The sequence below is a fragment of the Kribbella sp. VKM Ac-2571 genome (assembly GCF_004362255.1).
Lineage (GTDB): Bacteria > Actinomycetota > Actinomycetes > Propionibacteriales > Kribbellaceae > Kribbella > Kribbella pratensis.
The window spans coordinates 335,945-392,883 of the sequence record NZ_SNWS01000006.1; the positions used below are offsets into that span (position 1 = coordinate 335,945).

A 56,939-nucleotide genomic window follows, 5' to 3' on the forward strand; every position below is an offset into this window, starting at 1 on the left:
CGGAATCGAGCCCGCTCTTCGCGACGTACGCGGCGTAGTCGCCGTGGATCACCTCACCGAAGTACCAGGTGTCGCGGTCCCGCGGCAGTGCCTCACGCCAGAATTCAGGCGGTACGGCGTACGCCGCGTCCAGGCGCCACGCGTCGACACCGCGGTCGGTCCAGAACTGCACCACGTCACCGACATACTGCGCGACCTCGGGGTTGCTGTGGTCGAGCGCCACCAGATGCTCGTGCCCTTCGAAGGTGCCGGCGCCGAACCACTCCGGATGGGCGAAGGAACGCGCGACGTGGTTGAAGACGCCGTCGAGGGCGACCCTGAGGCCGCGTGCGTGAGCCTGGGCGATCAGGTGGTCGAAGTCGGTGTCGTCCCCGAGGCGCGGGTCGATCCGGAAGTGGTCGACCGTGTCGTAGCCGTGCGTTTCGGAGGCGAAGACAGGCCCGAGGAGGATCCCGTTGCACCCCAAGTCGATCGCGTAGCCGAGCCAGTTCTCCAGTTGCGGCAGGCGATGCACGACCGCCTGCCGGGCCGTCGCCTCAGCCCCAGTGAAGCCAAGCGGGTAGATCTGCCACCAGATCGCGTGATCAGGCCGCATGTCGCCTCCGCAGAATCAGAGTAGGAAGGATCGCGATCAGGCAGCCGATCACGGTGTCGATCAGGCGGTACCCGATCGTCGAGAGTTCCGGCGTACGGCCGAGGTCCATCAGGAGGACGACGAGCGGGGTCATGACGGCGGCGTAGGCCGCGTAGTTGCGTTCCTTCAGCAGCGGTCGTAGTCCGGCGAGGATACCGACCACTGCCACGATCGCCCCGGACGGTGGCACCCAGACAACGAGCGCGCCGCCGACGAGTACGCCGACGCACGTGCCCAGGCAACGCTGTGTTGCCCGAAGCAACGACCCGCCCCGGCGCCGAACCACGATCACCACGGCGAGCGCGATCCAGTAGCTCTTCTCCTGATGCCACAGCACGCCGATCACCTCGGCCACCGCTAGCGCGGGCACCAGGCGTACGGCGTACTGCCATCCCTCGAAGCGATGCAGGCCTCCCCACCAACGCACCCACAGCTGCCGGTACGTCGGCACGCCGCCGGCCGGGGCGACCGGGGCCGGGAACGCGGCCGCCGCGAGCCCGAGCAGGATCGCCCACGCCACCCCGAGCGCAAACCACCGAGCGACCTCCCAGACCGCCCCACCCAGCCCGGTCGCCATCACCAGAAACGTGATGAACCGCGCCACCACGTCAGCCGTCCACCGACTGAACCCGCCAACCACCGCCGAAATCGCAGCCAGCACCACCACCCCGACCGCGCCCACCCACCCACGACCCCCCAACCACGCCCCCATCAACGCGGCCCCGGTCACCAGCACCCCGGCGCGACCTTGAGCACGCACCAACCACAAAGCGCGACTTCGAGCACCGGCCAACCATGTAAACGGTCTGGAAATGGTTGGTGGGTGCACAAAGTTTCCGGTGGCCATGGCGCCGAGTGCGGCAAAGGAGGCGTGGGCGAGGTGGCCGGTGGTCACGCCGTACGTGATCGGTCCGGCCATCGCGAGGGCGGCGGTCACCAGCTGAGCCGGGAACACAGGCGTGTCCCGCGACCAATGGATGACCTGCGCGCTCATAGTAAGCTGAGCTTAGCATTTGTGAGCGTACAGAAGAGACGGTTAGTTGATGGAAGCTTATGAAACGGCAGTGGCGCTGCGCCGGGCAAGCACGCGGTTGGCGTTGCGGTTGCGGGCCGAGCGAGTTGGCGACGGACTAGGGAGCACGGGGGTCGCGGTGCTCGGGCAGCTCCATCGGCGTGGGGCGCTCACTGCTAGCGAGATCGCGGCGGCCGAACGGGTGCAGCCGCAGTCGTTGACGCGGGTGCTGGCGAGTCTCGAAGAGCAACAGCTGATCTCGCGGCAGCAGGACACGCAGGACCGCCGCCGGCACACGATCGAGCTGACCGATCGCGGGCGGCAACTGCTCGAGGAACACGTGAAGAGCTCGGATGACTGGCTCGCCGAGGCGATCGCCCAGCGCCTCAATCCGACCGAGCGCGCAGTACTGCAACTGGCGGCCGGAATCCTCGATCAGCTGCTCGACGGCTGACCGAAGGTGTGGCGGCGGATCCAGGCGTGCATGGCGATCGCGGCCGCGGCACTGGCGTTGATCGACCGAGTCGAACCGAACTGTGCGATGGACAGCACCGCGCTGCACACAGCGTGTGCGTCCTCGGTGAGCCCGGGCCCTTCCTGACCGAAGAGCAGGATGCACTCCCGGGGCAGGTCGTAGGTCTCCAACGGCACGGAGCCCGGGAGGTTGTCGATACCGATCACGGCCAGCGAGCGCTCAGCGGCGTACGACGCCAGGTCCGCCAGCTGAGGGTGGTGGCGGACGTGCTGGTAGCGGTCGGTGACCATCGCGCCGCGGCGGTTCCACTTCCGGTTGCCGACGATGTGGACCTCCGACGCGAGGAACGCGTTGGCGGTCCGGACGACCGAGCCGATGTTCAGGTCGTGCTGCCAGTTCTCGATCGCGACGTGGAACGGGTTGCGCTGCCGGTCCAGGTCCTCGACGATCGCCTCGAGCTTCCAGTACCGGTACTTGTCCACGACATTGCGCCGATCCCCGCCCGCGAGCAGCTCCGCGTCCAACCGCGGATCGTCCGGCCAGTCGCCCTCCCACGGACCGACCCCGACCTCGCTCGGGCCCACCATGTCCGCTCCCCGGACGTCGCTACTCAGCTCATGCACAGGTCGGGACGCTACCCTGTCCGCGTGCTCCCTCTTGTCGCGATGCTGATGCCCAACTGGATGGACCCTGAGTACCTCCTGCACTGGATGGGTAACTGGGCCCTCTGGGGCACGCTCGTGGTGGTGTTCATCGAGTGCGGGGTGCTGTTCCCGATCCTGCCCGGTGACTCGCTGCTGTTCGCCGTCGGCCTGTTCATCGCGCAAGGCTCCATCAACGTGCCGCTCTGGCTGGCCTGTGTGCTGCTGACCGTCGCCGCGTTCCTCGGCAACGTCTCCGGCTACTACATCGGCCGGGCCCTGGGTACGTCGCTGTTCCGGAATCCGAACGCCCGGTTCCTGAAACCGAAGTACATCGAGCAAACGCATGAGTTCTTCGAGCGGTACGGTCCGCGCGCCCTGGTGATGGCGCGCTTCGTGCCGATCGTCCGGACGTTCATCACGATCGTGGCCGGCGCCGGGAAGATGGACCCGAAGAAGTTCTTCCTCTGGACCGGGGTCGGCGCGGTGATCTGGGCGCCGGGCATCACGCTGCTCGGCCACGCGCTCGGCAACGTGCAGTTCATCCACAACCATCTCGAGTCCGCGCTGATCCTGCTCGTCCTGGTCTCGCTGATCCCGATGGTCGTCGAGTTCTTCCTGGCCCGGCGCCGCAACCGCAAGACCGGCGACGCCCCGAAGCACGCGGCACCGAAGCACCAGGTGAGCAACGGTCAGTGACCGAAAGGAAAGTGCGGCTCCGACCAGACCCAGTCGGTGCTGAGCAACGACAGCTCGGCGGCCTCGACCGGTCCGGTCGGCAGCGGGCCGACCACCTGACCGGAGCCGAGTGAACAAGCCACCCGGATCCGATCTGCCGCCTGGTACCAGACCAGCGCCCCCCGTGGCGCTGCCCCTTCACGGAGCAGGGCGTGGTGGTCGAGCCACCGAACCGCGTCAGCTGCGTCGTGCCAGCCGCTGTCGTGCGCATAACCGAATGCCATCCGCTGGAACTTCAGCGGCCAGTCCAGCCAGGCTGCCGATCCGACCCGCTCCAACTGCCAGTTGAGGGCCGCCTCGGTGTCCCGCGGGTTTGCCACCCGCGGGACGTTCCGGCCATCCACGACTACGTCCCCCCAGGCCATAGGTCCTCCCCGATCCCCCGTCCTCGGCCTACGTGCCGTGGCATGGTGAGAATGCTGCCGAACCCGAATACAGCCGCCGTACATTCGCAGGCTCAGCCGGCCGCGGCTCCAGCCTCGAACCCGGCGAGCATGCGGCGGCACTCGGCAGCCGCTGCGTCGTTCCCGGCCTGCTGCCACACGCGTGCGGCGCGTTCGAGCGTACGACGGGCGTTGTCCAGGCTGCCCGTGGACAGGTAGAGCTCACTGAGGTGCTGCGCCGCCTCGCCCTCGACGCTGCGATCGCCCAACCGGTGACCGATGTCGATCGCGTCCAGCAGGGTCCTGCGCGCCGTGGCTACCTCACCACGCTCCATCAGCGCCTGCCCGAGCAGCGCCCGGGTGTACGCCGCACAGTGGTCGTCACCCATCCCGTCGAAGATCGCCAGCGCCTTCCGCAGTTGGCGGACCGCCTCGTCGTGTCGCCCTTGATGTACGCGGAGCGCCGCGATACGTCGGCGTACCTTGGCCTCCCGGTGCGCGTCCGCCCGTCGTACGGCGATCAGGAACGCCTGGGCCAGGTACCGCCGGGCGGTGGTCAGGTCACCGCGGACGAGGTAGACGTTCGCGGCGGCGGTCCGCGCCAGGGCCTCGGCGTTCGCGTTGCCGTCCTCGACGAACGCCTGGATCGCCTTTTCGTACTGCTCCAGGCCCTTCTCGCGCTCGCCGCGTTCCCGCAGCCAGGTACCGAGGCCGACGGCGGCGACACCCTCACCGAGCCGGTCGCCGACCTCCGCGAACACCTGCACGGCGGCGTCGAAGTGCCGGCGCGCGTTCTCCCAGTCGTCCTGGTACAGCGCCAGCTGGCCGAGGTTCCGGTGCATGATCGCCTCGCCGCGCCGGTTTCCACACGCGATCGCGCTCCGCAGCCCCTGCTGGTGCGAGCTGTTCCAGTCGTCGAACCCGGCCCGCAGGTCGAGGTACGGCCCCCAGGCCGCCGCGATCCGCCACGCGTGCTCGTGCAGCCCGTTCTGCGCCGCGGCGCGGATCGCCGGCACGAACGTGCTGCGCTCGCTGTCGAACCACGCGATCGCGTCGGTCTCGGTGAACGGCGACGGATCGGGCGCCGTCAACGGCCCGGTGTGCTCCAGTACGCCGAAGTACTCGAAGGACAACGCGTTGTTGGCGCGCCGGATCTTGTTCAAGATCGCGTCGACCACGGCCTCGACGTCGCGGACCGCCTGCGCCTTCTGCTCGTTGTCGCCGACGCCGAGCGCGTGCAACCGCAGGAGGTCGTGGACGCGGTAGCGCGCCGTACCGCGCTCGTCGACCGAGCTGATCCGGACCAGGTTGACCTCGATCAGCCGATCCAGACTCCGTCGTACGGCGGCCGGCGACGCAACAGCCTCGAGCGCACGCGCGGAGAAGACACCCACCGCGAAGTGACCGATCAGGCGGTACAGCCGGGCTTCCTCGGGGCTCAGCGCGCCGTAGCTCAGGTCCGCGCTGGACCGTACGGCGAGCTCACCGATGCTGAGCTCGTCGAGCCGCGACGCCTCGTCCCGCAACCGCCGCGCCAGCTCACGGGCACTCAGATCGGGGCGCTGCGCCAGGCGGCTGCCGACGATCCGGATCGCCAGCGGCAGGTTCGCGCACGCCGCCAGGATCTCCTCGGCCTCGGGCGAGGTCGGGTCGATCCGGCCGTCGCCAGCGACCGACGACAGCAGGAGGGCTGCCTCGCGGTCGTCGAACGTGTCGAGCGGCGTACTGTCCGCACCAGCCAGGTCCATCAGCCGGTTACGACTCGTCACGACCACAGCCGAGGCGCCGGTACCAGGCATCAGCGGAGTCACCTGACCGGCGGTCGCCACGTCGTCGAGGATGATCAGCACGCGGCGGCTGGCCAGCTCGGAGCGCAGCATCGCGGACCGCCGCTCCGGGTCGGTCGGGATCGCGTAGTCGGGCAGGTTCAGGCTGAGCAGCAGATCGGTCAGTGCGGCGGCCGGGTCCCGCGGGTGCGTCGCGCCGTGCATGTCCAGGTAGATCTGTCCGTCGGGGAAGTACTCCCGGACCAGATGCCCGAGCCGTACGGCCAGCGAGGTCTTTCCGGTCCCCGGCGCACCGGAGATGACAGCGATCGGCGGCCGCACCGGGTCGCGGCCGCAGACCAGGTCGCGTAGCTGGTCCAGGAGCTCCTGCCGGCCGCTGAAGTCGGCCAGGTCGAGCGGGAGCTGGCTCGGCGGCCGCAGCGGATCGGTCAGCTCGGGCGCGGCCATCGGTCCGGGTTGCGCGGTCGGCTCCGCGCGTTCCGTCGTACGGTCGGCTGGGATGCCCGGGTTGGGCCAGTTCGCGGAGCGGCCGTTCTCGGCGCGAGCGCCGGCGGCCTCCAGTTCCGGACCGGGCTTGATGTCCAGCTCGTCGGCCAGCGTCTGCACTGCCTTCGCGTACGCCGCTCGCGCCTCACCCACTCGCCCCGCCGCTACCAGTGCGTCGACGAGCCGCCGCCAGAGCTGCTCGTCGTACGGGTCCTCGGTGAGGCGTGCGCTCAGCAGTACGGCGGCACCACTCACGTCGCCGTACTCAAGCCGCAGGTCCAGCAGGCCGTCGACGAGCCCGCGGTGCTGCGCCTCCAGACGGGCGATCGAGCCCTCCCAGGCCGCGGGCATCGGCAGGTCCTCGAGCGGGCGGCCGCGCCAGAGCGAGTACGCGCGGGACAGCACCTGCATCGCCTGCCGGCCGTCGCCCTGGTCGCGCAGGTGGCCGCCCTCGGCGAGCAGCGACTCGAAAAGGCTGGCGTCGAGCTCGTCGACACCGACCTCGATGCTGTAGCCGGCAGCTGAGGTGTCGATCGGCGCGGGCAGTCCGGCGTCCTGCAGCACGCCCCGGAGCGCCCGGACGTAGGTCCGGATGTTCGCGGTCGCGGACCGTGGCGGGGTGTTCTCCCAGAGCGCGTCCGCGATCAGGTCGGTGGAGACGAACCGGTTCGGGTGCAGCAGCAGCGTTGCGAGCAACTGGCGCGGTTTGGCGGCCTTGAGCGGCTGGCCCGGGACGTGAACGAGTCGCAGTGGTCCGAGGATCCCGTACCTCAGACTGTCCACTCGTCCGGCCTTTCCACTCTTGAACTGCCCCATCGTGGCATCCGGCTGTATGCGGCGGGAAGCCCGATGTACGCCGGATGTATTTCAGTCCGGCACTGTTGACACAGGTACCGGGGGGAGGGCAGGCCCGGAGGTGGCGACTTGACCGCCGTCACACCGGGCCTGGCACTGGGAGTGAGTCCTGGATCGGGGGACCTGGATCACGGGGAACCGGTGCCTACTGGCCACCGGTGAATGGCGGCTGTCCGTCCTGTGGCGCGGGGGAACCCGCAGGCGGCCCGCCCACCGGTGGCTCTCCCTGGTACTGCCCCGGCTGCCCCGGCGCGGGGTACTGACCCTGACCCGGCTGGCCCTGGTACGGCGGCTGCTGCGCGGGCTGCTGGTAGCCGCCCGGGATCTGCTGCTGCGGGTAGTTGCCCTGGTCCCCCGGCATCTGCGGGTGGATCTGGCCCGACGACGGAGTACCCGGCTGCATCTGCGGCGGCGCCTGCTCGCCCGCGACCGAGCCGATGGTGCCGAACGAGACCTGCGGCACCGCACGGACCTGCTCGTCCTTGACCTCGAAGTAGCCGGCCTTCTCGAACTTGAAGCCGCCCGCGATCAGGTTCGACGGGAACGCCTCGATCCGGGTGTTGTAGTCGCCGACGTTCGCGTTGTAGAACCGGCGGCCGGCCGCGATCCGGTCCTCGGTGTCGGTCAGCTCGCGCTGCAGACCGAGGAAGTTCTGGTTCGACTGCAGCTGCGGGTACTGCTCGACCGAGATCATCATCTGACGCAGTGCGCCGGACAGCTGACCCTCCGCAGCGGCCCGCTGCTCCGGGTTGGACCCCTGCACGTTCACCGCCTGGGTGCGCAGCCGGGCGACCTCCTCGAACACGTGCCGCTCATGTGCCGCGTACGCGCGCACGGTCTCGACCAGGTTCGGGATCAGGTCGTACCGGCGGTGCAGCTCGACGTCGATCTGCCGCCACGACTCCTGGATCAGGTTCCGCTGCTTGACGAACCGGTTGTACGACGTGATCAGCATGATCGCCAGAATGACGATCACCGCGACGATCACGATGATGACCCAAACCATGACCAGCTCCCGAGTTATTGGCAGTGCTGGGAGCGACTCTACGGGTAGGTGGGTCCGCCCGCGGGTGGCTGCTGTGGGTAGGCGGACGGCTGCTGCGAGTAAGGAGACTGCTGGCCGCGGGGGTCGACGCCCGCGTAGTCGCGCCACACGTACGGCGGGACGTTCAACGCGACCTGTTCGAGCAGCGCGAGGCGGCTCAGCACCTCGTTCGGGTTGTGCGCGCCGTTGTCCCAGCCGACCAGCGAATTCCCCTCGAAGCGCCAGCCGATCTCGCCGCGGGCGAGCAGCAGCTCCATCATCCGCGGCGTCACCACCGCGTGCCCGAACCGTTCGTCGTCGGCCTTGACCCGGAACGCCCGGTTGAACTGATCGCTCTCGAACTGGATGTCGCGGAAACCGAGCGCGTTGGCCACCGCCCCGCCGAAGATCCCCTCGTGCGTCACCTCGAGGTGCGGCAGCGCGCCCGGCAGCTGCAGGACGACGACACCGAAGTTGTGGGTGGTGGTGCGCCGCTGACCTTTCCCGTTCGTGGTGTGGGTCTGGTAGCTGTAGTCGAAGGCAACCATCTGGTGGCCGTTGTACGGCCCGGACAGCACGTTCTTGACGCGCCAGTTGTCGCCGGTGCGGAACGGCGTACCGGTCCACTGACCGGCCAGCGAGTGGTTGGCCGGGACGTACGACCAGCCGTGCTGGGCAGCGAACGCGGCGAACATCTCCCGGCGCTTCTTCGCCCGGTAGTAGCTGAAGTAGAAGAGGCCGACGCCGACGACGATCGCCAGCAGGACGAACAGAAGCGTGCTGCTCTGCATCAGCCGAGCCCCAGGTCCTCGAGACCGAACACGGACCGGTACTCCAGGCCCTCGGCCTCGACCCGCTCCTGCGCGCCGGTCGACCGGTCCACGATCACCGCGACCGCGACCACCTCGGCCCCGGCCTCACGCAACGCCTCGACTGCCGTGAGCACCGATCCCCCGGTCGTCGAGGTGTCCTCGACCGCGAGCACCCGGCGACCCTTCACCTCCGGACCCTCGATCCGCCGCTGCAGACCGTGCGTCTTCTCGGCCTTCCGTACGACGAACGCGTCGAGCGTCCGCCCTTCCTGGGCCGCCGCGTGCAGCATCGACATCGCGACCGGGTCCGCGCCGAGCGTCAGCCCACCGACAGCGTCGTACTCCAGGTCTTTGGTCAGCTCGAGCATCGCCGGGCCGATCAACGGCGCCGCGGCCGCGTCGAGCGTGATCCGGCGCAGGTCGACGTAATAGTCGGCTTCCTTACCCGAGGCCAGCGTCACCCGGCCGTGCACGATCGCCTTGCTCTTGACCTGCTCCAGCAGTCCGTCCCGGTCGTAGCTCATGAGCCTTGAGCTTAGATCACGGGCGGGGCGCACCTGTCTGGCTACTCTCCGAACACGGAAGAGTATGCAGGTGGGCTGTAAAGGCTGTGTACGACGTGTCGATGGACGGGGATGGTTGCCCGGGACGACGATGTGGGCATGAAGGCGCTCGTGAAGGCTGAGGCCAAGCCCGGTCTGTGGTTGCAGGACGTGCCCGAGCCGAAGATCGAGGCCGACGAGGTCCTGATCAAGGTGCTCCGCACCGGGTTGTGCGGCACCGATCTGCACATCCAGAGCTGGGACCACTGGGCACAGAAGAACGTGCCGGTGCCGATGGTGACCGGGCACGAGTTCTGCGGTGAGGTGGTCGAGGTCGGCGTCGGGGTTCGTGACGTCGCGGTCGGCGACCTGGTCAGCGGTGAGGGACACCTGGTCTGCGGCCGTTGCCGCAACTGCCGGGCCGGGCGCCGCCACCTCTGCATCAAGACGCGTGGCCTCGGCGTCCACGTGCCGGGCGCATTCGCGGAGTACGTCGCTCTGCCCGCTATGAACGCCTGGGTTCACAAGGACGCGGTAGACCTCGACGTCGCCGCGATCTTCGACCCGTTCGGCAACGCCGTACACACTGCTTTGTCGTTCCCCCTGGTCGGTGAGGACGTGCTGATCACTGGGGCCGGCCCGATCGGGGTGATGGCCGCGGCGGTCGCGCTGCACGCCGGGGCGCGCAACGTCGTGATCACAGACCTGTCGGAGTACCGCCTGGATCTGGCGCGGAAGATCGGCGTGACCCGCGCGGTGAACGTGGGCGAGGAGACGATCGCGCAGGCGCAGCAGAGCCTCGGGATGCGCGAGGGGTTCGACGTCGGGATGGAGATGTCCGGGCAGCCGGCCGCGCTCCGGGACATGCTCGCGAACATGACGCACGGCGGCAAGATCGCGATGCTCGGCCTGCCGTCGGACGAGATCGCGATCGACTGGGGCACGGTGGTGCTCAACATGCTGACCATCAAGGGCATCTACGGCCGGGAGATGTTCGAGACCTGGTACTCGATGTCCGTGATGCTGGAACGCGGACTCGACCTGACCCCGGTGATCACCCACCGGTTCGGTTACGGCGACTTCGAGCGGGCCTTCGACGTGGCGCGCCAGGGGCAGTGCGGCAAGGTGATCATGGACTGGACGGCTGAGACGCTGGAGGAGAAGCACTGATGTTCGGGCGGATGCGGGACGACCTGACGACGACGATCGGCGAGATCCGGGACGCGGGGCTCTACAAGTCCGAGCGGGTGATCACCTCACCCCAGCAGGCCCTGATCTCCGTTGCGTCGGGCAACGAGGTGCTGAACTTCTGCGCGAACAACTACCTCGGCCTGGCCGACCACCCCGAGGTGATCGCCGCGGCCCGGGACGCCTTGGACCGCTGGGGTTTCGGGATGGCCTCGGTGCGCTTCATCTGCGGGACACAAGCGATCCACAAGGACCTCGAAGGTGCCCTGAGCAACTTCCTCGGGACCGAGGACACGATCCTCTACAGCTCCTGCTTCGACGCGAACGGCGGCCTCTTCGAGACGCTGCTCGGGCCTGCAGACGCAATCATCTCCGACGAGCTGAACCACGCCAGCATCATCGACGGCGTCCGGCTCTCGAAGGCCCGCCGGTACCGGTACAAGAACCGGGACATGGCCGACCTGGAGGCGCAGCTGAAGGACGCCGCCGACGCGCGGTACCGGCTGATCGCCACCGACGGCGTGTTCTCGATGGACGGGTACGTCGCCCCGCTCGACGAGATCTGCGACCTGGCCGAGCGGTACGACGCTCTCGTGATGGTGGACGACTCGCATGCGGTCGGTTTCGTCGGCCCGGACGGCGCCGGCACCCCGTCGCTGTTCGGCGTGAAGGACCGGGTCGACATCGTCACCGGAACGCTCGGCAAGGCCCTCGGCGGCGCGTCCGGCGGCTACGTGTCCGCCCGCCGCGAGATCGTCGAGCTGCTCCGCCAGCGCTCCCGCCCGTACCTGTTCTCGAACTCACTGGCGCCGTCCGTCACCGCCGCCTCGCTGAAGGCACTGGAGCTGATCGGCACCTCGAGCGACCTGCGCGACAAGCTCGCCGCCAACACCGCACTTTTCCGCACCAAGATGACCGCGGCGGGCTTCGACGTGCTCCCCGGCGACCACCCGATCTCCCCCGTGATGATCGGCGACGCCGCCGAAGCCGGCCGCCTGGCCGACAAACTCCTCGACCTCGGCATCTACGTCATCGGCTTCTCGTACCCCGTCGTACCCCAGGGCAAGGCCCGCATCCGGGTCCAGCTCTCCGCAGGTCACTCCACCGAGGACGTGGAGCGCGCCGTCGCTGCGTTCGCCGAAGCTCGCGCCGCCCTGGCGGGATAGTTCGAGCCGGACGCCGTTAGGGTTGTCCGGTTCGCACTGGGTGAGGAGCTTTATGCGCCAGATGCTGGCCGTTGTCGGAGTACTGGGTTTGGCGTGCGTTGCCGGGTGTGGAGCGGACGGCGGGCCGGTGGCCACGGCGCCGTCGCCGGCCTCCTCGAGTGCGCCGCCGGTGACACCCTCGGAACCGGCTGGGGCGTACGCACCGCCGACCCCGGCGAGGAGCGTTCCCGTCGTGCGGACGACACCGACGATGCTGAGTCTTTCTGCTGCGGGCACGAAGTACCTGCAGATCACCCGGCCGTACAACGTCGCGCTCGAGCGGTTCGAGAAGGCGGCCAACGAGAACATGTCGCTGAAGACCCTTCAGGCCAGGGCCAAGGCGGTGGCCGCGGCGAACCTCGCCGAGTACGGCGCACTGAGGTCGACCGTCTGGCCCGCCAAGGTCTCGACGCAGATGCGGGCACTGGCGAAGGCGGATGCCGCCGCCCGACCGCACTGGCTCCTGGCCGCCGCGGCCGACAGCAAGTCCGAGATGGCCGACCACGTCCAACGAGCCTCAGCCGCCGGCGGCAAGGCCCCCTCCACCCAGATCCGCCAACTCCTGGGCCTCCCCAAGTACGACGAGAAGGACTACAGCTGACGGCACCATCGATGGTACCGCCGTGGTACCGTTGACGCATGGCCATGAACCTGCGACTCCCGTCCGAAGTGGCAACGGCCCTTCAGGCGGAGGCGGAACGGACCGGTCAATCCCAGCAACAGATCGTCCGGGACGCGCTCGGCCGTCGACTGCACCTGATCGACCACGAGGATCCGGCGGGTGAGCGCGAACGAGCTCGGGCCGCGCAGGCTGTGCAACCGGCGCGCGTCCCGTATCGCAAGGTGCGGCCGCGGCTTCGACTGCCGAAGGGAACCACCAGCCTCGACCTGCTCGGTCGGGACGACCGCTTCTGATGCGGGTCTACTTCGACAGCAGCGCGCTGATCAAGCGAGTCGTCGCCGAGGACGAATCCGACGACCTGGTGGACTTCCTCGACGCACACTACGAGCAGGGCGACGTGCTCGCATCGTCTTCGCTCGCGTGGGTCGAGGTCTCGCGCGCCGTACTCGCGCGAGTGCGGACGCCTGCCGACGCCGGTGAGTTGATCGACGGCGCGATGTCCGGTATCGACGAACGACAGATGACGGCCGAGGTCGTCAGTGTCGCCCGGCGGATCGAACCGCTCATCCCGAGCCTCGACGCACTGCATCTCGCAACGGCGGTGCTGATCGACGCCGACCTCGTTGTCACCTACGACGAACGTCTCGCAGCCGCGTGCCGCCGCAACGCACTCGCCGTCGCGTCGCCGGGAAGCCGCTGACATTTGTCGGTGCGGCCGGGCAGTATGCGTGCATGGCGGTGATGAGTAGGCGGGCGGTCAATCGGGCGACGTTGGCTCGGCAGGTTTTGCTGGGGCGGGAGGCGGTGCCGGCGGTTGACGTGGTCGGCCGGCTGGTGGGGATGCAGGGGCAGGAGGCCAAGCATCCGTACGTCGGGTTGTGGTCGCGGATCGACCACTTCGCGGAGTCCGAGCTGGATCAGGCGGTCCGGGAGCACGACGTCGTACGGGCAACGCTGTTTCGCGGGACGTTGCATCTGGTGACTGCGGCGGACTACCTGCGGTTCCGGGTGACCGTGGCGCCGGTGCTCGAGGCAGGGTTGAAGGTGTTGGGGGAACGCGGCGCGGGGCTCGAGCCGGAGAAGGTCGTGGCCGCGGCGAAGAAGTTGCTGACCAAGGAGCCGTTGACGTTCACCGAGGTGCGCGACGCGTTGCAGCAGCAGTTCCCGGACGTGAACGAGCGAGCGCTCGGGTTCTGCACGCGGATGATGGTGCCGTTGGTGGTCTACCCGACAGACGTCCGCTGGTCGTGGACGGCGAACTCCAGGTTCACGCCGGCCGAGAAGTGGATCGGGAAGAAACTCCACCAGCGCTCGGAGACCAAGGAGCTCGTCACCCGCTACTTGCAGGCGTTCGGCCCGGCCACGCCGGCGGACTTCCAGACGTGGTCCGGTTTGCAGAAGGCGAAGCCGTTGTTCGACGAACTGGAGCTCGAGACGTTCACGGACGAGGCCGGCAAGACGTTGTACGACGTACCCGACGCGCCTCGCCCCGACCCGGACACGCCGGCGCCGGTGCGCTTCCTGCCGGAGTTCGACAACGTGCTGCTGTCGCACGCGAAACGGGAGCGGATCATCGCCGACGAACACAAACCGGCCGTGTTCACGAAGAACCTCCGGGTCAAAGCGACGTACACCGTCGACGGCCTGGTCGCCGGGCTGTGGACGACCGAGAAGAAGCGTGGTGTGGCCACTCTCACGCTCGCTCCGTTCGGCCGGACGCTGAAGAAGACACAGGCGGAGCTGGAGCGGGAAGGCGACGGGCTGCTCAGGTTCCTGGAGCCCGATGCCAAGTCCTATGAAGTGGTTACTACCGGTTAATGAGGTTGTTGTCACACGTCGGATGACTGGGCCAGAAACCCTTCGCCGGGTGGAATGGGTAGATGAGCACAGTCCCCTCAATCACTCTGGACAACGGCGTCGAGATCCCGCAGCTGGGCCTGGGGGTCTGGCAGGTCGAGGATGCGATCGTTGCCGACGTCGTGGCCGCGGCGTTCGAGACCGGCTACCGGCACATCGACACCGCAGCGATCTACGGCAACGAGTCCGGGGTCGGGCGGGCGGTCGCGGCGTCGGGCCTCCCGCGTGACGAACTGTTCATCACCACCAAGCTGTGGAACTCCGAGCAGGGGTACGACAGCACGCTGAAGGCCTTCGACGCGAGCCTGGAAAAGCTCGGCCTCGAGTACGTCGACCTGTACCTGATCCACTGGCAGTCGCTGCAGCGGGATCTGTACGTCGAGACCTGGAAGGCGTTCGAGCAGCTGTACGCCGACAAGCGGGTGCGCGCGATCGGCGTCTCGAACTTCCACGAGCCCGCGCTGCGGCGGATCTTCGAGGAGACCACGATCCGCCCCGCGGTGAACCAGATCGAACTGCACCCGGCGCTCCCGCAGGACGAGCTGCGCGCGTTCAACGCCGAGAACGACATCGTCACCGAGGCGTGGAGCCCGCTGGCGTCCGGCGAACTGCTGGCGAACCCGGCGCTGGCGACGATCGGCGCGAAGTACGGCAAGTCGGCGGCCCAGGTGATGATCCGCTGGCATTTGCAGCTCGGCAACGTGGTGATCCCGAAGACGGTGACGCCGAGCCGGATCAAGGAGAACTTCGAGGTCTTCGACTTCCGGCTGGACAACGACGACATGGCCGCGATCGCGGACCTGGAGACCGGCGTCCGCACCGGCGGCGACCCGGACGTCTTCAGCTAGGTCCTGTCTGGTGATCCAGCGCCGTAGCGAGGAGGTGCTCGGTGCGGTGCATCGGCGTGCGGGGGCGAAGGTCTCGATGCGGAGCATCGTGGCCTTTGCACCCGTGCGGCGAGGTGCCGTGCCGAGTGCCCCGCAGTAGGCGATGGATCACCAGACAGGACCTACACCAGTTCGAGGAAGCGCGTCAGGACGGGCGAGTGGTTGTCCGGGGACCAGGCTACGGAGAGTTGCCAAGGTGGTAGGTCGTCGGACAACTCGCGGTAGACCACCGTGTCGGGGTTGGACGGCGGGGTCGGGCTGATCAGCAGCGAGATCCCGAGTCCGGCCGCGACCAGCGACACGATCGTCTGTACGTCGGCCGCCTCCTGCTCGATCCGCGGTGTGAACCCGGCGTCTCGGCAGTACCCGACGATCGTGTCGTGCACCGCCGGCCCGCTGGGCCGCGAGTAGAACACGAACGGCTCCTCCGCGAGCTCGGCCAGCCGCAGCCGTTTCCGCCGAGCCAGCCGATGCCGGGCCGGCAAAGCAACCACCAACGAGTCCTCGGCGACCACTCGCGACGTCAACATGGGCGCGAGCTGTACGACGGCGCTCGCACCCGCCGGCGTACTGGGCCGCAGCAGCCCGACGTCGATCCGACCGTCCCGGAGCGCCTCGGTCTGCCGCAACGTCGTCCATGACTCCAGGTCCAGCACCACCTCGGGATAGGCCTGCCGGAACGCGCCCAGCAACCGCGGCAACGTATCGAAGGTTGCCGACTGCACGAATCGCAGCCGCAACGTCCCGAGCTCGCCGCGCTGCGTCCGTTGTGCCGCGCGGACCGCCTCGTCCGACCGCCGCAGCAGGTCCTGCGCGTCGGCGAGGAACGTCGCGCCCGCGGCCGTCAGCACGAACCGTCGCTTCACGCGGGCGAACAGCTCGACGCCGAGATCGTGTTCGAGCGCCGCGATCTGGCGACTCAGCGACGGCTGGGTCAGGTGCAGCCGCGTAGCCGCACGCCCGACGTTCATCTCCTCGGCCACCACCACGAACGACCTGAGCTGGCGCAGTTCCATTCCCACATCATGCACCAGACACATCAACTCCGCCCAGAACTTTCATTGGACGCATCAAGGTCCGGGTTCCTACTGTCGAAAGCAGAGGAAAGGAAAAACGATGTACGTCTTCCCGACAGAAGTCATCAAGAAGGTCCACAAGGAAAACCGCTCCGCCTGGCCCAACGCCCCGGTCGTCCCGCACCGTCCGCCTCGCCGTCCGCTGCGCGGCTTGCTGCGGCCACTCCGAGCAGTACGCCGCAACGCCGGGTCGCGTCCAGTCACCGACACGTGCCACGCCTCGCCCTGTCTCACAGACGTCGCGAGCTGACGCATGTACATCCCCTACACCGTGATCAAGTCGATTCACGAGCAGACCCACTCCGCGAGGCCCGACGCCCCGATACGTCCCTATGTCCCGAGACGTCACCCGATCCGTGACGCCGTACGCCGGTGGCGCGAACGCCGTACGCCGGACCGTCCGGCCGTCGAACTGAAACTGCTCCCCGGCCAGCTCACCGACGACCTGTGCCAAGCTGAGCTTCGTGATCGAGGTACGACGCCTGCGGGTGTTGCGCGCGCTTGCTGACCACGGGACTGTGACCGCGGCCGCCGAGGTGCTGCATCTGACGCCCTCGGCGGTCTCGCAGCAACTGGCGGCGCTGGAGTCCGAGGTCGGCCAGGAACTGCTCGAACGCCGCGGCCGCCGGGTCGCGATCACCTCGGCCGGCCGACTGCTCCTCGCCCATGCCGACACCATCCTCGCCGAGGTCGAACGCGCCGAGGACGCGATGCGGCTGCATGCGAACGGCGCGAACGGCGAGGTCCGCATCGTCGCCTTCGCGACCGCGATCACCCTGTTGGTCGCGCCGGCGCTGACGAGGCTCCGCGAGACCAGCCCCGGCCTCTCCCTCGTCGTGCGCGATGCCGAGGGCCACCAGGGCATCACCCATCTGCTCGACGGCGACGCCGACCTCGCGATCGCCGTCGAGCACCGCGGCTCCCCGCGGCACGACGACCAGCGACTGGTCCGGATCCCGTTGTACGCCGAGCCCTTCGTCGCCGTCCTGCCGCCGACGCACCCGGGCGCGGACCACGACACGATCGAGCTGGGCATGCTCGCGGACGACGACTGGGTGATGACCGCACCCGGCAACCCGATCCGCGACGTCGTACTGCTCGCCTGCGAGCAGGCCGGGTTCCAGCCGCGGATCGTCCACCAGTCCGACGATTTCCGCGCCGTCGCGGCGCTGGTCGCCGCCGGTGGCGGCGTCTCCCTCGTCCCACGCCTCGCCGTACCCGAACCGACCCTGGCCCTGATCCGCCCACTCCCGGACCCCGCGCCGACCCGCCGCGTCTACGCCGCCGTCCGCAACAGCCGAGCCGACCACCCCCTGATCACCGCAACCCTCACAGTCCTCACCGAGGTCGCCGAGAAGCTGTGAGCCGGCCGCTCACTCGTTCTCAGTGGCGATGGCTTCCTTCGGGATGCCCACGCGGAGGACGGCCGCGTCCACCGGGGGCTGGATCGTTCCGCGGCTGACCCATTCGGTGACGTTGGCAAGCATGATCGCCACCGCCTGCTGCGACGCCACCGCCGGTGTGGGGACGTTCCAGTTCGCCGGGCAGCGGCGGACCAGGAAACAGCCGTACGCGAATGACGAGCCGTTGAACACCCTGGCCCCCGACGGTGCCGTGAACGCGGTGGCGTGGACCGGAGTGGCCAGGCCGTTCGTCCGGCAGCTACCGGTGCCACTGGCAACGATACTGATCCCGGGGTGCTGGTAGAGCCCCGGCCAGACATAGTCGATCTCGCCCGCGAGGAAGCCCGGTACGGCGGTTCCGGCCGTGATGCCGCTGAACATCCAGCTGCTTGCGGTGGTCAGGGTGTGCCCCAGATCGGCGCAGACGTACTCCGCGCCGAGTAGCGGCTGCGAGGCGTATCCGTCACCCAGGTAGCGCCAGGTCGTCGAATCGTAGCCAGCGGTGTAGCGGTCGATGTCCCAGGCCCGTCGACTGCTGTCCGTGAACGTGATTCGCCGGAATGCCGCATTGGCGCCCAGGTTGGCTACGTTGACGCCACGAGTGATCGCCTGGCTGAGCGCGGCCCGCATCCCCAGCGAGTAGTACTCGTCATGACCGGGCAGGTAGATCGTCCCCGCTCGCGCAGGCAGTTGCCCACCGAACTCGTCCAGGTCGTTGTTGGTCCAGTAGGTGACGTCCAAACCCTTCGACTCGGCCCAGAACACGAGCCCTTGTTCGAGCGGCAGGAACTGCCCGGAGCCTTGGCCCTCGGCGTACGGCCGGTCGAAGGTCAGTCGGCCGGAGCCGACATCGACACCGCTGTAGAAGCTCACGCCACCCCAACTGTTGTACGCCTCCCAGGTGGCGTTCGCCTGCTGGATCAGCAGATCGTGCTTCCTCCCGGTGTCGTCCCGCACTGTCAGCGGCGCGTACGACGCGTGCGCACCGTCGCTGATCTTGAGGAGATATGTACCGGGCACCCAGTCCTCGGTCACCGGAATGGTCAACGTCTTGGACCAGTTGGCGGCCGAAGTCATCCGCAGGGGGTGACCGTTGGCGGTTCCACCTGTCGTCGGGGCAGGTTGCACGACGGTCGGTACCGCGTCCTTGCGCCAGACCTCCCGTGCACCGAGGCCCTGGTAGTACCCCATCCGGTAGGCCACGACGCTGACTGGATTGCCGGAGGTCACCTTCAGGTCCACGCTGTCACCGCAGGTCGCGGACACCTCGGTGAGGTACGCCGCCAGCGGGCCGTCCATCGTGCTGGGAATGACCCATTGGCCGGTTCCTGGCTTCGCGTTCTCCGCAACGGTCGTCGGCCAGCTGGACGGGCAACCGGCGGGGATGACCGCGAACGCCGTATTGGCGACGGCGGGCATGGGCGCGGGCGGCGCGATCAGGGCCAAGGTTCCGCTTCCGGACATCAGCACACCGGTCGAAGCCGTGGCCGACATCGCAAGTTGCAGGATGCCGCCGTACTTGGACAGCACCGCTGCGTAAACAGGAATCGAGAGCCTGGCCCCGGCGCGGACGCTGAGCGGAGCGAGCGGCTTCCAGATCGCATAGCCGGCCGAGGTCGCCAGCGTGCCGTTGACAGTGGTCACTCGTCCGGTGGCCCCCGCCGGCAGTTGCATCCGGACAGCGGTCAGGACGCCCGCACGTGTCACCGTGCCGGCGTAGTACAGCGTCGTCCCTTGTCCGGGGATCGGGTTGGAGGCGGTGATGCGTACGTTCGGCACGATCGTCACTGGACGGACCAGCGTTCCAGTGCTCGAGGTCAGGATGGCTCCGGTCGTACCGGTCGCCTTGAACCCCAGCGTCCACGGCCCACCACTCGGCAGCTGGACGCCGTAGAACGGGATGGCGAAACGGCTGCCGACGGCAACGATCACCGTCTTGGCCGGCACCCAGCGCAGTACGCCGGGCGCCACCGTCCGGACCGTCCCGTTCACCGACGTGATCCGTCCCGTGGACCCCGCCGGAATCGACACGGTGACATCGCGCACCGTTCCCGCTCGCGTCGCCGTGGCCCGGTAGGTCAAAGTCGTGGTGCCGTCCGCAGCCCCCGTCCCGGAGATGGTGAGACTGGCGCCGGACGCTGTCGCGGCCCCGGTGGCCACCGCCAGGACCGCGGGCGCGATCAGGACTGCGATGGCAAGAGCCACGCGTCGGCGAGCCGACAAGGCCCCGCGCCGCCGGCGCCCTACGGCATCGGTGATGTTCATGGTTCCTCCCCCAGTCACAGGCGGAGGAACGCACACGAAGATCGGCCCCCGCCGGCACCCGGCCTGCCGTAACCCGGCAGCCCCCTCGAGTGCGCTGTAGCAGAACCATCACATGTCGCTACCGACGGCTCCAGAGGCGAAGGTCCCGCCCACCGGCGCCGACCGGCCTATACCGGTTATGCAGCGGATCGTTCAATTGGCGATCACCACCGTCTTCCGGATCAGTTCGGCGTCGTCGACCGCATGGAGCAGGTAGGTGGCGACGTCGGCTCGGGTCATGGTGAAGCCGCCGCGAACGGTGCCGCCTGTGTTGCTGCGGAAGGTGCCTTTCGCGGCGGCGTTGGTCAGGCGCGGTGGGCACGCGATGGTCCAGTCGAGGTCGCTCGCCCGGATCAGCTCCTCCATCTGGCGGGCGTCGGCGAACGACTCCCGGAGGATGCGTTGCAGGATCGGCTTCACGACGTACTTCGTGAACAGGTCGTCGTCACCGCTGTGGATGCCGGCGACGCTCACCACGAGGAAGCGTCGTACGTCGGCATCGCTCATCGCTTGCAGGATGCTTCGTGCGCTGCTCGTCAGCACATCGCTCGGCCCCTTCGGCCGCGGACCGAGCGCGGACAGTACGGCGTCGTGCCCGGCCACGACCGGCGTGATCGACGCCGGGTCCATCACGTCGGCTGTCACCACTTCGGTCAGCCCGCCGGCGACACCGGCCCGCGCCGCGACCAGCCGCAGCTCCGGCAGCGGCACCTGGAGACTCGACCCTTCGCGTACGACGGCCGTGACGGCATGCCCGGCCGCCACCGCCTGCTGCACCAGTTCGGTCCCGATCCGTCCGGACGCTCCGAACACCACCAGCTTCATCGTCACCCCTCCAGGTTAGTAAACGCTCACTCACTATGGTTAGTAAACACTCACCAACCTGTCAAGGTAGAGTTCGGCGCGGACGAACGGGAGGACGGGGATGGGGACCAGGGACGAGATCCTGGACGCGGCCGCGGAGGTGCTGCGGACGCAGGGGTTCGCGCGGGCGACCACCAAGTCGATCGCCCACGTCGCCGGGTACTCCGAAGCCGCGCTCTACAAGCACTTCGCGGACAAGGCCGCGATCCTGCTCGCGGTCATGCACGAGCGGATGCCCGAACTCCCCGGCTCACTGAAGGAACTGCTCGGCAACCCCGGCAGCGGAACGGTCCGCGGCAATCTGACCCAGCTGGCGCGCACCGCGATCGACTTCTACGTCGAGGGCTTTCCGATCCTGGTGTCGCTGTTCTCGTCGCGGGAGTTGCTCGCCGCCCACCGGCTTCGTCTGCAGGAGCTGAACGCCGGGCCGCACAAGGCGCAGGAGGGCCTGATCCGCTACCTCCGCGCCGAGCAGAAGCTCGGGCGTGTGCGGCGTACCGCTGATGCCGGCGCCGCGGCCGCGTTGCTGTTCGGGGCGTGCTTCCAGCGCGGGTTCGAGGTCAACTTCGCCGGGATCACACCGTCCGGCGAGGAGCACGACAAGTACGCCGCCGCTCTCGTCAAGACTCTCTACGAGAGCCTGCAGCCGACGAAGCCGGACGGCGGCCGTCCAGGCCCACCGTCGACACGCGCGCAATGAGGGCTCGGGGCGTGAAGCGCGCGGCGAGCATCAGGAGCTTGTAGCGACGGCTCGGGATCGAGATCGCCTTGCCGCGCAGCAGGTCCTTCCAGGCCGCGGCGACCAGCTCGTCCGCGTCCAGCCACATGAAGGACGGGATGAGCGTCTTGTCCATCCCCATCCGCTCGTGGAACTCGGTGTGCACGAACCCAGGACACAACGCCATCACCGCCACACCCTGCGCGTGCAGGCCGGTCGCCAACCCGGCGGAGAAGGTCGTCACCCAGGCCTTGTGCGCACTGTAGATGTTGCGCTGCAGGAACCCGGCCACCGAGGAAACGTTGATCACCGCGCCCGAGCCACGCTCGATCATCGGCAGTACGGCGGCATGCGTGAGCCGCAGTACGACGCGGACCAGCAGATCGAGCTGCTTCTCCTCGACCTCGACCGGGTTCTCCCAGAACGGTTTCTTCTGGCCGAAGCCGGCGTTGTTCACCAGCAGTTCGATCGGCCCGGTCCGGAACCGCTCCTCGACGCGCGCCAGATCGGCCGCGTCGGTCAGGTCGGCGGCCAGCACCTCGCACTCGACGCCGTGCAACCGCGTGATGTCGGCGGCGACCTCCTTGAGGCGCGCCTCGTCCCGCGACACCAGCACCAGGTCGTACCCCTCGAGCGCGAGCTTGTCCGCGAAAGCCCGGCCGATCCCGGTCGCCGGCCCGGTGACGAGCGCAGTCGGCATCGTGCAGTCCTCCCGTCGGTGACGCCACCAGTGTGTCACCTACCCTGATCTGGTGCTGGCGGACATCGACACCTGGGTTCTGGATCTCGACAACACGTTATATCCGGCCGAGACCGGACTGGCCGACCAGATGAACGTGCGGATCCGGGCGTACCTGTCCAACCTCTTCGGCACCGACGAAGCCGAGGCCCTTCGGTTGCAGGCGCAGCTCGTCGCCGAGCACGGCACGACCCTGCGCGGTCTGATGAACACCCGGTCGATCGATCCGCACGACTACCTCGCGTGGGAGCACACGATCGACTACGCCGTACTGCGTCCCGATCCGGTGCTGGCGGAGGTTCTCCGCGGGTTGCCCGGGCGCCGGTACCTGTACACGAACGGCTCGGCGTACCACGCGGAGCAGGTGCTCGGACGCCTCGGACTGACCGGGTGCATCGACGGCGTCTTCGACATCCTCGCGGCGGACCTGGTCCCGAAGCCGTACGACGAGAGCCTGGACGCGTTCCTGGCGTCGTTCGGGATCGACCCAGTGCGGGCCGCGATGTTCGACGATCTCGAGGTGAACCTGACCGGGCCGCACGAGCGCGGTATGACGACGGTCTGGGTGACCAGTGGGACGCCGTACGAGCAGCTCGCTGACCGGCGCTGGCGGGCGGCCGACCTGCCCGGGTTCCTGCGAGCAAACATCTGATGAATTGCTGGATTGGCTCGGCGAGGCAGGCTGCGTGTGGGCAAATGTGACCGTAAGTGGTCTGAGGACTTACGCTTCGGGAGGAGGTGAGGGGATGGCTGCTACGGACAAGGCGCTGGCCGGGTTGCGGCAGATGATCGCGTCCGGGGAGCTCGGGCCGGGGGCGAAGTTTCCGCCGGAGCCCGAGTTGTGCGACCACTTGGGCGTGTCCCGGAGCTCGCTGCGGGAGGCCGTGCGGTCGCTCGGCGCGCTCGGGGTGATCGAGTCCCGGCACGGGTCGGGCACGTACGTCTCCGCGCTGGACCCGGCCGCGATCATCGGCAGGTTCTCGCTGTCGGTCGAGCTGATCCCGCTCGAGGGAGTACTCGAACTGCTGGAGGTACGCCGGGTGCTCGAGGCGCACGCCACCGCTGCCGCGGCCGCCCGCCAGGACCCGGAGCTCGCAGCGCACCTGAGCGCGGTCCTCGACCGGCTCGAGTCGACCACCGACGCGACCGAGATCCAGCACCTGGACGCCGAGTTCCACGGCCTGATCTGCGCGGCCGGCGGCAACCCGACCGTCACCGCACTCACCGGTGTGATCCGCGGCCGCGGCGGCCACTACCGGATCTTCGAACCCGGCGCCGACTTCGACGCGATCAAGCAGACCAGCGACCGCGGCCACCGCGAGATCCTGGCCGCGATCACCACTCGCGACCCCGCGGCCGCCGCCACCGCCGCGTCCGCCCACATCGCCCAGACCGAACTCTGGCTGCGCGCCCTCCGCCCCGTCCCGCAACCGGCGCTGCCATGAGGTGGAACTTGCGGCCAGCGACGGCGAACGACCTCGAGGACCTCGTCGAGCTCCGGGCCGTCGCCATGCGCCCGGACCTCGAACGGCTCGGGCGGTACGACGACCATCGCGTCCGCCAGCGCCTGCGGGACGCCTACACGCCCGAGCACACCCGAATCATCGAGGTCGACGGCGAGTTCGCCGGATCCATCAGCATGCGGCCGGCCGAGGACCGCCAGTGGCTCGAGCACTTCTACCTCGCCCCGCACCACCAGGGCCGCGGCGTCGGCTCCGCCGTACTGCGTTCGGTTCTGGACGAAGCCGACGGCGCGACCGTCGCGCTGAACGTCCTGCAGGGCAGCCCGGCCCGGAAGCTGTACGAGCGCCACGGCTTCGTCATCGAGACCGAGGACCCCGTCGACGTCTTCATGGTTCGGTAATTTCTCTGACCTGTCGAGATCTTGCGCACCGATCGTCGGGTGCATAACCTCCAGACAATTCGTCCGGGAGGGGATCCGCCGATGTCCCGTTCGCACTTGATCGCGGTCGCCGTGTCGACCGCGCTCCTCGGTACCGTGCTCACGTACCAACCAGCCGCCGCGAGCACCGCGCAGCGCATCACCCGTGCGGGCCTCGATCCCGCCTTGGTGACCGGCCGCGGCGCCGACGTACCGTTCGTCGAGCAGGAGGCGGAGAACGCCGTCTTCACCGGCGAGCAACTCGGCCCGGGGCGGGAGGCCTACACACTCCCGGCCGAGGCCTCGGGGCGTACCGCGGTACGGCTCCAGCCCAAGCAGTACGTCGAATTCACGCTGACCCAGCCCGCGAACGCGTTCACGCTGCGGTACAGCATCCCGGACGCACCGGCCGGCGGCGGGCTCACCGCGCCGCTCGACGTGAGCGTCAACGGGAAGCACCGGCAGACGATGACGCTGACATCGCAGTACGCCTGGCTGTACGGCATGTATCCGTTCTCCAACGACCCGAACGTCGACCCGATCCCGGGCTGGTGGAAGCCCGAGCCGGATCCGGTCGCGAAGCCGTTCCGGCCGAACCACTTCTACGACGAGCAGCGAGTGATGCTCGATCGGACGTACCAGGCCGGAGCGCGCATTCGGTTCGCGGTACCACGTGCGACTGCGGCGGCGTGGACCGTGCTCGACGTCGCGGACTTCGAGCTGGTGAAGGCCCCGTTGAAGCAGCCGGCCCGGTCCCTCGACGTACGGTTGTTCGGCGCCGATCCGACCGGACGACGGGACGCCGCGCCCGCGATCGAGCGCACGATCGCGGCGGCGAAGCGGATCGGCTGGTCGGTGTTCATCCCCGCGGGCACGTTTCAGGTCAACCGGCACATCGTCGTGGACCGGGTGACGATCCGCGGCGCCGGCAACTGGTGGACGATCATCAAGGGCAAGGTCCTTCCGCTCGCCGAACCCGCGCCGGACAAGTCTGTGCACAGCGCACCCGGCTTCTACGGCAAGTACGCCGCCGACGGCGGGAGCACCGGCGTACATCTGTCGGACTTCGCGATCGAGAGCGACGTCCGCGAACGCATCGACACCGATCAGGTGAACGGCATCGGCGGTGCGATCGGCGGCGGCTCCACGATCGAGAACCTGTACCTGCACCACACCAAGGTCGGCATCTGGCTCGACGGCCCGATGGACGGCCTGCTGATCCGCAACAACGTCATCACCGATGCGGTTGCCGACGGCATCAACCTGCACCTCGGCGTCTCGAACGTCCGGGCGACCAACAACTTCGTCCGGAACAGCGGTGACGACGGGCTGGCGATGTGGTCGGAGGCGAACCCGTCCGGCGTGGTCAATCACGACAACGTCTACGACCACAACACCGTGCAGACACCTGTGCTCGCGAACAACATCGCGATCTACGGCGGCCGCGACAACGCGGTCACCGACAACCTGGTCGCCGATCCGATCCGCGAGGGCAGCACGTTGCACGCCGGCTCGCGCTTCGACGCGACCCCGTTCGAGGGCACGCTGACGTTCGCCCGCAACACCACGGTCCGCGGCGGTCCGCGCGATCTCAACTGGAACATCGGCCTCGGAGCGATCTGGCTGTACGCATTGCAGTCCACGATGTCCGCGACGATCGAGATCACCGACAGCTCGTTCCTGGACTCGACGTACAACGCGATGATGTTCGTCGTCGACTGGCCGGTGAAGGACGACTACGCGATCACCGGCGTCGTCGTCCGCGACATCAAGGTCGACGGCACCGGGACCAACGTGGTGAACGCCCGGGTCGGCGGCTGGGCGACGTTCGAGAACGTCGACGCCCGCAACGTCGGCGCCCCGTTCGTCAACAACTGCGGCACGTTCCACTTCAACGGCCCGCCGGAGTTCGACGTACGCCTGCTCGGCGGCAACGACGGCGGCTGGACCAGGGCGACCTGGTGCGAGGACCGCCCCACCGTCGTCCCGCCACCGCCGCCGTCGCCGTGGGGCTGACGGTTCCCCAGGCCATCACAATTAGCCGATGCCGGCGCGCTCCGGCGTGGTCGCCTCCAGATCCGGCGATTGTGATGGCCTGGAGGTCCGGAAGGCGGCCGTGAGGACGATCGCGCCGAGGAGGACGATGGCCGCGGCGACGCCGGCCGCGGTGTGCATGGCGTGGACGAAGGCGTCGTTCGCGAGTTGCACCAGGTCGGGGCGGTGCAGCGCGCCGGCCGCGTGGCGGGTCGCCTCGGCCGACGTACCGATCGCCTCCGCGTTCGGCAGGCCGGTCAGCGCCGGCGCGATCCGGTGCTGGTACGTCGACGACACGACGGTCCCGAGGACGGCGACACCGAGCACGCTGCCCACCTGACGCAGGGCATTGCTGACCGCGGACCCGGCTCCCATCCGATCCATCGGGAGCGTCGCCATCACGGCCGCGGTCGTCGGCGCGACGGTCATGCCGATCGCGAGCCCGGCGAGGCCGCCGATGATCCCGATCACCACGAGCGACGTGCTGACGTCGTACGTGAGGTTGAGCGCGAAGCACGCCGCGAGGGTGAGGACCGCCGTACCGGACACCTTCGCGACACCGAGCCGCGCGGCCAGCCGGGCACCGAGCGGGGCCCCGACGACCACACCCATTGCCCCGGGCAACGACATCAGGCCGGCGTCCAGGGCGCTCATCCCGCGGGCGCCCTGGAGGTAGAACGCGAGGTAGAAGCCCTGCCCGGTGATGGTGAGGAAGACCGCCGCCAGCGAGAGGTTGCCGGCCGCGAACCGGCGATTGCGGAACAGGCGCGGATCGAAGCTCGGCTGCGGTTCACGCCACTCGGAGAAGACGAAGCCGGCGAGCAGCACGAGACCGGCACCGATGCTTGCCCAGACCTGCCAGCGATCCCAGCCGCCCTGGTGACCGCCTTCGATCAGCCCGTACGAGAGGCCTAGCAGGCCGAGCGTGGACAGGCCGAGGCCGAGCGGGTCGAGCCGGCGGCGCTGCGGGCTGCGCGGGTTCGGGAGTACGACGGCGGCGCCGATCAGGCCGAAGGCGACGATCGGCAGGTTGATCGTGAAGACCGAACCCCACCAGAAGTGATCGATCAGCACCCCGCCGAGCACCGGCCCGACGGCGACGCCGACACCGGCCGACGACGACCAGACCGCGATCGCACCGGCCCGGCGCTCCGGCGGGAAGGTCCAGCCGATGATCGCCATCGACGTGGGCATGATCAGCGCGCCGCCGAGGCCCATGGTGGCGCGGGCGAGGATCAGGCCGACCGGATCGGCGGCCCACGCGGCCCAGGCGGAGGCGATGCCGAAGATCAGCAGGCCGAGCATCAGGACGGTTCGGTGGCCGTAGCGGTCGCCGAGGGCGCCGGCCAGGAACAGGGCGGTGGCGAACAACAGCGAGTAGATGCCGACGGCCCACTGGAGCTGGCCGGGCGTGGCGCCGAGACCCTCGACGGGATCGGCGAGGCGTTCGAGAGCGATGCCGAGAACGGTCGAGTCGATCCAGATCAGGACGGCCGAGACGACCAGGACGGCGAGAATGCGGCGCTGGTGGATTGGACCTTGCGGGGGGTCGATCACAGACACGAGGTCTCCTATAATTGACAGGACCCTGACGAGGTTTTCCATAGTCCTCGATTGACAGGAACCTGTCAATCTCCTTTACGGTCAGAATGTGTGCATGGATCCCAATGACGAGACCGGCTGCGTGACGTTTCTGGTGCGGCACGCCTGGCTGAGCATGCGATCCGCGCTCGCGGTCGCGCTCGACGAGCACGGGCTGTCCGTCCAGCAGTACGGCACGTTGCTGTGCGTCCGCGAGGCGCCGGGGCTCACCGTGGCCGAGGTCGGCCGCGTGGTCGGTACGACCCGGCAGTCCGCGAACGAGCTGATCACCGGGATGGAGCGGGCCGGCCTGGTCGAACGGCGGCCGAACCCGAAGGACCGCCGTACCCAGCAGGTGCACCTCACCCCCGGCGGCGAACGCCGGCTGGCCGAGGCGGCCCCGGCGATCCGCAAGGTCGAGAACGACCTCGAGGCCGCCTTCAGCGCGACCGACCGCGCCACCGCGCGCGCCTGGCTTGCGCACATGGTCACGGCCGTCGAGGGTTGAGGGATGCGCGCACACGCTGAGCGGTTGAACGGCCTGGGTACGACGATCTTCGCGGAGATGTCCGCGCTGGCGGTGGCGACCGGGTCGGTCAACCTCGGTCAGGGCTTCCCGGACCGCGACGGGCCGGACTCGCTGCTCGAGGACGCGATCGCGGCGATCCGGGCCGGCGCGAACCAGTACCCGCCGGGGCGCGGGGTGCCCGCGCTGCGGCAGGCGATCGTCGACCACCAGAAGCGGTTCTACGACCTCTCGTACGACCCCGACACGCAGGTCCTGGTCACCACCGGCGCGACCGAGGCGATCGCGGCCGCGCTGCTGGCGTTCGTCGAGCCCGGAGACGAGGTGATCGCGCTGGAGCCGTACTACGACTCGTACGCGGCCGGCATCGCCTTCGCCGGCGGCCGGCGCGTACCCGTGACGCTGCGCGCACCGTCGTACCGCCTGGACCTCGACGAACTGCGCGCCGCGGTCACGCCGCGGACGAAGGTGCTGCTGATCAACTCACCGCACAACCCGACCGGGACCGTCCTCACCGACGAGGAACTGCGCGGCATCCGCGACGTCGCCCTCGAACACGACCTGATCGTCATCACCGACGAGGTCTACGAACACCTGGTGTACGACGGGACTCACCGGCCGCTGGCGTCGTACGACGGGATGGCGGACCGGACCGTATCGATCAGCAGCGCCGGGAAGACGTTCGCGGTCACCGGATGGAAGATCGGGTGGGTCACCGGTTCACCTGAGGTGGTGACCGCGGTGACCACCGCCAAACAGTTCCTCACCTTCACCTCCGGCGCCCCTTTCCAGCCGGCCGTCGCGAACGCTCTTGCCCTGGGCAACGACTACTACGACGCCCTGCGCGCCGACCTCCGGTCCCGCCGGGACCTCCTGTCCGACGGCCTGGCCGACCTCGGCTTCGAGGTCCACCGGCCCGCAGGCACCTACTTCGTCACCACCGACATCCGCCCGCTCGGCCACACCGACGGCATCGAGTTCTGCCGCATGCTCCCCCAGCGCGCCGGCGTAGTAGCCATCCCCCACCAGGTCTTCTACGACAACACCCACTACGGCAAACCCCTGGTCCGCTGGGCCTTCTGCAAACAACCCGAGGTCCTCCAGGAAGCCCTCACCCGCCTGCAAAAAGTCAGGGGAGGAACTTCCTGAGCGTCTCGGGGTCGCGGGCGACGGCGGTCGTCCGGTCGTCGGCGGTGATGATGGGGCGTTGGATGAGGATGGGGTTGGTGGCCATCGCCTCGATCCATTCGCTGCGGTGATCGGCGTCGCGGGGCAGGGCTTTGAGAGGCTTCGCGGCGGATTCGTTGTGGCGGACGATGTCCCAGGGTTCGAGGTTGAGGCGGGTGAGGACGGCGGTCAGTTCTTCGGCGGTGGGTGGGTCGTCGAGGTAGCGCCGTACGGTGTAGTCGATGCCGGCCTCGTCGAACGCCGTGGTGGCGGCTCGGCATTTCGAGCAGGCGGGGTTGATCCAGATCTCCACAGGGTCTCCCGGAGTCAGCGGTGGTTGAACCAGAGTCTGGTGGGGCGTTGGAGCATGAGGGTCAGGAGGGTGACGTGGATGGCCAGGCCTAGGAGGCTTGCCGGCAGGGCCATGACGCCGCCTGCGATGCCGAGGGCTGCTACGGCGATCAGGACGTAGCGCGACCAGGGGCTGCCTTTGCGGAGGTAGAGGGCGGGGACGAGGTAGACGACAGCGCAGACCAGCGCGGCCGCGACCGCGACCGGGGTGTTGCCGCGGGACCCGGTGAGTACCTCGGAGATCTGGCCGCCCGCAGACGTCAGGGCGAGCGCCGCCAGCAGCAGGCACATCACGCCCAGCCCGGCGGAGATGACCGCGGCGACCGTCACCTGCTTGGGCGTCGTCGCCTGGTAGCTGTGCGTGTCCGGCACCGCACCGAACAGCCCGCTGTACGGTCCCGGCCCACCATCGACCGGCTCGTCGCCACGCCGCTCAGCCATCCGATTCCTTCCACGACCCCCGCCCCGATCCTCCCAGATCACCAAAACCGATTCCTTTCGCACTCGTGGCGGGTCTCTACACCAAAGACCGGAAGGAGCACCATGCGCAAAATCATCGCCTCGGCGCTGATGACTCTCGACGGAGTCGTAGAGGACCCAGGAGGCTACAGCGGTACGGCGTACGGCGGCTGGGCGCAGCCGTACTTCGGCGAGGAGTCGGTGCGCCGGTCGATCGAGAAGCTGGCGACCTGCGACTATTTCCTGTGCGGGCGGCGTACCTACGAGATGTTCGCCGCCGCCTGGGGAAACGCCGACGGGCCGTACGCCGATCGGCTGCGGAGCCTGCCCAAACTCGTTGCCTCCAGCACCTTGACCGGGAAGCTGACGTGGAACGCCACGCTGCTGGAAGGCGATGCGATCACCGCGTTGAAGCAGATCAAGCAGGAGGACGGCGGCGACATCATGATGTACGGCAATCCGGCGCTCCTGCACAGTCTGCTGGAGCACGGGCTGGTCGACGAGCTGGAGATCATGCTGCACCCGCTGGCGCTGGGCACGGGCCAGGTGCTGTTCGCGGAACGCACCGAACTGAAGCTGGTGCGGCAGAAGACGCTGCGATCAGGCGTTGTGGTGTTGACCTACGAGCCTGCATAGACGAAAGGGGCCCGGCCGGATCGACCGGGCCCCGACCCCTCAGGAGGTGGTGCGCCTGCGGAGGAGGCTGGTGGCGCCGATGGCGACACCGAAGAGCGCGAGTCCGGCGAGAAGGCGGATCCAGCTGCGGTCGCCTTCACCGGTGGCTCCGGCCAGCTTCAGCGAGTACGCCGTTGCGCCGGTCGCACCCTCGGGAGCACCGAACGGCATCGACTCGGTCTTGGCGCGGTCGGCGGCGGCGGAAAGCAGGCTGTAGCGGCGGCCGAAGTCGCGCGCGGTGTCGGCGCCGTTCTTGGCCAGCACCTTCGCACCTTCCTTCGAGAGCCGGCTCGCGCCGTCGGGGATCGCGGGCGCTTGTTCCGTGGCGGTGTTGAGACCGTCCGCCAACTTGCCCGAACCCTCGGCCGCGGAGCCGATGCCGCTCGCCAGGTCCTTGGAACCCTGCGCCAGCTGGTCCGAGCCGGTCTTGGCCTGGCCGACGCCGTCGGCCAGTTTGCCCGTACCGCCGGCCAGCAACCCGAGCCCAGTGCCGAGCTGCCCGGTGCCGTTCGCCAGCACGCCGGCGCCCGCCTTGAGCTTGCCAGTGCCGGCAGACAGCGCACCCGCACCCGTGTCGAGCTGGTCAGCACCGTCCGACAGCTGAGTGAGGCCCGCCAGCAGCGTTTTACCACCTGCCTGGATCTGTCCGACGCCACTCTGCAGCCCGTTGACCCCACCACGGAGGGTTTTGCTGGCCGGAGTGTCCTTGGAGGTGCCGATGCCGCCCTGGACGCCGGCAACCACGCCGGAGACCAGCTGAGTCACGCCGGCATCAACCGCCGCGAGGCCTTGCATCAGACCGGGCTCCGAGTCCGGGCAGCCCGGGACCCGGTTGTCCAGCCCGCACTGGAGCTGCGCGACACCTGGTACGGCGCGTTGGGTCAGCCGGCCCTTCAGGTACGCAAGCGCAGCCTGCAGTCGGGCGGAATCCGGCAGCGGCTTGTCCAGATCGGGTACCGGGTCACCCATCGAACCCATCTGGGCGATCACCGAGTCGAGGATCATCTTCTTGACCGGATTGGTCTCCGGCCCGACGTTCAACGCCCCGGCCGGCCCGTTCAGCTGCGCGGCAGCGGCGCCGTAGCAAGCCTCGTCGTACGTTCCGGCCGGCTTGCCCTTGCTGACCGCGGTGAGCGCGTCTGCCGCGCAGTTCACGCCACCGCGCATCTCGTCGATGCCCGGACCGGAGGCCGCAAGCTGCTTCTTCAGGCTCTCCAGTCCGCCGAGCAGCGTTCCCTCGGCTCCGACCGAGCCGATCCCCGCGCGGAGCTGCGCCACCCCGTCGTGCAGGGCTTTCGCTTTGGAGGGCAGTTGGCCGATGCCGCCGTACATCTGACCGAGCCCGTCCTCGACGCTCTTCAGCCCGCCGCTGACCTGGTTCAGTCCGTCGATCAGGGCGGGAGCCTTGCCGGTGGCCTTGTCGAGACCGGAGGCGAGTTTGCCGGTGCCGGTCTTCAGCCGACCGGCACCTGCGGCGAGATCCTTCGCGCCTTTCTGCAGCTCACCCGCGCCCTTCTCCAGCTTGTCCGCGCCCTTGGCGGCCTCTCCGGTCTTCGTGCGGAGCAGGGATGCACCTGACTCGAGCTCACCCAGGCCGTCGGCCAGCCGCGCCGCACCGCCGGAGAGCTTCGTGGCACCAGGTGCGGCCTGGTTGGCGAGGCCTTCGTTCAGGGTCTTCGCACCGGCGTTCAGCTGGAGCAGGCCGGAGAGCAGCTTCTGGGCGCCGTCCCGCAGCCGGATCAGGTTCGAGTCGAGCGTCGTGCCGCCCTCGACCAGGTCGGCGCCCTTCTCTGCTCCGCTCTGATACCCGGAGACCGCGGTCTTGAACGTCGGGCTTTCCAGCGGGCTGACCGGCAACGCGGTCAGCTCGGCCTCGGGGACGATCGCGTCCTTGACCTCGGCCGCCCAGCCGAACTCCGCCGTCGCGGCACCGACGGGCGGGAACAAGGTAGCGGTGAAGCTCAGCTTCGTACCGCCCTTGCCGTCGCCGGCCTTGTTCGCCTCGGCCGAGGTGACGTCGGCGAATTCGGGCGGCAGCACGGTCGTCAGCTGACCGACCATCGGTATGACGACCTCGGCGTCCTCCACGACCTGCTTGCCGTACCCATCGGTGATCGTCACCGACTCGGTCTTGGCCGAGGTGTTCTGCACGACATAGTGCGCCTCCAGCCGACCCTTCTTGCCGACGACGTCACTGGGCTTGGACAGCTTCTTGCCATTCAGGGTGTAGGTGACGGCGACCTTGATCGGCAGCTTCTTCTTGTCGAAGTCGCTGACGGTGCGAATCCGCTGCTCGCCGTCCACCGACAGGTCCACAGCCATCTTGCCGTCCTTGACCGAGAAGCCGCCGAAGCCGTCCAGGTTGCGCAGACTGTCGGTCGACACCGGATTGGCGAGCTTCACCTTTCCCGTGCCGGTGAAGGCGAGTTGCTCGTAGATGCGGGCGCCTTCGACCTTGCCGCTTGGGTCGAGTCTGGCTTGAACAGTCTCGGTGTTGGTGACCGTGACGGGTCCGGCGGAGAGTGCGCTCGACGTGGCCAGCGCCTGGGACGTCGACAGGACGAACGCGGAGGGGACGGCGATGGCGACAGCCACTCCGCGGGTGATGCGTCGGGCGGTCACGCACGGTCTCCTTCGGTCGAGGCAAGCTCACGGGTGTCGTCGGCGGGAACCCAGGCATCTTCTTCGGTCGGCTCGTCGGGTGGAACCTCGGAACGCTCAGCGGCCGGCGCCGTTCGCGGCCGCTGGAGGGAGGTCGCCAGGAACCCGAGCCCGGCCGCCAGCAGTACGCCGGTGGCCGCCGACGGAGACTGCGCCAGGAAGGATGGGCTGTCCGCGGTATAGGTCTCCTCGTACACCGCAACCATCGCGGCCGCGCCGAGAAGCAAGGTCCACAAGGGAATCCGATCGGCCGAGCCGGCCGTGAACGTCACGCACACGGCCACCACTGCGACAGCCGCGACGGCCCGGCCGGACGCCGAGTCCGGCAGATAGAGCGCCCGTACGGCGAATCCGAGCCAGGCGACGAACAGCCCGATCAGGAAGCCGGTCGCGCGCATCGCCGGTGTGCGGTCCTGCACCAGCCCCACCACACCGCCCAGTGCCCCGCCGACCAGCGCCACGTGTTGCGTATCCAGACCGAGAGCTTCCCCGACCAGACACAACAGACCCGCGACGACGGCCAGCAGCGCACCGGATACCAGGGTGCTCCGCTGCATTGAGTCCTCCACTCACTGTGGGACTCCGGGGACCCCCCGCCGGAAAATCCAAGTTTCAGGTACTTGAACTACTGTTCAGTACTTTGCTGACGGACGTTCCTACCAAGCAGTAACCACTGGTTTCAAGAGCGGAGAGATACCGACTCCCAACTGCCGGAAGTTCAAGTGTTTGAAGGCAATCCGGCCAAAAGCAAAAGCCGGGCCCGTCGGGGAGACGGGCCCGGCTTCGGCAGTGATCGTCAGGCAGCGACTTCCAGCGCGTCCTTCGACTCGTTGAGGGTTACCTTGACGGTTTCGCCGTCGCGGATGGTGCCGTTGAGGAGGCCGCGGGCGAGTTCGTCGCCGATCGCGGACTGGACCAGGCGGCGGAGCGGGCGGGCGCCGTACACCGGGTCGTACCCGGTCAGTGCCAGCCACTCCATCGCGCTCTCGTCGACGTCCAAGGTGATCCGCCGATCGGTCAGCCGCCGCTGCAGTGCGGCGATCTGCAGGCCGACGATCTTCGTCAGCTCCTCGGTGCCGAGCGCGTCGAACAGCACGATCTCGTCCAGCCGGTTGATGAACTCCGGCTTGAACGACTGCCGCACCACGGCCATCACCTGGTCGCGCTTGGCCTTGTCGTCGAGCGTCAGGTCGGCCAGGTACGCCGAACCCAGGTTGCTCGTGAGGATCAGGATCACGTTCCGGAAGTCGACCGTACGACCCTGGCCGTCGGTCAGCCGGCCGTCGTCCAGCACCTGCAGCAGGATGTCGAAGACCTCGGGATGCGCCTTCTCCACCTCGTCGAGCAGGATCACCGAGTACGGACGGCGGCGGACGGCCTCGGTCAGCTGGCCGCCCTCCTCGTACCCGACGTACCCGGGCGGTGCACCGACCAGCCGCGCGACGCTGTGCTTCTCGCCGTACTCCGACATGTCGATGCGGACCATCGCCCGCTCGTCGTCGAACAGGAAGTCCGCGAGCGCCTTCGCCAGCTCGGTCTTACCCACACCGGTCGGGCCGAGGAACAGGAACGAACCGGTCGGTCGGTCCGGGTCGGAGATGCCCGCGCGCGCCCGCCGTACGGCGTCGCTCACGGCCTTGACCGCCTCGCGCTGACCGATCAGCCGGCGCCCGAGCTCGTCCTCCATCCGGAGCAGCTTGCCGGTCTCGCCCTCGAGCAGCCGGCCGGTCGGGATGCCGGTCCACATCGCGATCACCTCGGCGATCTCGGTCGGCCCCACCTCCTCGTTGACCATCGCTTCGGGGCCCTCGGCGACCTCTTCCTCGGCGTCGGCCTCCTCGAGCTCCTTGGTGAGCTGCGGGATCTCGCCGTACAGCAGCCGGGACGCGGTCTCCAGATCCCCGTCGCGCTGGGCGCGCTCGGCCTGGCCGCGCAGCTCGTCGATGCGCTCCTTGATCTCGCCGACCCGGTTCAGGCCGGTCTTCTCGCGCTCCCAGCGGGCCTCCAGCGCGCGCAGCTCCTCCTCGCGGTCGGCGAGGTCGGCGCGCAGCCGCTCCAGCCGTTCCTGCGACGAGGCGTCGTCCTCGCGGGACAACGCGAGCTCCTCCATCTTCAGCCGGTCGACGGTACGGCGCAGCGAGTCGATCTCGACCGGGGACGAGTCGATCTCCATCCGCAGCCGGGACGCGGCCTCGTCGACCAGGTCGATCGCCTTGTCGGGCAGCTGCCGACCCGAGATGTACCGGTTGGACAGCGTCGCCGCGGCGACCAGCGCGGAGTCGGAGATCGCGACCTTGTGGTGCGCCTCGTAGCGCTCCTTCAGGCCACGCAGGATCGCGATCGAGTCCTCGACCGACGGCTCACCGACGAACACCTGCTGGAAGCGGCGCTCCAGCGCGGGGTCCTTCTCGATCCGCGTCCGGTACTCGTCCAGGGTGGTCGCACCGATCATCCGCAGCTCACCGCGCGCCAGCATCGGCTTCAGCATGTTGCCGGCGTCCATCGCGCCCTCGCCGGACGCACCGGCGCCGACGACGGTGTGCAACTCGTCGATGAACGTGATGATCTGACCGTCGGACTCCTTGATCTCGGTCAGCACGGCCTTCAGCCGCTCCTCGAACTCACCGCGGTACTTCGCACCGGCGACCATCGCGCCGAGGTCCAGGCTGATCAGCCGGCGGCCACGCAGCGACTCGGGCACGTCACCGGCCACGATCCGCTGGGCCAGCCCCTCGACGACGGCGGTCTTGCCGACGCCGGGCTCACCGATCAGGACCGGGTTGTTCTTGGTACGGCGGGACAGCACCTGGACGACCCGCCGGATCTCGGTGTCCCGGCCGATGACCGGGTCGAGCTTGCCGTCCTTCGCGCCCTGTGTCAGGTCGACGCCGTACTTCTCCAGGCTCTTGGTGGTGCCCTCGGCCTCCGGCGAGGTGATCCGGCGGTTGCCGCGCATCTCGTCGAACGCCTTCAGCAACGCGTCCGGCGTCACGCCGAGCGCACTCTGTGCGGCTCCCTCGACGGTCGCGAGCGCGATCAGCAGGTGCTCGGTGGAGACGTACTCGTCCCCGAGCCCGAGGGCCCGCTGCTCCGCCTGGTTCAGCACGTCACCTGTCTTCGGCGACAGGCTCGGCGCCTGCACACTGCCACCGCTCGCCTTCGGGAGCCGGCTCAGCTGCTCGGCGGTCTTCCGGCGTACGGCGTCCACGTCGCCGCCGGCCGCTTCGAGCAGGCCGATCGTGGTGCCCTCGGGCTGCGCGAGCAGTCCGGACAGCAGGTGAATCGGTTCCACGGTCGGGTTGCCCGCCGCGGAGGTCTGACGGATCGCGACCGACAGGGTTTCCCGGGCCAGCGTCGTCAACCGCTGAACGTCCATCTGGTTTCCAGCCTTTCAGTTCCAGCAACAACAGTCACTGAGTACAACTTATCCAAACTTGAGTCCATTCCACTCAACTCTGAAAAATCCCAGGGACAAGTCAGGGTCTGAAGGCTTCAGCGGCGACCGGCTGTCACCAGTCCTGCGTCGTACGCGAGGATGACGGCCTGGACGCGGTCCCGGAGGCCGGTCTTGGCGAGCATCCGGCTGACGTGGGTCTTCACGGTGTGCTCGGTGAGGTGCAGTTCGGCGGCGATCTCCGCGTTGGAGTTGCCCTTGGCCACCAGGATCAGGACCTCCCGCTCCCGCGCGGTGAGTACGTCGAGCTGCTTGGAGACGTCCGGGTCCACACGAGTCTCCGCGAACCGGTCGATCAGCCGGCGCGTCACCGGCGGCGCGAGCAGCGCTTCACCGGCCGCGATCACCCGGACCGCGTTGATCAGCTCGTCCCGCGACGACCGCTTCAGCAGGAACCCGCTCGCCCCGGCCCGCAAGGCGTCGTACACGTACTCGTCCAGGTCGAACGTGGTCAGGATCAGCACCTTCGGCCCGCCGGCCAGCCGCCGCGTGGCCTCGATCCCGTCCATCACGGGCATCCGGACATCCATCAGTACGACGGCCAGATCGAGGATCGCGGTCGACTGCCGGATCGCGTCCGCGCCGTCGTCCACGATCTCGACGGCGATCCACTGCTCGCCGACGTTCACCGTCACCCGCACCCCAGTCGCCTTCGCGTGCCGCACAGCGTTGGTCAGCGCTTCCTGGACCAGACGGTACGCCGTGAGTTGCTGACCCTCCGGCGGCACGCTCACGTCGTGCAGATCCCGGGCGATGATCGAGCGCTCCGTCAGCACCACCTGCTCGGCCTCGCGCTCCACCGCTTCCCGTTCGAGCTCCTGCTCGCGGCGGGCCCCCGCCCGGTTGCGCCGGTACAACCGGACCGCGATCCCCGCGCACAGCGGGACGAGCAGGATCAGCGACAGGCTGACCGGCCACTGACGATCGACCATCTCGTCGTAGATCGTGTTCCGCAGCCGGCCGTCGGGGTCCAGGTCGAACGGCTGCCGCCCGACCGTGGGGAACAGCAGGATCATCTGGCGGTACCTGATCAACTCCGCGATCGTCGGCAACGCCGCGAGTACGACGAGCGCGGGCGGCACCGACCAGGCCGGCGAGCGCGGCGCCGTACGCCGCCTTCGAGATGCCGCCGTTAGTCTCGGTCGTGCCGTCGGGCAGGCGGATGTGGCTGTAGATCCACGGATAGACCTTCACGGACAGCAGGCCGCGTTTGAGGTCGACGAGGACCGGTGCGGCCGCCAGTACGGCAGTCAGCACGAGGCCGGTGCCGGTGCCCCAGCGGGTCGGGACGACCCACGCCGCGAGCAGGCATCCGGCCACGACAGGCCAGGCGATTCCGCCGGAGAGCAGCGTCACCACATAGGTGCCGGCCAGCAGCCCGCCCAACGCCAGCGCAGGGTCGATCCGGCGGATCGCGATCAGCAACGGCGTCCACGCAACGAAAACGGCCAGCCAGTCCGGTCCCCAGAACCAGTAGTCGGCCCGCTGGACCAGCCAGTACTCGACCGCCGCCCACGCAAGCAGCGCAAGCCCGGTGTCCTGCCAGCCGATCCGCGAGTCGGTCCTCGTCACACGACCATTCTGGTGGCAGCTCGGCTCGCAGCCGTCACTCTCAGGAGTGACACCCCGGTGAGCCGAAAGTGCTGCTTCTTGCCAAGGGCAACGGGATCAGGCGGTGAACTCCGAGGCGCGGATCCGGTACACCTGCAGATTCAGGTCGTAGTACTTGTCGGTCTCGCCGACCCACTCCATGCCGAGCCGTCTCGCGGTCGCGATCGCGCGCTTGTTGGCCGGTCGCGCGACGGCGAACAGTTCGTCGACCTCGCCGTCGTCGAACGCCCAGCCCATCAACGCACGGCTGGCCTCGGTCGCGTACCCGAAACCCCAGGCGCTCGGTCGCAACTGCCAGCCGATCTCGAGATCCTCCTCGTACGGCGGGAGCAGGCGGATCAGCAACGCGCCGACGACCTCGCCGTCGTCCCGGCGCGTGATCGCCCAGCGGCCCGCGGGGACGACGAAGTTGGGTTGGGCCTCGATCCACGACTGCAGGATCAGCCGCATGGTCGCGGCATCCGGCACCTTGTCGATGGCCGGCGACAGCCAGGGCGCCACGTCGGCGGAGCCAAAGATCTCCAGCGCGGCGTCGGCGTCGTCTTCCTCCCAGTCCCGGATGAGCAGCCGGTCGGTCTCCAGCTTCAGGTTCACCTCGCCAGCGTACGCGCCGGCACACAACAGAAAGTGAACCGCAGGGCGGTCCTGGAACGGACCACCCTGCGGTGGCCGAAGGGCGCTGGGGGGATAGCGCACCTTCGACTTGCGGAGGCGTCGTGGGGGAACGACGGCCTCCGCCGAACCGGAGGCCCCGAGGGGGATCAGAACACTCCGGTGCCTTGGAGATGTATGGCGGAGGATCAGCGAGGACCGAGTTCCAGGGGCTGGGTGCGGATCCATCGCGTCGTGGTCTGCTGCCGGCCCATGGCGATCACGTCGCCGGCTGGACCGGCCGAGAAGACCCGGCTGGCGGCGGGGCGCCGGGAGACGCCGACACCGCGTTGGACCTCGGCCAGGAGCTGGTTGACCCGCTGACGCAGGTCCTCCACCTCTGACTGTAGCGCGAGAATGTGCCGAATTCCCGCGAGGTTGACGCCCTCTTCCTGGGACAGGTGCTGCACGTAACGCAGCCGCGCCACGTCGTACGCCGAGTACCGCCGGCCGCGGCCGGACGCCCGGCTCGGCACCACCAGGCCGAGCCGGTCGTACTGGCGCAACGTCTGCGGATGCATGCCGGCCAGCTGGGCCGCAACCGAGATCACGTAGATCGGGGTGCGGTCGTCCCAGGTCGGCACCTGGCTGAACGGGATGCCCATCACGAACTCCCGAACAACCCGGCCCGCAGATCAGGCTGATCCGACGCGGAGCTGAACTCCTGCAGCTTCTCTTTCTGCTCGTCGGTCAGCTCGTGCGGGACCTGCACTTCGAGCGTGAGCATCAGGTCGCCCTTGGTCCCGTCCCGCCGGACCGAACCCTTACCGCGGACGCGCAGCTTGCTCCCGTTCGCCGTACCTGCTGGGATCCGGACCGTGACGGGCAAGCCGTCCAGGGTCGGAACCTTGATCTCGGCACCCAGCGCCGCCTCGGTGAAGCTGACCGGGACGCTCAGCGTCAGGTGCTCGCCCTGCCGGCCGAAGATCCGGTGCGGCTTGACGTGCACGGTGACGTAGAGGTCGCCCGCGGGGCCACCCCGTTCGCCGGCCGCGCCCTTGCCCTTCAGCCGGATCCGCTGACCGTCCTGCACGCCCGCGGGGATGCGGACCTGCATGGTCTTGCTCGACTGGCCGCGGCCGGAGCCGTGGCAGGTCTCGCACGGCTGGTCGACGACCAGACCGCGACCCTTGCACTCGGTGCACGGCTCGGTCATCGCGAACACACCGCCCTGCACCGAGGTCTGCATACCCGTGCCTTCGCACTTCAGGCAGACCTTCGGCACCGTGCCGTACTTCGCGCCGGTCCCGCGACACGTCGGGCACGGGGCGTCGCTGGTCATCCGGAGCCCGACCGTGACACCGTTCACGGCCTCGGCGAACTCGATCGTCGCCTCGGTCTCGATGTCCTGGCCGCGCCGCGGGCGGGCCGTGGTGGTGGTCGTGGTCCGGCCGCCACCGCCGAACATGCCGCCCAGGATGTCGCCGAGCCCGCTGCCGCCGCCTTGGCCGCCGCGGTTGAACAGGTCACCGACGTTGAAGTCGAAGCCACCGCCCTGACCGCTGCCGCTCGGCATCCGGAAGCCGCCGCTGCCGAACAGCCGGCGTGCCTCGTCGTACTCCTTGCGCTTCTTCGGGTCGCCGACGACGTCGTACGCCTCGGAGACCTCCTTGAACTTGGCCTCCGCCTTGGTGTCCCCGGAGTTGGAGTCCGGGTGGTACTGCCGGGCGAGCTTGCGGTAGGCCTTCTTGATCTCGTCGGCCTCGGCGGTCTTGGAGACGCCGAGAACCTTGTAGAAGTCCTTCTCGATCCAGTCCTTCGTACTCATCTGGCGCCTCCCCTCCCGTCGTACCGATTACTCCGCGGACTCGTCCGCGGCCTTGTCGTCATCAGTGCTCTCCACCGGCGCGTCGGCCTTCGCAGGCTCGCCCGGTAGTTGTTCGGTCGGCTCCGACACGGCCACGCGCGCCGCCCGCAGGATCCGCTCGCCGTGGCGGTAGCCCGGCTGCATGATCATCGTCGCGGTCGGACCGTCGACCTCGTCGGAGTAGTTGTGCAGCAAGGCCTCGTGGATCCGCGGGTCGAAGGGGTCGCCCTTCTCGCCGAACTTCACCAGGCCGAGCTTCTCGGTGACCCGCTCCAGCGACTCGGCGACGGCCTTGAACGCACCCTCGAGCTCACCGGCTTCGCGGGCCCGGCCGACGTCGTCCAGAATTCCGAGCAGCTCGGAGAGCACCGTGCCGATCACCAGCTCGCGGGACGCTTCCCGCTCCCGGTCCACGCGGCGCTTGTAGTTCACGTACTCGGCCTGCAGGCGCTGCAGGTCCGCCGTACGCTCCGCGAGCGCCTCGGTCAGCAGGGCCTCCTGGGCGGACGGACCGATCAGGTCGGACGGGTCCCGCGGCGGCTGTCCGCTCGGGGCCTGCGCCGCGGGGGCCGCGGACTGGTCCGCAGGCTCCCGCAGCTTGCCGGTTTCCGGGTCGATCCGGCGCTTGTCGCGGATGACGGGCTCGCCGTCACCGAACTCGCTGCCAGTCGGTCGATCCGTCACTTGTCCTCCGTCTTGTCCTGCGGCCGGTCCTCGTCCACGATCTCGGCGTCGACGACGTCGTCGTCGTTGCTGCTGCTACCGGTCGTGTCCTCGGAGGTGGCGCCGTCGGTGGAACCGCCGGCGGCCTGGGCGTTCGCGTACATCGCGGCGCCCATCTTCTGGCTGGACTGGGCGAGCTTCTCCGAGGCGGCCTTGACCGCGTCGGCGTCGTCACCCTCGAGGGCCTTCTTCAGCTCGGCGACGCCGTCCTTGACCTCGGTCTTGACGTCGTCCGGAACCTTGTCCTCGTTCTCCTGCAGGAACTTCTCGGTCTGGTAGACGAGGCTCTCCGCCTGGTTGCGGTTCTCCACCGCCTCGCGGCGCTTGCGGTCCTCCTCGGCGTACTGCTCGGCGTCGCGGACCATCTGGTCGATGTCGGTCTTCGGCAGCGCGGAGCCACCCGTGACCGTCATCCGCTGCTCCTTGCCGGTGGCCAGGTCCTTGGCGTTCACGTGCACGATGCCGTTCGCGTCGATGTCGAAAGTGACCTCGATCTGCGGCACGTTCCGCGGCGCCGGCGGCAGGCCGGTCAGCTCGAAGTTGCCGAGCGACTTGTTGTCGCGGGCCATCTCGCGCTCGCCCTGGTAGACCTGGATCATCACCGACGGCTGGTTGTCCTCGGCCGTGGTGAAGATCTCCGAGCCCTTGGTCGGGATCGTGGTGTTGCGCTCGATGATCTTGGTGAACACGCCGCCCTTGGTCTCGATACCGAGGCTCAGCGGGGTCACGTCGAGCAGCAGGACGTCCTTGACCTCACCCTTCAGCACACCGGCCTGCAGGGAGGCGCCGACCGCGACGACCTCGTCCGGGTTCACGCCCTTGTTCGGGTCCTTGCCACCGGTGAGCTCCTTGACCAGGTCGGCAACCGCGGGCATCCGGGTCGAACCGCCGACCAGGATCACGTGGTCGATCTTCGACACGTCGATCCCGGCGTCCTTGATGACGGCCTTGAACGGGGCGCGGGCGCGCTCGAGCAGGTCGTTGGTCATCTTCTGGAACTCTGCCCGGGAGAGCTTCTCCTCCAGGTGCAGCGGGCCGGACTCGGTCAGGCTCAGGTACGGCAGGTGGATCGTGGTCTCGGCCGCGGCGGACAGCTCGATCTTGGCCTTCTCGGCGGCCTCGGTGAGGCGCTGCATGGCCATCTTGTCGCCGGACAGGTCGGTGCCGTTCTTGTTCTTGAACTGGGTCACCAGCCACTGGACGATCCGGTTGTCCCAGTCGTCACCGCCGAGGTGGTTGTCACCGCTGGTCGCCTTCACCTCGAAGACACCGTCGCCGATCTCCAGCAGCGAGACGTCGAACGTTCCGCCGCCGAGGTCGAAGACCAGGATGGTCTGCTCGGTGCCCTTGTCCAGTCCGTAGGCGAGCGCGGCCGCGGTCGGCTCGTTGACGATCCGGTGCACCTTCAGGCCCGCGATCTCGCCGGCCTCCTTGGTCGCCTGGCGCTGCGCGTCGGAGAAGTACGCCGGCACGGTGATGACCGCGTCGGTGACCTGCTCCCCGAGGTACGCCTCGGCGTCCCGCTTCAGCTTCTGCAGCACGAACGCACTGATCTGCTGCGGCGTGAACTTCTTGCCGTCGATGTCGACGTTCCAGCTCTCGCCCATGTGACGCTTGACGGAGCGGATGGTGCGGTCGACGTTCGTGGTGGCCTGGCGCTTCGCCACCTCGCCGACCAGGACCTCGCCGTTCTTGGCGAAAGCCACCACCGAGGGCGTCGTGCGCGCTCCCTCGGCGTTGGGGATGACGGTGGGCTCGCCACCTTCCAGTACGGCGATGACGGAGTTCGTCGTACCGAGATCGATTCCGACCGCGCGGGCCATGCTTTACCTCCACGAAGTTGAGTGATGCAGACTCAATGTTGCCGTTCGTCCGCCTCGGTTTCAAATCCGTGACTGAACAAACTTGAGTTCACTAGGCTCAACATTGCACGACGGCCAGGTCATTCCCAAGGGCAGCCCCCGATTTCGGGGTCCCGGCCAGGGTGCGGCCAGGGTCCTGCCTGGTGATCCAGCGCCGTAGCGAGGAGGTGCTCGGTGCGGTGCATCGGCGTGCGGGGGCGAAGGTCTCGTGGCCTTTGCACCCGTGCGGCGAGGTGCCGTGCCGAGTGCCCCGCAGTAGGCGATGGATCACCAGGCAGGACCCCAGGGACACCCCTCCCGATGCAAACGTTTACCGTGCGATCCTGACACGGTGAAACTCCGCCCGATGACCGCAGCCGACTTCGGCGCGGTCCTCGCGCTGAACGGCACCGCGGAAGGTCTTGTCGAACCCCTGAACCCCGACCGCCTGGACTGGCTCCGGCTGATCGCCGCCCACGCCGTCGTCGTCGACCTGGACGGCGCACCCGCCGGGTTCGTGCTCACCTTCACCCCGGGCTCGGCGTACGACGGGCTGGCGTTCGAGGCGTTCACCCGGACCTACGCCGACCGTTTCCTGCTCGTCGAGCGGATCGTGATCGCCGCCGAGCACCGGCGTACCGGCATCGCGACCCAGGTCTACCGCGCCATCGAACGAGCCGCCAAACCCTTCGACCGCGCCGTCGCCTCCGTCCCCAGCGACACCCCGGCCCTCACCTTCCACAAGACCCGCGGCTACGAAGAGGTAGCCCAACAACACCACCCCAACGGCACCACAACCACCCTCGTCTCCAAGGAACTCTCGGGCTAGCGCTGCCCCCGGTGGTAGGTACACGTGGTGGGGCGGACCGCCAGGCCATCACAATTGAAGGTCCCTCGCCTGGTCACGCCTGCACTGCCAGCCGGCCGTCAATTGTGATGGCCTGGGGATCCGCCTGTGGACAACGGCCGACGCGATCTGCGCCAGGTGCGCCACCATGAGGACGTGCCCGAGGTCATCGATGTGCTGCTGCGACGCGACGGCGTGGCGACATATGGAGAGCTGCGGACGATCGTGTCCGGGCGCGCGATTCGCGCCGCCTTGGTCGACGGCTCGATCCGCAGGATCGCGAAGGGCGTCTACGCGCTGCCGATCGCGCCCGACCCGATCGCGGCCGCCCGTGCCCAGGGCGGGCTGGTGTCGCATCTCAGCGCGGCTGTGCTGCACGGATTCGACGTACTGGAACTTCCGGACAAGCCCCAGGTCACCGTGCCACGCGGGCAGCACCGACGGCTGAGCCCGGTGAAGTGCGAGCTGCACTGGGCCGACAACGTGCCGTCCGAAGGCCCGTGCACCACCCGACTCCAGACGGTCCTGGACTGTGCGCGGACCTTGCCCTTCGCGGCCGGCCTCTCGATTGCAGACTCCGCGCTCCGCGGTCGTGTCCTGGACCGCTCCCAGCTCATGGTTGCCGCCGGAGAGCTGAGCGGACCGGGCTGTCGACGTGCGCGGCGGGTGGCGGCCGCTGCGGACGGACGGGCCGAGTCGCCGCTCGAATCGGTGCTTCGCGCGATCCTGATCGAGGCGGGCATCATCGGGTTCGAGCCGCAGGTCGTGGTGCGGGACGGTACCTTCTCGGCCCGGATCGACCTGGCCAACTCGGCGCTGATGATCGCGCTCGAGGCCGACAGCTTCGCGCACCACGGGACTCGTACGGCGCTCACGCGTGATTGCCGCCGGCATGTCGGGCTGACGGTTCGCGGCTGGCGGCTGCTGCGGTTCTCCTGGGAGGACGTGATGTTCGACCGGGAGTGGGTGGTCGCCGCGATCCGCGCGGCGATGGCCGGATCTCCAGGCCATCACAATGCTCGGGAATCGCGCCTGGCCACGCTTGGAGCGGTTGGCCAAGGGCAATTGTGATGGTGTGGGGGTCCGCCCTACACCGGTCGCCCCGCGACGAACGTTTGCGTCACCAAAGGGACCGCTGGGCGGTAGGCGAGGTGTAGGTAGGAGGGGGCGTCGAGGACGGCTAGGTTGGCTTGGGTGCCGGGGGTTAGGTGGCCCAGGTCGGGGCGGCGGAGGGAGGCGGCTCCGCCGGCGGTGGCGGACCAGAGGGCTTCGGCCGGGGTCATGTGCATTTCGCGGACCGCGAGGGCGATGCAGAAGGGCATGGAGGACGAGTAGCCGGAGCCGGGGTTGCAGTCGGTGGCTAGGGCGACGGTGACGCCGGCGTCGAGGAGGCGGCGGGCGTCGGGGTACGGCGATCTTGTGGAGAACTCGATCGCAGGCAAGAGCCCGGCGACGACTCCACTGGAGGCGAGGGCGTCGACGTCGGCATCGGTGAGATAGGTGCAGTGGTCCGCAGACGCGGCGCCGACCTCGGCGGCGAGTTGGACGCCAGGCCCCTCGCCGAGTTGGTTGGCGTGCACTCGCGCCTGCAGGCCGCGCGCGATTCCGGCCTGGAGGATCGTCCGTCCTTGGTCCGCGTCGAACGCGCCACGCTCCACGAAAACGTCGATCCACTTCGAGTGCTTGGCCGCGGCGTCGAGCATCGGCCCGGTCACGAGCGCCACGTACCCCGCCGGGTCGTCGGCGTAGTCGGCCGGTACGACGTGCGCGCCGAGGTACGTCGTCTCCTCGGTGAACTGCCGCGCGATCTGCAGCCCCCGCGCCTCGTCCGCAACCGTCAGCCCGTACCCGGACTTGATCTCGACGGTCGTCGTCCCCTGCCGGCGCATCTCCGCGACCAGCCGGGAGACGTTCGCGGTCAACTGTTCGTCGGTGGCCTCGCGGGTCGCCGCCACCGTGGTGCGGATGCCGCCGGCGGAGTACGGCGTACCGGTCATGCGGGCCGCGAACTCCTCGGCCCGATCGCCCGCGAACACCAGGTGGGAGTGCGAGTCGACGAACCCCGGGATCACCGCCCGCCCGCCGAGGTCGATCGCACTGTCGGCCGCCGGCGCCTCGCGTCGCGATCCGACCCAGGCGACCGTGCTGCCGTCGATCACGAGCGCCGCGTCGTGGAGCTCGCCGAGCAACCCGCCGTGGGAGGGGTCGTTGGTCACCAGGGACCCGATACCGGTCAGCAGAAGCGAGCTCACGAGGCCACCGCCGCGATCGAGGTGGACAGGGCGGACGGTACGTCGATCGTCGAATGCTTGCCCGCAGCAACCACACGCCGGCCGGAGGCGATGACATCAGTGACGTCCGCGGCCGTTGCGGCGAATACTGCGGTCTCCACAGTGCCACCGGTCCCCGCCGTACGGGCGCTGTCCAGGCGGATCGCGACGAGGTCGGCGCGGGCGCCGGGCGCGATCACCCCTGCGTCCTCGAAGCCGATCGAGCGGTGGCCGTCGACCGTTGCCGCCTTGAGGAGCTCCGCCGCGGACCAGTGCCCGCGCTCCTGGGACGCCAGCCGTTCGTCCAGCTCGACGGCGCGCATCTCCTCGAACAAATCGATCACGGCGTGACTGTCCGAGCCCAGCGTCAACGGCGACCCCGCGTCCCGCAGCTGCACCGACGGACCGATCCCGTCCGCGAGATCGCGCTCGGTGGTCGGGCAGAAGCAGGAGTACGTCGCGGAGCTCCCGAGCAGCCCGATGTCGACCGAGGTCAGATGCGTCGCATGGACCGCGCTGGTCCGCCCGGACAGGAAACCGGACTCGTCGAGGATCTGCGTCGGAGTCCGGCCGTACGCCTCCAAACACGCCTCGTTCTCGGCGACCTGCTCGGACAGATGGATATGAAGCGGTACGTCGGGAAACGCCGAAGCGACCGCGCCGAGTTGATCCTGTGGAACGCCTCGCACCGAATGCGCGGCCGCACCGATCACGACATCGTCCGCACCAGCGACATCGTCCGCGCCGGCGAGCTGCGCGACCCGGGAGGCCCACGCGGTGGCATCGCCGTCGCTGAAGCGTTGCTGGACTTCGTTGAGCGGCTGGTCGATCCCGCCGGCGAGGTAGCAGGTGTCGAGCAGCGCGATCCGGAGACCAGCATCACGGGCGGCCGCGATCAGCGCCGTCCCCATGGCGTTCGCGTCGTCGTACCGTCGGCCGCCGGGCGCGTGATGCAAGTAGTGGAATTCGCCGACCGCGGTGATCCCGGCGAGCAGCATCTCGGCGTACACGGCCTTCGCGAGCTCGTAGTACATGTCGGGGGTGAGCGCGGCGGCGACGGCGTACATCTGCTCGCGCCAGGTCCAGAACGTGCCGCGCTCGGTCTGCGTGCGGCCGCGGAGCGCGCGGTGGAACGCGTGGCTGTGACAGTTCGCGAGGCCGGGCACGACGAGGCCGTTCAGGATCTGGGCGTCGCCGGGGTCGACACCGGATTGCACCGAGGCGAAGCGACCGTCGATCACAGACACCAGAACTCGTCCGGTGAGACCGTCCGGGAGGAGAGCGGTCTCGCACCAGTACGACGTCACTTCGCAAGATCCTTCAGTACGGCGGCCAGCGCGTCGACGCCGGCGAGGCAGTCGTCCAGCTCGGCGTACTCGGCCGGGGAATGCGAAACGCCCGTCGGGTTGCGGACGAACAGCATCGCGGTCGGGATCCCGGCGTCCGAGAACACGCCCGCGTCGTGCCCCGCGCCGGTCGGCAGCACCGGTGCGCCGTCGAGCACGTTCACCAACCGGTCCCGCAGCCCGGCCGGGAAGTCGACGATCGGCGACACCGACTCCGGTGTCACCTCGAGCGTCGTACCGTCCCGCTCGGCCCGTTCCGTCGCCTGCTTGGTGATTGCTGCGAGCAACGATTCGAGGGTGGCGGTGTCGGCGGCCCGGGCGTCGAGCCAGGCGGTGACCTGGGACGGTACGGCGTTGGTCCCGTTGGGCTCCACTGAGAGCCGGCCGAACGTTGCGCGGGCGCCGGCGAGCCGGGCCTGTTTGTTGGCGGCGAGGGCGGTCATCGCGTACGTGAGCATCGGGTCGTGCCGGTCCTCCATCAGCGTGGTGCCGGCATGGTTGGCCTCACCGCCGAACGTGAACCGGAACCGCCCGTGCGGCCAGATCGAGCTGGCCACGCCAACCGGCGCGGTCAGACCGCGGCCCTGCTCCACGTGCAACTCGATGAACGTCCCCATCCGTCGCAGCAGCGGCGACGGGCCGACTGCGGCGGGGTCGAGACCGGCCTTCTCCAGGGCCTCCCCCAGCCCGACGCCGGCCCGATCCTTCAACTGCAGAGCCTTCTCGGCGGACAACACCCCGGCCGCGATCCGGGACCCCAGACAGGGCATCCCGAACCGCGCCCCTTCTTCTTCCACGAAGGCCCCGATGCCGATCGGCACCCCAGGCTCGAACCCCTCCGCCCGCAACTGATCAACGGCTGCGAGCGCCGACACCACCCCGAGCGGCCCGTCGAAGGCGCCTCCGTCAATCACCGAGTCGAGATGACTACCCGTGACCACACCAGGGAGAGGCGCCTCGAGTCCGCCGGAGGGCCCACCAGGATCCTCGCGTGGTTCCCACCAGGCGATCAAGTTGCCGATGCCGTCGGATTCGACGGTCAGGCCGCGGGCGGCGCACTGATCCAGGAACCAGTGCGTCGCCTCGCGTTCGGTGGGGGACCAGCCGCCGCGGGTGTAGCCGCCGGTGTCGGGACTACGGCCGATGGCGGACTCGTCCGCCCAGAGGGATTCGAAGCTCAAGACAGGCTCACGACAGGGGGTTCTTCGACAGCCAGTCCTTGGCGACAGCGTCCGCGCTCTCCTTGCCGACGTCGATCCGCTTGACCAGGTCGGTCAGCGCGTCCGTGGTGAGCTTGGCGTCCACCGCGTTGAGCGTCGCGCTGACGTCGTCGGACTTGTGGTCGGTCCGGATCAGCGGAACGATGTTGTTCGGCGGCAGGATCTTCTCCGGGTCGTCGAGCTGCACCAGGCCCTGGTCCTTGATGACCGACTGGGTGGTGAACAGGTTCGTCACCTGGATCTGGTTGTCGGTCAGCGCCTTGATGCTCAGCGGACCGCCCGCGTCCAGCGTCTTGTACTCCTTGAACTCGACGCCGTACTTCTCCTTCAGGCCCTTCAGCCCCGCCGACCGGACCTTGAACTCCGAGCTACCGCCCGCGACCAGGTTCTTGCCCTTGAGGTCGCCCAGCGACTTCAGGCTGTACTTGTCCGCGGTCGCCTTGGTGACGACGATCGTGTCCTCGTCGGTGGCCGGCGACTTGTCCAGCACCTCGAGCCCGGAGGGCAGCGCCTTCTTCAGCGCGTCGTACGCCTTGTCGGGGTCGGTCTCGGTGGAGCTCTTGTCGAAGTACGCCAGCGCGGCGCCGGTGTACTCCGGCACCAGGTCGACGGACCCGTCCTTGATCGCGGCCATGTAGGTCTCGCGGTTGCCGATGTTCGGCTTCTTCTTGACCTCGATGCCCTTGGCCGCCAGCGCCTGCCCGTAGATCTCCGCCAGCAGCTGGCTCTCGGAGAAGTCGGCCGAGCCGACGGTGATGCTCGAAACCTTGGACGGTGCGGGCGAGGACCCCGCGTCCTTGTCGCCGAGTTGGTCGCCCCCACCCCCACAGCCGGCCAGGCCGAGCACCGCCACCCCGGCGATCGCAGTACGGATGAGTGTGGATCTCAACACGAGAGCCTCCAGTGTTCTCGTTCAGCCATCGGCCGGTGCCGATGGATGGTGCAGCAAGTTCATCAGGTACAACCGACAGTTCAGCCGATTTTCAGCCCGGGCGACACGGTGATCCGGCCGATCAGTGCGAACACCGCGTCGAGCAGCAGGGCGAGCAGCGCCACCAGCAGCGCACCGGTGAACATCTGCGGGAAGTCGCGGAGCTTCAGCCCGTCGACCACGTAACGGCCCAGACCGCCGAGCGACACCAGCGCGGCGATCGTCGCCGTGGACACGATCTGCAGGGTCGCGCTCCGGACGCCGGAGATGATCAGCGGCAGCCCGATCGGGATCTCCACCTTGGTCAGGATCTCGCGGCCCGTCATCCCCATCCCCCGCGCGGCGTCGATCGTGGCCGGATCGACACCCGACAGACCGGCGTACGTCGAGGCCAGGATCGGCGGGATGCCCAGGGCGACCAGCGCGATCAGCACCGGCAGGAAGCCGATCTGGTCGGTCAGCAGCACCGCGATCATCAGCAGGCCGAGGCTCGGCAGGGCGCGCGCGGCGTTGCCCAGGTTGATGGCCAGGAACGCGCCGCGCCGCGTGTGCCCGATCCGCAGACCGATCGGCAAGGCGATCACGACGGACAGGCCGAGCGCGGCGAACGTGTACCAGAGGTGCTCGACGATCCGCGCCCAGATCCCCTCGTTGCCGGACCAGTTGAACGAGTCGGTCAGGTATTCCCACATGTCAGGCCACCTCCGCCACGGGCGTCGCGACCCGAGCCCAAGGAGTCAGGATCCGCTGCAAGGTGACCAGGATGAGGTCCGCGATCAGCGCCAGGGCCAGCGACAGCACCACGCCGACCACGACCGGGGTGAGGAAGTCCTTCTGGAAGCCCAGCGTGAACAGCTCCCCCAGCCCGCCGATGCCGATCACCGCGCCGACGCTCACCATCGAGATGTTCGCGACGGTGACGACCCGCAGACCGGTGAAGATGACCGGTACGGCGATCGGCAGATCCACCGCGACCACCCGGTGCAAGGCGCCGTACCCGACCGCGATCGCCGACTGCCGGACGTCGGGGGGCACGGAGCGAAGTCCGTCGATCACGTTGCGGATCAGCAGCGACACCGTATAGATGGTCAGCGCCACGATGATGTTGACCGTGGACAGCACCTTGGTGCCGAGCACCGCCGGGATCACGATGAACAACGCGATCGACGGCAGCGAGTACAGGATGCCGCCGAACGCGATCAGCGGGTTCGCCAACCAGGCGTAGCGCGTCGCGACGTACCCCAACGGCACCGAGATGATCAGCCCGAGGATGACCGGAAGAATCGCCAGATACAGGTGCTCGCGCAACTGTTCCCAGATCAGACCAAGGTTGTCGCCGATCCAGCTCATGAGCGTAAGGCCTCTGCGACTGTGGCTTGGTCGATGACGCCGACGGCCTTGCCGTCGTCGTCGACGCAGACCCCGGAGCCGGTCGGTGAGGTGAGTACGGCGTCCAAGGCGGCGCGCAGCGAATCACCGCGCTTGAAGACGGCGCCGAGCGGCAGCAGCTCCTCGGACCCGTTGCGCCATCCGACCGGTACGCCGTCCTGCAACGCCAACTCGTCCGGCAACGGCTTCACCGGCAGCTCTTCAGGGTGCACGAACGTAAGAGCCCGATAGCCCCTGTCCTGCCCCACGAACCCACGGACGAAATCGTCAGCCGGATTGGCGAGCAGCTCGGCCGGCGGCGCGAACTGGGCGAGCTTGCCGCCGACCCGCAGTACGGCGACGTTGTCCCCGAGCTTGATCGCCTCGTCGATGTCGTGGGTGACGAAGACGATCGTCTTGCCGATGTCGCGCTGCAGCCGGAGCAGCTCCTCCTGCAGCTGGTGGCGGACGATCGGGTCGACCGCGCTGAACGGCTCGTCCATCAGCATGATCGCCGGATCGGCCGCCAGCGCACGGGCCACGCCGACTCGTTGCTGCTGGCCCCCGGACAGCTGGGCCGGGTACCGCTCGGCCAGCTTGACGTCGAGGCCGACCCGCTCGAGCAGCTCCATCGCCGTACTGTGCGCCTTGCGCTTGTCCCAGCCGATCAGCTTCGGCACGGTGGCGACGTTCTCCACGACCGTCTTGTGCGGGAACAGGCCGGCGTTCTGGATCACGTACCCGATCCCGCGGCGCAGCGTCACGGGATCGTGGGAGTTGATGTCGTCGCCGTCGATCGAGATGGTCCCGCTGGTCCGTTCGATCGTGCGGTTGATCATCCGCAGCGACGTGGTCTTGCCGCAGCCGGACGGGCCGACGAACACGGTGATCTGGTTGCTCGGGATCCGCAGGGACAGCTTGTCGACGGCCACGGTGCCGTCCGGATACCGCTTGGTGACGTCCTCGAACTCGATCATGGCGCCCCTTCGCGCTTGTCGTCGGTCGCCCGAAAGACCCTAGCGGACCGCGAGACCGAAGCCACGCGATCGGACGGTTTCTCGGTTCGTGGGAAAGTGCACTGTAACGATAGAGATACTGAGGGTGGTCAGCTCTCCCGCATCGGGATCCGGACGCCCTGTTCGTCGGCAGTCTCTACTGCCTTGTCGTAGCCGGCGTCGACGTGCCGGATGACACCCATCGCCGGGTCGTTGGTGAGCACCCGCTCCAGCTTCTGCCGGGCCAGGTCGGTGCCGTCGGCAACCGACACCTGGCCGGCGTGGATGGACCGGCCGATGCCGACGCCGCCGCCGTGGTGGATGGACACCCAGGACGCGCCGCTGGCCACGTTCACCATCGCGTTCAGCAACGGCCAGTCCGCGATCGCGTCCGAGCCGTCCAGCATGCCTTCGGTCTCCCGGTACGGCGAGGCTACGCTGCCGGTGTCCAGGTGGTCGCGACCGATCACGATCGGCGCCTCGAGTTCACCGGAGGCCACCATCTCGTTGAACCGCAGCCCAGCCTTGTCGCGCTCGCCCTGGCCGAGCCAGCAGATCCGAGCCGGCAGCCCTTGGAACGCGACTCGCTCGCCGGCCATCTTGATCCACCGGCCGAGGTGCTCGTTGTCCGGGAACAGGTCCAGGATCGCCTGGTCCGTCTTCGCGATGTCCGCCGGGTTGCCGGACAGCGCCGCCCACCGGAACGGGCCCTTTCCTTCACAGAACAACGGCCGGATGTACGCCGGCACGAAGCCGGGGAACTCGAACGCGCGGCTGTACCCCGCCTTCCGCGCCTCGTCCCGGATCGAGTTGCCGTAGTCGAACACCTCGGCGCCCGCGTCCTGGAACCCGACCATCGCCTCGACGTGCCGGGCCATCGACTCCTGCGCCTGCTGGGTGAACCCGGCCGGGTCCTTCTCACGCGCGGTCGCCCAGTCCTCGAACTCAACGCCGACGGGCAGGTACATCAACGGGTCGTGCGCCGACGTCTGGTCGGTGACGATGTCGATCGGCGCACCGCGCTTCAGCAGATCGGGCACGATCGTCGCAGCGTTGCCGAGGACACCGATCGACAACGGCCGCCGCGCCGCCTTCGCCTCCTCCGCCAGCCGCAGCGCTTCGTCCACGGACGACGCCCGTACGTCGAGGTAGCGGTGCTCGATGCGCCGGTCGATCCGCGTGGAGTCGACGTCGATACAGATCGCGACGCCGTCGTTCATCGTGACCGCCAGCGGCTGCGCGCCGCCCATGCCGCCGAGGCCGGCAGTCAGCGTGATGGTTCCGGCGAGCGAGCCGCCCCCGCGGGCGCCAGCCCGCTCGAATTTGGCAGAGTTCTTCTCCGCCACCGCGCCGAACGTCTCGTAGGTGCCCTGCAGGATGCCCTGCGTGCCGATGTAGATCCACGACCCGGCCGTCATCTGGCCGTACATCGTGAGCCCCATCGCCTCGAGCTTGCGGAACTCCTCCCAGGTGGCCCAGTCGCCGACCAGGTTCGAGTTCGCGATCAGCACCCGCGGCGCCCACTCGTGCGTCTGCATCACGCCGACCGGCCGTCCGGACTGGACGAGCATCGTCTCGTCGTCCTTGAGCGTGGTCAGCGTGCGGACCATCGCGTCGAACGAGTTCCAGTCGCGGGCGGCCTTCCCGGAACCGCCGTACACGACGAGTTCGTCAGGGTGCTCCGCGACCTCCGGGTCGAGGTTGTTCTGCAGCATCCGCAGCGCGGCTTCCTGCTGCCAGCCGCGGGCGGTCAGGGTGGTTCCGCGAGGCGCGCGTACGGGACGGGGTCCGGACATGGGTGATCCAGCCTTTCTAGGGCAGTGCTTGTTCTATTGGAGGGGGCCGGTGACGGCCTCGGCGGCGGTGACATAGGTGCCGTCAGCAACAAGCTGGACGGAGTGCTCGATCTCGGGAGCGAGGTGCCGGTCGGTGCCCGGGCCCTCGACGTACTCCCGCAGGGCGGCCCGGACGGCGGCGATGGCCGGTGCCGGGTCCAGCGGCGCGCGCAGGTCGAGCGCCCGCGCGGCCGTGAGGATCTCGATCGCCAGCACCCGCTGCAGGCCGTCGACGGACTTGCGCAGCTTGCGGGCGGCGGACCAGCCCATCGAGACGTGGTCCTCCTGCATCGCGCTGCTCGGGATCGAGTCGACGCTGGCGGGGACGGCGAGACGCTTGAGCTCGGAGACGATCGCGGCCTGCGTGTACTGCGCGATCATGTGGCCGCTGTCCACGCCCGGATCGTCGGCCAGGAACGCGTTCAGGCCGTGGTTGCGGGCGACGTCGAGGAAACGGTCGGTACGTCGTTCGCTGATGCTGGCGAGGTCGGCGACGGCGATCGCGAGGAAGTCGAGCACGTACCCGACCGGGGCGCCGTGGAAGTTGCCGTTGGACTCGACGCGACCGTCCGGGAGGACGACCGGGTTGTCGATCGCGGCGGCGAGCTCGCGGCCGGCGACGCTCGCGGCGTGCGCGGCGGTGTCACGGGCGGCACCGTGGACCTGTGGCGAGCACCGGAGGGAGTAGGCGTCCTGCACCCGGTTGCAGTCCGGACCGCGGTGGCTGGCGACGATCGCACTGTCCTTGAGGATCGCGCGCAGATTGGCGGCGGACGCTGCCTGGCCCGGGTGCGGACGCAGAGCCTGCAGGTCCTCGGCGAACACCCGGTCGGTCCCGAGCTGGGCCTCGACGCTCATCGCCGCGGCGAGGTCGGCGGACTTGAACAGCCGGTCGAGGTCGGCCAGCGCGAGGAGCAGCATGCCGAGCATGCCGTCGGTCCCGTTGATCAGCGCGAGGCCTTCCTTCTCGGCCAGGACGACCGGCGTGAGGCCGTGTTGCTGGAGTGCTTCGCCGGCGTCGAGAAGGTTGCCGTCGGCATCGCGGACCTTGCCTTCGCCCAGGATCGCGAGGGCGACGTGGGACAGCGGGGCGAGGTCGCCCGAGCATCCGAGGCTGCCGTATTCATGGACCACAGGTGTCAGGTGCGCGTTGAGCAGACCGGCGTACGCCTGGGCCGTCTCGACCTTCACACCGGTGCGGCCGGTGGCGAGGGTCGACAGCCGGAGCAGGGCCAGCGCCCGGACGACCTCGGTCTCCACCTCGGGGCCGGAGCCGGCCGCGTGCGAGCGGATCAGGCTGCGCTGCAGCTGCGCCCGGAGGTCCGGTGCGATGTGCCGCGTGGCGAGCGCGCCGAACCCGGTCGAGACCCCGTAGTGCGGGGTGTCCGCGTGGGCCAGCGCCTCGATCGCGGCGCGCGACTTCGCGATCTCCTCGAGGGCCTGGTCGTCGATCCGTACCTTTGCGCCGTACCGCGCGACCGCGACCACTTCGGCCGGGGTCAGCGGTCCGGCGCCGACATCCACTGTGTGTTCCACCCGAACATTGCACCGCGCCGGATCGCTCCTGGACAGCAGCGCCGTACACTATCCGTCTCGGATCTGAGACAGCCCTCGCGACCCTCGGTAGCCGTAGAGTCCTGCCATGGTGTTCGAGATCCGGACGGGGCGTCCGGAGGATGCGGTGGGGATCGCCCGGGTCTGGGCCGCGGCGGTGCCGCACCTGGTGAAGACCGCGGGGGCCATCGAGCTGCAACTGAAGCACGCTCGCAGCCAGGAGGTGCTGATCGCCGTCGACGGACCGGAGGTGGTCGGGTACGCGAACATCTACCTGCCGCCGGCGGATGCCGAGGCGCCGCGGGTGCGGGTCACGATCCAGGTGCCGCCGGAGTACCGCGGGCGCGGGATCGGGAGTGCGTTGACGACCAGGGTCACGCAGCGGTGCGCGGAGCTCGGCGCCGGGCGGTTGCTGGTGGTCGTGGATGACGACTCGCGGGCCTTCGCGACGAAGCGCGGGTTCACGATCGGGCGGCGGATGTCGCACTCCGCGGCCGACCTGACCGCGGCGCGCGAGCCGGTCGCCCCACCGGACGGGTTGCGGGTGGCGACGTACGACGAACTGGATCCGCGGCAGTTGTTCGACGCCGAGGTCCAGGTGCGCGACGACGACCCGAGCGGGCTGTCGGGCGGGCCGGCGTACGAGGAATGGGTCCGTACGTCGTGGGAGAACCCGGACATCCGGTACGACCTGAGTGTCGCCGTACTGGACGGGAACCGGGTGCTGTCGTTCGTGACCACGACCGCTGATCCGGACCGGAAGCTGATCTGGTCGAACCTGACCGGGACGATCCCCTCGGCGCGTGGCCGCGGGCTGGCGAAGGTGGTGAAGTCCGTGGCGCTCGCCCGCTCCCGGGATGCCGGGTTCACGGTCGCGTCGACCGGGAACGACGCGGCG

General features: G+C 68.8%; 54 protein-coding genes (2 of these 54 running past the window's edge). 21 read left to right on the forward strand and 33 right to left on the reverse strand.

Features of this window, described 5'->3' with window-relative positions:
* Together EV651_RS16315 and EV651_RS16320 are read right to left on the reverse strand one after the other, a co-directional pair.
* Positions 1–595, reverse strand: partial view of an alpha-amylase family protein gene (locus EV651_RS16315; RefSeq protein ID WP_133786024.1) — the 5' portion only. 575 nt of this gene lie to the left of the window's left edge; only the first 595 of its 1,170 coding nucleotides appear in the window; its start codon is at positions 593–595; the stop codon falls past the left edge of the window.
* Entirely contained in the window at positions 585–1,628 is a 1,044-nt protein-coding gene (locus EV651_RS16320; protein ID WP_133786025.1) for an FUSC family protein, read from the reverse strand. Before EV651_RS16320 ends, EV651_RS16315 begins: the two co-directional genes overlap by 11 nt.
* Before the next feature lie 49 nt (positions 1,629–1,677).
* Between EV651_RS16320 and EV651_RS16325 the strand changes: the two genes are divergently transcribed.
* Entirely contained in the window at positions 1,678–2,100 is a 423-nt protein-coding gene (locus EV651_RS16325; RefSeq protein WP_133786026.1) for a MarR family winged helix-turn-helix transcriptional regulator, read from the forward strand.
* On the opposite strand, the gene EV651_RS16330 is transcribed toward EV651_RS16325, so the two are convergent.
* Complete coding sequence (locus EV651_RS16330) at positions 2,082–2,708, reverse strand: TrmH family RNA methyltransferase (protein WP_133786027.1); 627 nt, start codon at positions 2,706–2,708, stop codon at positions 2,082–2,084. The genes EV651_RS16325 and EV651_RS16330 overlap by 19 nt on opposite strands.
* 60 nt (positions 2,709–2,768) lie before the next feature.
* Between EV651_RS16330 and EV651_RS16335 the strand changes: the two genes are divergently transcribed.
* A complete protein-coding gene (locus tag EV651_RS16335; protein ID WP_238156920.1) occupies positions 2,769–3,461 on the forward strand; it encodes a DedA family protein in 693 nt (230 codons plus the stop codon).
* On the opposite strand, the gene EV651_RS16340 is transcribed toward EV651_RS16335, so the two are convergent.
* The 5 genes from EV651_RS16340 to pyrE all read right to left on the reverse strand — a co-directional run bounded on the left by EV651_RS16340 (position 3,455) and on the right by pyrE (position 9,371).
* Positions 3,455–3,865: a hypothetical protein gene (locus EV651_RS16340; protein WP_133786028.1), complete on the reverse strand. Its 411-nt coding sequence runs from the start codon at positions 3,863–3,865 to the stop codon at positions 3,455–3,457. The genes EV651_RS16335 and EV651_RS16340 overlap by 7 nt on opposite strands.
* Positions 3,866–3,957: 92 nt before the next feature.
* Positions 3,958–6,939 (reverse strand): BTAD domain-containing putative transcriptional regulator, encoded by a 2,982-nt coding sequence (locus EV651_RS16345; protein ID WP_133786029.1) that lies wholly within the window; start codon positions 6,937–6,939, stop codon positions 3,958–3,960.
* Between the two features lie 217 nt (positions 6,940–7,156).
* Positions 7,157–8,017 carry a LemA family protein gene (locus tag EV651_RS16350; RefSeq protein WP_133786030.1) on the reverse strand — a complete coding sequence of 287 codons (861 nt, stop codon included), beginning with the start codon at positions 8,015–8,017 and terminating at the stop codon, positions 7,157–7,159.
* Positions 8,018–8,055: 38 nt separating this feature from the next.
* Positions 8,056–8,826, reverse strand: a complete 771-nt coding sequence (locus tag EV651_RS16355; RefSeq protein WP_238156921.1) for a hypothetical protein — start codon at positions 8,824–8,826, stop codon at positions 8,056–8,058.
* Positions 8,826–9,371: an orotate phosphoribosyltransferase gene (gene pyrE / locus EV651_RS16360; RefSeq protein WP_133786031.1), complete on the reverse strand. Its 546-nt coding sequence runs from the start codon at positions 9,369–9,371 to the stop codon at positions 8,826–8,828. The genes EV651_RS16355 and pyrE overlap by 1 nt, the downstream gene beginning before the upstream one ends.
* Positions 9,372–9,509: 138 nt before the next feature.
* Here pyrE and tdh point away from each other — a divergent pair, with 138 nt between their 5' ends.
* The 7 genes from tdh to EV651_RS16395 all read left to right on the forward strand — a co-directional run bounded on the left by tdh (position 9,510) and on the right by EV651_RS16395 (position 15,109).
* Positions 9,510–10,559, forward strand: coding sequence for an L-threonine 3-dehydrogenase (tdh, locus tag EV651_RS16365; protein WP_133786032.1), 1,050 nt, complete (start codon positions 9,510–9,512; stop codon positions 10,557–10,559).
* 11 nt (positions 10,560–10,570) lie between these two features.
* The gene (locus EV651_RS16370; RefSeq protein ID WP_238156939.1) at positions 10,571–11,743 is read left to right on the forward strand and encodes a glycine C-acetyltransferase; all 1,173 of its coding nucleotides are present in this window, start codon (positions 10,571–10,573) and stop codon (positions 11,741–11,743) included.
* 232 nt (positions 11,744–11,975) lie between these two features.
* The gene (locus EV651_RS16375) at positions 11,976–12,383 is read left to right on the forward strand and encodes a hypothetical protein (protein ID WP_133786034.1); all 408 of its coding nucleotides are present in this window, start codon (positions 11,976–11,978) and stop codon (positions 12,381–12,383) included.
* A gap of 38 nt (positions 12,384–12,421) precedes the next feature.
* Complete coding sequence (locus EV651_RS16380) at positions 12,422–12,697, forward strand: ribbon-helix-helix protein, CopG family (protein ID WP_133786035.1); 276 nt, start codon at positions 12,422–12,424, stop codon at positions 12,695–12,697.
* Complete coding sequence (locus EV651_RS16385) at positions 12,697–13,104, forward strand: type II toxin-antitoxin system VapC family toxin (protein ID WP_133786036.1); 408 nt, start codon at positions 12,697–12,699, stop codon at positions 13,102–13,104. Before EV651_RS16380 ends, EV651_RS16385 begins: the two co-directional genes overlap by 1 nt.
* 32 nt (positions 13,105–13,136) lie before the next feature.
* A complete protein-coding gene (locus tag EV651_RS16390; protein WP_133786037.1) occupies positions 13,137–14,222 on the forward strand; it encodes a winged helix DNA-binding domain-containing protein in 1,086 nt (361 codons plus the stop codon).
* A gap of 62 nt (positions 14,223–14,284) precedes the next feature.
* Positions 14,285–15,109 (forward strand): aldo/keto reductase, encoded by an 825-nt coding sequence (locus EV651_RS16395; RefSeq protein WP_133786038.1) that lies wholly within the window; start codon positions 14,285–14,287, stop codon positions 15,107–15,109.
* 161 nt (positions 15,110–15,270) lie between these two features.
* Here EV651_RS16395 and EV651_RS16400 read toward each other — a convergent pair whose 3' ends face one another.
* On the reverse strand, positions 15,271–16,164 hold the full coding sequence (locus EV651_RS16400; protein WP_166658624.1) for a LysR family transcriptional regulator: 894 nt from the start codon (positions 16,162–16,164) through the stop codon (positions 15,271–15,273).
* Positions 16,165–16,688: 524 nt separating this feature from the next.
* Between EV651_RS16400 and EV651_RS16405 the strand changes: the two genes are divergently transcribed.
* Positions 16,689–17,588 (forward strand): LysR family transcriptional regulator, encoded by a 900-nt coding sequence (locus tag EV651_RS16405; protein ID WP_133786040.1) that lies wholly within the window; start codon positions 16,689–16,691, stop codon positions 17,586–17,588.
* Between the two features lie 9 nt (positions 17,589–17,597).
* Here the strand turns inward: EV651_RS16405 and EV651_RS16410 are convergent, their stop codons facing one another.
* Positions 17,598–19,892 (reverse strand): N,N-dimethylformamidase beta subunit family domain-containing protein, encoded by a 2,295-nt coding sequence (locus tag EV651_RS16410; protein WP_133786041.1) that lies wholly within the window; start codon positions 19,890–19,892, stop codon positions 17,598–17,600.
* A gap of 192 nt (positions 19,893–20,084) precedes the next feature.
* Positions 20,085–20,756, reverse strand: coding sequence for an NAD(P)-dependent oxidoreductase (locus EV651_RS16415; protein WP_133786115.1), 672 nt, complete (start codon positions 20,754–20,756; stop codon positions 20,085–20,087).
* Between the two features lie 100 nt (positions 20,757–20,856).
* Between EV651_RS16415 and EV651_RS16420 the strand changes: the two genes are divergently transcribed.
* A complete protein-coding gene (locus EV651_RS16420) occupies positions 20,857–21,495 on the forward strand; it encodes a TetR/AcrR family transcriptional regulator (protein ID WP_133786042.1) in 639 nt (212 codons plus the stop codon).
* Here the strand turns inward: EV651_RS16420 and EV651_RS16425 are convergent.
* A complete protein-coding gene (locus EV651_RS16425; protein WP_133786043.1) occupies positions 21,416–22,213 on the reverse strand; it encodes an SDR family oxidoreductase in 798 nt (265 codons plus the stop codon). The genes EV651_RS16420 and EV651_RS16425 overlap by 80 nt on opposite strands.
* A gap of 52 nt (positions 22,214–22,265) precedes the next feature.
* On the opposite strand from EV651_RS16425, the gene EV651_RS16430 reads away from it, so the two are divergent.
* The 4 genes from EV651_RS16430 to EV651_RS16445 all read left to right on the forward strand — a co-directional run bounded on the left by EV651_RS16430 (position 22,266) and on the right by EV651_RS16445 (position 26,150).
* A complete protein-coding gene (locus tag EV651_RS16430; RefSeq protein ID WP_133786044.1) occupies positions 22,266–22,904 on the forward strand; it encodes a pyrimidine 5'-nucleotidase in 639 nt (212 codons plus the stop codon).
* Positions 22,905–22,998: 94 nt separating this feature from the next.
* Positions 22,999–23,697 (forward strand): FadR/GntR family transcriptional regulator, encoded by a 699-nt coding sequence (locus EV651_RS16435; RefSeq protein WP_133786045.1) that lies wholly within the window; start codon positions 22,999–23,001, stop codon positions 23,695–23,697.
* An 8-nt stretch (positions 23,698–23,705) separates the two neighbouring features.
* Entirely contained in the window at positions 23,706–24,116 is a 411-nt protein-coding gene (locus tag EV651_RS16440; RefSeq protein ID WP_238156922.1) for a GNAT family N-acetyltransferase, read from the forward strand.
* Between the two features lie 81 nt (positions 24,117–24,197).
* On the forward strand, positions 24,198–26,150 hold the full coding sequence (locus EV651_RS16445) for a glycosyl hydrolase family 28-related protein (protein WP_133786047.1): 1,953 nt from the start codon (positions 24,198–24,200) through the stop codon (positions 26,148–26,150).
* Positions 26,151–26,171: 21 nt separating this feature from the next.
* Here the strand turns inward: EV651_RS16445 and EV651_RS16450 are convergent, their stop codons facing one another.
* Positions 26,172–27,731 carry an MFS transporter gene (locus EV651_RS16450; protein WP_202870350.1) on the reverse strand — a complete coding sequence of 520 codons (1,560 nt, stop codon included), beginning with the start codon at positions 27,729–27,731 and terminating at the stop codon, positions 26,172–26,174.
* A gap of 94 nt (positions 27,732–27,825) precedes the next feature.
* Between EV651_RS16450 and EV651_RS16455 the strand changes: the two genes are divergently transcribed.
* Complete coding sequence (locus EV651_RS16455) at positions 27,826–28,257, forward strand: MarR family winged helix-turn-helix transcriptional regulator (RefSeq protein WP_133786048.1); 432 nt, start codon at positions 27,826–27,828, stop codon at positions 28,255–28,257.
* Positions 28,258–28,260: 3 nt separating this feature from the next.
* The gene (locus EV651_RS16460) at positions 28,261–29,424 is read left to right on the forward strand and encodes a pyridoxal phosphate-dependent aminotransferase (RefSeq protein WP_133786049.1); all 1,164 of its coding nucleotides are present in this window, start codon (positions 28,261–28,263) and stop codon (positions 29,422–29,424) included.
* Here EV651_RS16460 and EV651_RS16465 read toward each other — a convergent pair.
* On the reverse strand, positions 29,405–29,755 hold the full coding sequence (locus EV651_RS16465) for an ArsC/Spx/MgsR family protein (RefSeq protein WP_133786050.1): 351 nt from the start codon (positions 29,753–29,755) through the stop codon (positions 29,405–29,407). The genes EV651_RS16460 and EV651_RS16465 overlap by 20 nt on opposite strands.
* Positions 29,756–29,769: 14 nt before the next feature.
* The gene (locus EV651_RS16470) at positions 29,770–30,234 is read right to left on the reverse strand and encodes a hypothetical protein (RefSeq protein WP_133786051.1); all 465 of its coding nucleotides are present in this window, start codon (positions 30,232–30,234) and stop codon (positions 29,770–29,772) included.
* A gap of 102 nt (positions 30,235–30,336) precedes the next feature.
* Here EV651_RS16470 and EV651_RS16475 point away from each other — a divergent pair, with 102 nt between their 5' ends.
* Positions 30,337–30,888 (forward strand): dihydrofolate reductase family protein, encoded by a 552-nt coding sequence (locus EV651_RS16475; protein ID WP_133786052.1) that lies wholly within the window; start codon positions 30,337–30,339, stop codon positions 30,886–30,888.
* Positions 30,889–30,927: 39 nt separating this feature from the next.
* Here the strand turns inward: EV651_RS16475 and EV651_RS16480 are convergent, their stop codons facing one another.
* The 9 genes from EV651_RS16480 to dnaK all read right to left on the reverse strand — a co-directional run bounded on the left by EV651_RS16480 (position 30,928) and on the right by dnaK (position 43,657).
* The gene (locus EV651_RS16480; protein WP_133786053.1) at positions 30,928–33,549 is read right to left on the reverse strand and encodes a hypothetical protein; all 2,622 of its coding nucleotides are present in this window, start codon (positions 33,547–33,549) and stop codon (positions 30,928–30,930) included.
* Positions 33,546–34,145 (reverse strand): hypothetical protein, encoded by a 600-nt coding sequence (locus EV651_RS16485; protein ID WP_133786054.1) that lies wholly within the window; start codon positions 34,143–34,145, stop codon positions 33,546–33,548. The genes EV651_RS16480 and EV651_RS16485 overlap by 4 nt, the downstream gene beginning before the upstream one ends.
* A gap of 239 nt (positions 34,146–34,384) precedes the next feature.
* Positions 34,385–36,964, reverse strand: coding sequence for an ATP-dependent chaperone ClpB (gene clpB / locus EV651_RS16490; protein ID WP_133786055.1), 2,580 nt, complete (start codon positions 36,962–36,964; stop codon positions 34,385–34,387).
* A 116-nt stretch (positions 36,965–37,080) separates the two neighbouring features.
* Complete coding sequence (locus EV651_RS42975) at positions 37,081–38,124, reverse strand: LuxR C-terminal-related transcriptional regulator (protein ID WP_370352782.1); 1,044 nt, start codon at positions 38,122–38,124, stop codon at positions 37,081–37,083.
* Between the two features lie 586 nt (positions 38,125–38,710).
* The gene (locus EV651_RS16500; RefSeq protein ID WP_238156923.1) at positions 38,711–39,247 is read right to left on the reverse strand and encodes a GNAT family N-acetyltransferase; all 537 of its coding nucleotides are present in this window, start codon (positions 39,245–39,247) and stop codon (positions 38,711–38,713) included.
* Between the two features lie 206 nt (positions 39,248–39,453).
* Positions 39,454–39,909, reverse strand: coding sequence for a heat shock protein transcriptional repressor HspR (locus tag EV651_RS16505; protein WP_133786056.1), 456 nt, complete (start codon positions 39,907–39,909; stop codon positions 39,454–39,456).
* Entirely contained in the window at positions 39,909–41,072 is a 1,164-nt protein-coding gene (gene dnaJ / locus EV651_RS16510) for a molecular chaperone DnaJ (protein WP_133786057.1), read from the reverse strand. Before dnaJ ends, EV651_RS16505 begins: the two co-directional genes overlap by 1 nt.
* A gap of 27 nt (positions 41,073–41,099) precedes the next feature.
* On the reverse strand, positions 41,100–41,795 hold the full coding sequence (grpE, locus tag EV651_RS16515; RefSeq protein ID WP_133786058.1) for a nucleotide exchange factor GrpE: 696 nt from the start codon (positions 41,793–41,795) through the stop codon (positions 41,100–41,102).
* Complete coding sequence (gene dnaK, locus EV651_RS16520; RefSeq protein WP_133786059.1) at positions 41,792–43,657, reverse strand: molecular chaperone DnaK; 1,866 nt, start codon at positions 43,655–43,657, stop codon at positions 41,792–41,794. Before dnaK ends, grpE begins: the two co-directional genes overlap by 4 nt.
* Positions 43,658–44,042: 385 nt before the next feature.
* Here dnaK and EV651_RS16525 point away from each other — a divergent pair, with 385 nt between their 5' ends.
* Positions 44,043–44,504, forward strand: a complete 462-nt coding sequence (locus EV651_RS16525; RefSeq protein WP_133786060.1) for a GNAT family N-acetyltransferase — start codon at positions 44,043–44,045, stop codon at positions 44,502–44,504.
* A gap of 174 nt (positions 44,505–44,678) precedes the next feature.
* Positions 44,679–45,593 carry a DUF559 domain-containing protein gene (locus EV651_RS16530; protein WP_133786061.1) on the forward strand — a complete coding sequence of 305 codons (915 nt, stop codon included), beginning with the start codon at positions 44,679–44,681 and terminating at the stop codon, positions 45,591–45,593.
* A gap of 17 nt (positions 45,594–45,610) precedes the next feature.
* Here the strand turns inward: EV651_RS16530 and hutI are convergent, their stop codons facing one another.
* The 9 genes from hutI to hutH all read right to left on the reverse strand — a co-directional run bounded on the left by hutI (position 45,611) and on the right by hutH (position 56,023).
* Positions 45,611–46,774, reverse strand: a complete 1,164-nt coding sequence (hutI, locus tag EV651_RS16535) for an imidazolonepropionase (RefSeq protein ID WP_133786062.1) — start codon at positions 46,772–46,774, stop codon at positions 45,611–45,613.
* The gene (locus tag EV651_RS16540) at positions 46,771–48,099 is read right to left on the reverse strand and encodes a formimidoylglutamate deiminase (RefSeq protein ID WP_133786063.1); all 1,329 of its coding nucleotides are present in this window, start codon (positions 48,097–48,099) and stop codon (positions 46,771–46,773) included. The genes hutI and EV651_RS16540 overlap by 4 nt, the downstream gene beginning before the upstream one ends.
* Entirely contained in the window at positions 48,096–49,319 is a 1,224-nt protein-coding gene (locus EV651_RS16545) for an allantoate amidohydrolase (protein WP_133786064.1), read from the reverse strand. Before EV651_RS16545 ends, EV651_RS16540 begins: the two co-directional genes overlap by 4 nt.
* 7 nt (positions 49,320–49,326) lie before the next feature.
* Entirely contained in the window at positions 49,327–50,250 is a 924-nt protein-coding gene (locus tag EV651_RS16550; protein WP_133786065.1) for an ABC transporter substrate-binding protein, read from the reverse strand.
* An 80-nt stretch (positions 50,251–50,330) separates the two neighbouring features.
* Positions 50,331–50,981, reverse strand: coding sequence for an ABC transporter permease (locus EV651_RS16555; protein ID WP_133786066.1), 651 nt, complete (start codon positions 50,979–50,981; stop codon positions 50,331–50,333).
* A 1-nt stretch (position 50,982) separates the two neighbouring features.
* Positions 50,983–51,639, reverse strand: coding sequence for an ABC transporter permease (locus tag EV651_RS16560; RefSeq protein WP_133786067.1), 657 nt, complete (start codon positions 51,637–51,639; stop codon positions 50,983–50,985).
* On the reverse strand, positions 51,636–52,634 hold the full coding sequence (locus tag EV651_RS16565; RefSeq protein ID WP_133786068.1) for an ABC transporter ATP-binding protein: 999 nt from the start codon (positions 52,632–52,634) through the stop codon (positions 51,636–51,638). Before EV651_RS16565 ends, EV651_RS16560 begins: the two co-directional genes overlap by 4 nt.
* A gap of 128 nt (positions 52,635–52,762) precedes the next feature.
* A complete protein-coding gene (hutU, locus tag EV651_RS16570) occupies positions 52,763–54,448 on the reverse strand; it encodes a urocanate hydratase (RefSeq protein ID WP_133786069.1) in 1,686 nt (561 codons plus the stop codon).
* A gap of 33 nt (positions 54,449–54,481) precedes the next feature.
* On the reverse strand, positions 54,482–56,023 hold the full coding sequence (gene hutH / locus EV651_RS16575; RefSeq protein ID WP_202870351.1) for a histidine ammonia-lyase: 1,542 nt from the start codon (positions 56,021–56,023) through the stop codon (positions 54,482–54,484).
* Positions 56,024–56,129: 106 nt separating this feature from the next.
* Here hutH and EV651_RS16580 point away from each other — a divergent pair, with 106 nt between their 5' ends.
* On the forward strand, positions 56,130–56,939 hold the 5' portion of the coding sequence (locus EV651_RS16580) for a GNAT family N-acetyltransferase (protein ID WP_238156924.1). 81 nt of this gene lie beyond the right edge of the window; only the first 810 of its 891 coding nucleotides appear in the window; the start codon lies at positions 56,130–56,132; the stop codon falls past the right edge of the window.

What these genes read in the sequence shown, in the direction of transcription:
- EV651_RS16320 (WP_133786025.1), bottom strand. Translation starts at nt 1,628, where the DNA reads ATGAGCGCGCAGGTCATCCATTGGTCGCGGGACACGCCTGTGTTCCCG.
- EV651_RS16325 (WP_133786026.1), top strand. Translation starts at nt 1,678, where the DNA reads ATGGAAGCTTATGAAACGGCAGTGGCGCTGCGCCGGGCAAGCACGCGG.
- EV651_RS16330 (WP_133786027.1), bottom strand. Translation starts at nt 2,708, where the DNA reads ATGGTGGGCCCGAGCGAGGTCGGGGTCGGTCCGTGGGAGGGCGACTGG.
- EV651_RS16340 (WP_133786028.1), bottom strand. Translation starts at nt 3,865, where the DNA reads ATGGCCTGGGGGGACGTAGTCGTGGATGGCCGGAACGTCCCGCGGGTG.
- EV651_RS16350 (WP_133786030.1), bottom strand. Translation starts at nt 8,017, where the DNA reads ATGGTTTGGGTCATCATCGTGATCGTCGCGGTGATCGTCATTCTGGCG.
- EV651_RS16355 (WP_238156921.1), bottom strand. Translation starts at nt 8,826, where the DNA reads ATGCAGAGCAGCACGCTTCTGTTCGTCCTGCTGGCGATCGTCGTCGGC.
- pyrE (WP_133786031.1), bottom strand. Translation starts at nt 9,371, where the DNA reads ATGAGCTACGACCGGGACGGACTGCTGGAGCAGGTCAAGAGCAAGGCG.
- tdh (WP_133786032.1), top strand. Translation starts at nt 9,510, where the DNA reads ATGAAGGCGCTCGTGAAGGCTGAGGCCAAGCCCGGTCTGTGGTTGCAG.
- EV651_RS16370 (WP_238156939.1), top strand. Translation starts at nt 10,571, where the DNA reads ATGCGGGACGACCTGACGACGACGATCGGCGAGATCCGGGACGCGGGG.
- EV651_RS16380 (WP_133786035.1), top strand. Translation starts at nt 12,422, where the DNA reads ATGGCCATGAACCTGCGACTCCCGTCCGAAGTGGCAACGGCCCTTCAG.
- EV651_RS16385 (WP_133786036.1), top strand. Translation starts at nt 12,697, where the DNA reads ATGCGGGTCTACTTCGACAGCAGCGCGCTGATCAAGCGAGTCGTCGCC.
- EV651_RS16390 (WP_133786037.1), top strand. Translation starts at nt 13,137, where the DNA reads ATGGCGGTGATGAGTAGGCGGGCGGTCAATCGGGCGACGTTGGCTCGG.
- EV651_RS16395 (WP_133786038.1), top strand. Translation starts at nt 14,285, where the DNA reads ATGAGCACAGTCCCCTCAATCACTCTGGACAACGGCGTCGAGATCCCG.
- EV651_RS16400 (WP_166658624.1), bottom strand. Translation starts at nt 16,164, where the DNA reads ATGGAACTGCGCCAGCTCAGGTCGTTCGTGGTGGTGGCCGAGGAGATG.
- EV651_RS16410 (WP_133786041.1), bottom strand. Translation starts at nt 19,892, where the DNA reads ATGAACATCACCGATGCCGTAGGGCGCCGGCGGCGCGGGGCCTTGTCG.
- EV651_RS16415 (WP_133786115.1), bottom strand. Translation starts at nt 20,756, where the DNA reads ATGAAGCTGGTGGTGTTCGGAGCGTCCGGACGGATCGGGACCGAACTG.
- EV651_RS16420 (WP_133786042.1), top strand. Translation starts at nt 20,857, where the DNA reads ATGGGGACCAGGGACGAGATCCTGGACGCGGCCGCGGAGGTGCTGCGG.
- EV651_RS16425 (WP_133786043.1), bottom strand. Translation starts at nt 22,213, where the DNA reads ATGCCGACTGCGCTCGTCACCGGGCCGGCGACCGGGATCGGCCGGGCT.
- EV651_RS16435 (WP_133786045.1), top strand. Translation starts at nt 22,999, where the DNA reads ATGGCTGCTACGGACAAGGCGCTGGCCGGGTTGCGGCAGATGATCGCG.
- EV651_RS16445 (WP_133786047.1), top strand. Translation starts at nt 24,198, where the DNA reads ATGTCCCGTTCGCACTTGATCGCGGTCGCCGTGTCGACCGCGCTCCTC.
- EV651_RS16455 (WP_133786048.1), top strand. Translation starts at nt 27,826, where the DNA reads ATGGATCCCAATGACGAGACCGGCTGCGTGACGTTTCTGGTGCGGCAC.
- EV651_RS16460 (WP_133786049.1), top strand. Translation starts at nt 28,261, where the DNA reads ATGCGCGCACACGCTGAGCGGTTGAACGGCCTGGGTACGACGATCTTC.
- EV651_RS16470 (WP_133786051.1), bottom strand. Translation starts at nt 30,234, where the DNA reads ATGGCTGAGCGGCGTGGCGACGAGCCGGTCGATGGTGGGCCGGGACCG.
- EV651_RS16475 (WP_133786052.1), top strand. Translation starts at nt 30,337, where the DNA reads ATGCGCAAAATCATCGCCTCGGCGCTGATGACTCTCGACGGAGTCGTA.
- EV651_RS16485 (WP_133786054.1), bottom strand. Translation starts at nt 34,145, where the DNA reads ATGCAGCGGAGCACCCTGGTATCCGGTGCGCTGCTGGCCGTCGTCGCG.
- clpB (WP_133786055.1), bottom strand. Translation starts at nt 36,964, where the DNA reads ATGGACGTTCAGCGGTTGACGACGCTGGCCCGGGAAACCCTGTCGGTC.
- EV651_RS16505 (WP_133786056.1), bottom strand. Translation starts at nt 39,909, where the DNA reads ATGGGCATCCCGTTCAGCCAGGTGCCGACCTGGGACGACCGCACCCCG.
- dnaJ (WP_133786057.1), bottom strand. Translation starts at nt 41,072, where the DNA reads ATGAGTACGAAGGACTGGATCGAGAAGGACTTCTACAAGGTTCTCGGC.
- dnaK (WP_133786059.1), bottom strand. Translation starts at nt 43,657, where the DNA reads ATGGCCCGCGCGGTCGGAATCGATCTCGGTACGACGAACTCCGTCATC.
- EV651_RS16525 (WP_133786060.1), top strand. Translation starts at nt 44,043, where the DNA reads ATGACCGCAGCCGACTTCGGCGCGGTCCTCGCGCTGAACGGCACCGCG.
- EV651_RS16555 (WP_133786066.1), bottom strand. Translation starts at nt 50,981, where the DNA reads ATGTGGGAATACCTGACCGACTCGTTCAACTGGTCCGGCAACGAGGGG.
- EV651_RS16560 (WP_133786067.1), bottom strand. Translation starts at nt 51,639, where the DNA reads ATGAGCTGGATCGGCGACAACCTTGGTCTGATCTGGGAACAGTTGCGC.
- EV651_RS16565 (WP_133786068.1), bottom strand. Translation starts at nt 52,634, where the DNA reads ATGATCGAGTTCGAGGACGTCACCAAGCGGTATCCGGACGGCACCGTG.
- hutU (WP_133786069.1), bottom strand. Translation starts at nt 54,448, where the DNA reads ATGTCCGGACCCCGTCCCGTACGCGCGCCTCGCGGAACCACCCTGACC.